At 54.3% G+C, this 57671-nt stretch carries 49 protein-coding genes and 4 tRNA genes (2 of these 53 only partly in view); 15 read left to right on the top strand and 38 right to left on the bottom strand.

All coding sequences use genetic code 11. The features are described from left to right. From rplD to ACZ5BW_RS03995, 23 genes are all read right to left on the bottom strand, one after another. Positions 1-466 carry the 5' portion of a 50S ribosomal protein L4 gene (gene rplD / locus ACZ5BW_RS04105; RefSeq protein ID WP_464542801.1) on the bottom strand. The gene continues 155 nt to the left of window position 1, outside the view, so only the first 466 of its 621 coding nucleotides appear in the window; its start codon is at positions 464-466; the stop codon falls past the left edge of the window. Beyond that, a complete protein-coding gene (gene rplC / locus ACZ5BW_RS04100; protein WP_464542799.1) occupies positions 466-1176 on the bottom strand; it encodes a 50S ribosomal protein L3 in 711 nt (236 codons plus the stop codon). The genes rplD and rplC overlap by 1 nt, the downstream gene beginning before the upstream one ends. A 109-nt stretch (positions 1177-1285) precedes the next feature. Beyond that, positions 1286-1594, bottom strand: a complete 309-nt coding sequence (gene rpsJ, locus ACZ5BW_RS04095; RefSeq protein WP_011380122.1) for a 30S ribosomal protein S10 — start codon at positions 1592-1594, stop codon at positions 1286-1288. 87 nt (positions 1595-1681) lie between these two features. After that, entirely contained in the window at positions 1682-2872 is a 1191-nt protein-coding gene (gene tuf, locus ACZ5BW_RS04090; protein WP_464542772.1) for an elongation factor Tu, read from the bottom strand. Between the two features lie 24 nt (positions 2873-2896). Then, positions 2897-4987, bottom strand: a complete 2091-nt coding sequence (fusA, locus tag ACZ5BW_RS04085) for an elongation factor G (protein ID WP_464542796.1) — start codon at positions 4985-4987, stop codon at positions 2897-2899. 130 nt (positions 4988-5117) lie between these two features. Beyond that, positions 5118-5588, bottom strand: coding sequence for a 30S ribosomal protein S7 (gene rpsG / locus ACZ5BW_RS04080; protein WP_464542793.1), 471 nt, complete (start codon positions 5586-5588; stop codon positions 5118-5120). Positions 5589-5676: 88 nt separating this feature from the next. Next, complete coding sequence (gene rpsL, locus ACZ5BW_RS04075) at positions 5677-6054, bottom strand: 30S ribosomal protein S12 (protein WP_011380119.1); 378 nt, start codon at positions 6052-6054, stop codon at positions 5677-5679. Between the two features lie 137 nt (positions 6055-6191). Continuing rightward, the gene (locus tag ACZ5BW_RS04070) at positions 6192-6329 is read right to left on the bottom strand and encodes a hypothetical protein (RefSeq protein ID WP_464542790.1); all 138 of its coding nucleotides are present in this window, start codon (positions 6327-6329) and stop codon (positions 6192-6194) included. Positions 6330-6513: 184 nt separating this feature from the next. Next, positions 6514-7923 carry an aspartate aminotransferase family protein gene (locus tag ACZ5BW_RS04065; protein WP_464542788.1) on the bottom strand — a complete coding sequence of 470 codons (1410 nt, stop codon included), beginning with the start codon at positions 7921-7923 and terminating at the stop codon, positions 6514-6516. A gap of 88 nt (positions 7924-8011) precedes the next feature. Beyond that, entirely contained in the window at positions 8012-12241 is a 4230-nt protein-coding gene (gene rpoC, locus ACZ5BW_RS04060) for a DNA-directed RNA polymerase subunit beta' (RefSeq protein WP_464542786.1), read from the bottom strand. Between the two features lie 102 nt (positions 12242-12343). Next, on the bottom strand, positions 12344-16417 hold the full coding sequence (gene rpoB, locus ACZ5BW_RS04055; RefSeq protein ID WP_464542784.1) for a DNA-directed RNA polymerase subunit beta: 4074 nt from the start codon (positions 16415-16417) through the stop codon (positions 12344-12346). Between the two features lie 167 nt (positions 16418-16584). After that, positions 16585-16965, bottom strand: a complete 381-nt coding sequence (gene rplL / locus ACZ5BW_RS04050; protein ID WP_011380115.1) for a 50S ribosomal protein L7/L12 — start codon at positions 16963-16965, stop codon at positions 16585-16587. Between the two features lie 68 nt (positions 16966-17033). Further along, the gene (gene rplJ, locus ACZ5BW_RS04045; protein WP_464542782.1) at positions 17034-17558 is read right to left on the bottom strand and encodes a 50S ribosomal protein L10; all 525 of its coding nucleotides are present in this window, start codon (positions 17556-17558) and stop codon (positions 17034-17036) included. 422 nt (positions 17559-17980) lie between these two features. Further along, positions 17981-18673, bottom strand: coding sequence for a 50S ribosomal protein L1 (gene rplA, locus ACZ5BW_RS04040; RefSeq protein WP_464542780.1), 693 nt, complete (start codon positions 18671-18673; stop codon positions 17981-17983). 1 nt (position 18674) lies between these two features. Then, positions 18675-19106 (bottom strand): 50S ribosomal protein L11, encoded by a 432-nt coding sequence (rplK, locus tag ACZ5BW_RS04035; RefSeq protein ID WP_464542778.1) that lies wholly within the window; start codon positions 19104-19106, stop codon positions 18675-18677. Positions 19107-19216: 110 nt separating this feature from the next. Further along, positions 19217-19750, bottom strand: coding sequence for a transcription termination/antitermination protein NusG (nusG, locus tag ACZ5BW_RS04030; RefSeq protein WP_074971995.1), 534 nt, complete (start codon positions 19748-19750; stop codon positions 19217-19219). Continuing rightward, a complete protein-coding gene (gene secE / locus ACZ5BW_RS04025) occupies positions 19750-20094 on the bottom strand; it encodes a preprotein translocase subunit SecE (protein ID WP_464542775.1) in 345 nt (114 codons plus the stop codon). Before secE ends, nusG begins: the two co-directional genes overlap by 1 nt. 162 nt (positions 20095-20256) lie before the next feature. Beyond that, positions 20257-20332: transfer RNA gene (locus ACZ5BW_RS04020), tRNA-Trp, on the bottom strand. A 92-nt stretch (positions 20333-20424) separates the two neighbouring features. Then, positions 20425-21615, bottom strand: coding sequence for an elongation factor Tu (tuf, locus tag ACZ5BW_RS04015; RefSeq protein ID WP_464542772.1), 1191 nt, complete (start codon positions 21613-21615; stop codon positions 20425-20427). A 47-nt stretch (positions 21616-21662) separates the two neighbouring features. Continuing rightward, a tRNA-Thr gene (locus ACZ5BW_RS04010) sits at positions 21663-21737 on the bottom strand. A gap of 88 nt (positions 21738-21825) precedes the next feature. Continuing rightward, positions 21826-21899: transfer RNA gene (locus tag ACZ5BW_RS04005), tRNA-Gly, on the bottom strand. 175 nt (positions 21900-22074) lie between these two features. Beyond that, positions 22075-22159, bottom strand: a tRNA-Tyr gene (locus tag ACZ5BW_RS04000). Between the two features lie 257 nt (positions 22160-22416). Then, a complete protein-coding gene (locus ACZ5BW_RS03995; RefSeq protein WP_464542770.1) occupies positions 22417-22878 on the bottom strand; it encodes an FKBP-type peptidyl-prolyl cis-trans isomerase in 462 nt (153 codons plus the stop codon). Between the two features lie 162 nt (positions 22879-23040). On the opposite strand from ACZ5BW_RS03995, the gene ACZ5BW_RS03990 reads away from it, so the two are divergent. Further along, positions 23041-23568, top strand: a complete 528-nt coding sequence (locus tag ACZ5BW_RS03990; protein ID WP_464542768.1) for a YbaN family protein — start codon at positions 23041-23043, stop codon at positions 23566-23568. A 41-nt stretch (positions 23569-23609) separates the two neighbouring features. Here ACZ5BW_RS03990 and ACZ5BW_RS03985 read toward each other — a convergent pair whose 3' ends face one another. From ACZ5BW_RS03985 to ACZ5BW_RS03975, 3 genes are all read right to left on the bottom strand, one after another. Further along, a complete protein-coding gene (locus ACZ5BW_RS03985; RefSeq protein ID WP_464542766.1) occupies positions 23610-24287 on the bottom strand; it encodes a YiaD family glycine zipper/OmpA-like lipoprotein in 678 nt (225 codons plus the stop codon). 246 nt (positions 24288-24533) lie between these two features. Continuing rightward, a complete protein-coding gene (gene xerD / locus ACZ5BW_RS03980; RefSeq protein WP_464542764.1) occupies positions 24534-25445 on the bottom strand; it encodes a site-specific tyrosine recombinase XerD in 912 nt (303 codons plus the stop codon). Then, positions 25432-25935, bottom strand: a complete 504-nt coding sequence (locus ACZ5BW_RS03975) for a methylated-DNA--[protein]-cysteine S-methyltransferase (protein WP_464542762.1) — start codon at positions 25933-25935, stop codon at positions 25432-25434. The genes xerD and ACZ5BW_RS03975 overlap by 14 nt, the downstream gene beginning before the upstream one ends. A 203-nt stretch (positions 25936-26138) precedes the next feature. On the opposite strand from ACZ5BW_RS03975, the gene ACZ5BW_RS03970 reads away from it, so the two are divergent. From ACZ5BW_RS03970 to ACZ5BW_RS03960, 3 genes are all read left to right on the top strand, one after another. Then, positions 26139-27695 (top strand): leucyl aminopeptidase, encoded by a 1557-nt coding sequence (locus ACZ5BW_RS03970; protein ID WP_464542760.1) that lies wholly within the window; start codon positions 26139-26141, stop codon positions 27693-27695. After that, positions 27692-28114, top strand: a complete 423-nt coding sequence (locus tag ACZ5BW_RS03965) for a DNA polymerase III subunit chi (RefSeq protein WP_464542758.1) — start codon at positions 27692-27694, stop codon at positions 28112-28114. The genes ACZ5BW_RS03970 and ACZ5BW_RS03965 overlap by 4 nt, the downstream gene beginning before the upstream one ends. Before the next feature lie 77 nt (positions 28115-28191). Next, the gene (locus ACZ5BW_RS03960) at positions 28192-28599 is read left to right on the top strand and encodes a hypothetical protein (RefSeq protein ID WP_464542756.1); all 408 of its coding nucleotides are present in this window, start codon (positions 28192-28194) and stop codon (positions 28597-28599) included. 81 nt (positions 28600-28680) lie between these two features. Here the strand turns inward: ACZ5BW_RS03960 and ACZ5BW_RS03955 are convergent, their stop codons facing one another. The 3 genes from ACZ5BW_RS03955 to ACZ5BW_RS03945 form a co-directional block, all read right to left on the bottom strand. Continuing rightward, positions 28681-29790: an HAF repeat-containing protein gene (locus ACZ5BW_RS03955; RefSeq protein WP_464542754.1), complete on the bottom strand. Its 1110-nt coding sequence runs from the start codon at positions 29788-29790 to the stop codon at positions 28681-28683. 791 nt (positions 29791-30581) lie between these two features. After that, positions 30582-31703, bottom strand: a complete 1122-nt coding sequence (locus ACZ5BW_RS03950; protein WP_464542752.1) for a PEP-CTERM sorting domain-containing protein — start codon at positions 31701-31703, stop codon at positions 30582-30584. A gap of 407 nt (positions 31704-32110) precedes the next feature. Then, positions 32111-33049, bottom strand: a complete 939-nt coding sequence (locus ACZ5BW_RS03945; RefSeq protein ID WP_464542750.1) for an IS110 family RNA-guided transposase — start codon at positions 33047-33049, stop codon at positions 32111-32113. A gap of 240 nt (positions 33050-33289) precedes the next feature. Here ACZ5BW_RS03945 and ACZ5BW_RS03940 point away from each other — a divergent pair, with 240 nt between their 5' ends. The 6 genes from ACZ5BW_RS03940 (at position 33290) to ACZ5BW_RS03915 (ending at position 42332) form a co-directional block, all read left to right on the top strand. Further along, positions 33290-36070 (top strand): valine--tRNA ligase, encoded by a 2781-nt coding sequence (locus ACZ5BW_RS03940; RefSeq protein WP_464542747.1) that lies wholly within the window; start codon positions 33290-33292, stop codon positions 36068-36070. 111 nt (positions 36071-36181) lie between these two features. Next, a complete protein-coding gene (gene adk, locus ACZ5BW_RS03935; protein WP_464543647.1) occupies positions 36182-36835 on the top strand; it encodes an adenylate kinase in 654 nt (217 codons plus the stop codon). 190 nt (positions 36836-37025) lie between these two features. Then, on the top strand, positions 37026-38285 hold the full coding sequence (locus ACZ5BW_RS03930) for a 6-phosphofructokinase (protein WP_464542745.1): 1260 nt from the start codon (positions 37026-37028) through the stop codon (positions 38283-38285). Positions 38286-38440: 155 nt separating this feature from the next. After that, complete coding sequence (locus ACZ5BW_RS03925; protein WP_464542743.1) at positions 38441-40474, top strand: sodium-translocating pyrophosphatase; 2034 nt, start codon at positions 38441-38443, stop codon at positions 40472-40474. A gap of 88 nt (positions 40475-40562) precedes the next feature. Then, positions 40563-40973 (top strand): GlcG/HbpS family heme-binding protein, encoded by a 411-nt coding sequence (locus ACZ5BW_RS03920; RefSeq protein ID WP_464542741.1) that lies wholly within the window; start codon positions 40563-40565, stop codon positions 40971-40973. A gap of 288 nt (positions 40974-41261) precedes the next feature. Further along, on the top strand, positions 41262-42332 hold the full coding sequence (locus ACZ5BW_RS03915) for an AI-2E family transporter (protein ID WP_464542739.1): 1071 nt from the start codon (positions 41262-41264) through the stop codon (positions 42330-42332). 54 nt (positions 42333-42386) lie between these two features. Here ACZ5BW_RS03915 and ACZ5BW_RS03910 read toward each other — a convergent pair whose 3' ends face one another. Next, positions 42387-43211, bottom strand: a complete 825-nt coding sequence (locus ACZ5BW_RS03910; protein ID WP_464542736.1) for an SDR family NAD(P)-dependent oxidoreductase — start codon at positions 43209-43211, stop codon at positions 42387-42389. A 246-nt stretch (positions 43212-43457) separates the two neighbouring features. Here ACZ5BW_RS03910 and ACZ5BW_RS03905 point away from each other — a divergent pair, with 246 nt between their 5' ends. After that, entirely contained in the window at positions 43458-44159 is a 702-nt protein-coding gene (locus ACZ5BW_RS03905) for an SDR family oxidoreductase (protein WP_464542734.1), read from the top strand. 56 nt (positions 44160-44215) lie between these two features. Here the strand turns inward: ACZ5BW_RS03905 and ACZ5BW_RS03900 are convergent, their stop codons facing one another. Both ACZ5BW_RS03900 and ACZ5BW_RS03895 read right to left on the bottom strand, forming a co-directional pair. Next, positions 44216-44536, bottom strand: a complete 321-nt coding sequence (locus ACZ5BW_RS03900) for a heavy metal-binding domain-containing protein (protein WP_011380091.1) — start codon at positions 44534-44536, stop codon at positions 44216-44218. Positions 44537-44627: 91 nt separating this feature from the next. Beyond that, complete coding sequence (locus ACZ5BW_RS03895) at positions 44628-44894, bottom strand: hypothetical protein (RefSeq protein WP_464542731.1); 267 nt, start codon at positions 44892-44894, stop codon at positions 44628-44630. An 82-nt stretch (positions 44895-44976) separates the two neighbouring features. On the opposite strand from ACZ5BW_RS03895, the gene ACZ5BW_RS03890 reads away from it, so the two are divergent. The 3 genes from ACZ5BW_RS03890 to ACZ5BW_RS03880 are packed head-to-tail and all read left to right on the top strand — an operon-like array spanning position 44977 to position 48809. After that, positions 44977-45990 carry a Fe(3+) ABC transporter substrate-binding protein gene (locus ACZ5BW_RS03890; protein ID WP_464542729.1) on the top strand — a complete coding sequence of 338 codons (1014 nt, stop codon included), beginning with the start codon at positions 44977-44979 and terminating at the stop codon, positions 45988-45990. 22 nt (positions 45991-46012) lie between these two features. Then, positions 46013-47716, top strand: coding sequence for an ABC transporter permease (locus ACZ5BW_RS03885; protein WP_464542727.1), 1704 nt, complete (start codon positions 46013-46015; stop codon positions 47714-47716). A gap of 25 nt (positions 47717-47741) precedes the next feature. Beyond that, positions 47742-48809: an ABC transporter ATP-binding protein gene (locus tag ACZ5BW_RS03880; RefSeq protein ID WP_464542725.1), complete on the top strand. Its 1068-nt coding sequence runs from the start codon at positions 47742-47744 to the stop codon at positions 48807-48809. Positions 48810-48850: 41 nt separating this feature from the next. On the opposite strand, the gene ACZ5BW_RS03875 is transcribed toward ACZ5BW_RS03880, so the two are convergent. The 3 genes from ACZ5BW_RS03875 to ACZ5BW_RS03865 all read right to left on the bottom strand — a co-directional run bounded on the left by ACZ5BW_RS03875 (position 48851) and on the right by ACZ5BW_RS03865 (position 51578). After that, a complete protein-coding gene (locus tag ACZ5BW_RS03875) occupies positions 48851-49240 on the bottom strand; it encodes a hypothetical protein (RefSeq protein ID WP_464542723.1) in 390 nt (129 codons plus the stop codon). Positions 49241-49481: 241 nt separating this feature from the next. Continuing rightward, on the bottom strand, positions 49482-50135 hold the full coding sequence (locus ACZ5BW_RS03870; RefSeq protein ID WP_464542721.1) for a response regulator transcription factor: 654 nt from the start codon (positions 50133-50135) through the stop codon (positions 49482-49484). Between the two features lie 12 nt (positions 50136-50147). Continuing rightward, entirely contained in the window at positions 50148-51578 is a 1431-nt protein-coding gene (locus tag ACZ5BW_RS03865; protein WP_464542718.1) for an ATP-binding protein, read from the bottom strand. A 544-nt stretch (positions 51579-52122) separates the two neighbouring features. Here ACZ5BW_RS03865 and ACZ5BW_RS03860 point away from each other — a divergent pair. Further along, positions 52123-52911, top strand: coding sequence for a GNAT family N-acetyltransferase (locus ACZ5BW_RS03860; protein ID WP_464542715.1), 789 nt, complete (start codon positions 52123-52125; stop codon positions 52909-52911). A 56-nt stretch (positions 52912-52967) separates the two neighbouring features. Here ACZ5BW_RS03860 and ACZ5BW_RS03855 read toward each other — a convergent pair whose 3' ends face one another. The 3 genes from ACZ5BW_RS03855 to ACZ5BW_RS03845 form a co-directional block, all read right to left on the bottom strand. Beyond that, positions 52968-53942 (bottom strand): glycosyltransferase family 2 protein, encoded by a 975-nt coding sequence (locus ACZ5BW_RS03855; RefSeq protein ID WP_464542713.1) that lies wholly within the window; start codon positions 53940-53942, stop codon positions 52968-52970. 123 nt (positions 53943-54065) lie between these two features. Beyond that, positions 54066-55157: a lytic murein transglycosylase B gene (mltB, locus tag ACZ5BW_RS03850; RefSeq protein ID WP_464542711.1), complete on the bottom strand. Its 1092-nt coding sequence runs from the start codon at positions 55155-55157 to the stop codon at positions 54066-54068. 122 nt (positions 55158-55279) lie between these two features. Further along, positions 55280-57671, bottom strand: partial view of a UvrD-helicase domain-containing protein gene (locus ACZ5BW_RS03845; RefSeq protein WP_464542709.1) — the 3' portion only. The gene runs 1211 nt beyond the window's last position; the window shows 2392 of its 3603 coding nt (coding positions 1212-3603); the start codon falls outside the window, past its right edge — the gene reads right to left on this strand; its stop codon occupies positions 55280-55282.

Here is a 57671-nt window from a genome sequence, read left to right as displayed (position 1 = left end):
CTGTAATGATCATGACCTGATCCAGTCCCATATCTTTCAACTTCTGTGCCAGTACTTTCGTCTTGGGTACATCAACGACAAAATTTTCCACTACCGACAATCGGTTTTCACGAACGAGTTGTGAGAGAATCGCGCCGATACCCGCACGATACATCTTGCGATTGACTTTATGGCTGAAATTCTCCTCCGGACTATTGGGAAATATTTTCCCTCCGCCCCGCCATAGAGGACTCGACGCCATGCCGGCGCGAGCGCGCCCCGTCCCTTTCTGCCGCCAGGGCTTGCGCGTCGATTTGGCGACATCCGATCGTGCCTTTTGCGCTCTGTTGGCGCTGCGTGCATTGGCAAGATAGGCTGTTACAACCTGATGCACGAGGGCTTCATTATACTCCCGGCCAAACAGGGTTTCAGAAGCTGAAACGTTTGCAGACGACTGTCCATTATCGTCGATAAGTTTAAGTTCCATTATCCACCCTTCTTGCCAGATTTCGCGCCGCCTTTTGCGGTGGCATTGACATTGCTGTTATTGACGGGTCTTCCAGATCTAATGCTTGGCGAAACTGTCACGTCCCCGCCTTTCGATCCGGGAATAGCGCCTTTGATGAGCAACAGCCCGCGCTCGGCATCGATTCGCAGTATTTCCAGGTTTTGAATGGTGCGCCTCACATTCCCCAGATGACCGGACATGCGCTTTCCGGGGAAGACGCGACCGGGATCCTGCGCCATGCCGATGGAACCGGGAACATTATGAGACCGTGAGTTACCGTGACTCGCCCGGTTAGAAGCGAAGCCATGACGCTTGATGACGCCGGAATAACCCTTTCCGATCGAGATACCGGTTACATCCACCCTCTGCCCCGGCTGAAAAATATCCAATCCGATAACTGCGCCGGGACTGAGAGTTCCAAGGGTTTCTTCTGCGACGCGGAACTCTCTCAGAATCTCTCCCGCCTCTACGGCTGCCTTGGCAAAATGCCCGGCCGAAGGTTTGTTTACACGAATGGCCCGACGCTTGCCAAACGTGACTTGCACGGCGGAATACCCATCATTAGCGGGCGTCTTGATCTGTGTGACACGATTATTAGACACGTCCAGCACTGTGACGGGCTGGCTATCACCTTCTTCGGTGAAAATACGAGTCATGCCGACCTTGCGGCCGACGAGCCCTAAACTCATTCTAATTACCCTTCTAAAAGGTGCCGATTACAATTGACCGGCAATTCATGTTGATTGAACAGGAACCCGAGTCCTTCGCTGCGAACATACTCAGAGTTGCGCTGGAAAACTACAACTTTATCTCGACATCCACTCCGGCAGGCAGATCCAGCTTCATTAACGCATCCACCGTTTTATCGGTTGGATCCATGATATCCATCAGCCGCAAATGAGTCCGGATTTCGAATTGATCACGTGAAGTCTTGTTGACATGAGGCGAACGAAGCACATCAAAACGCTCGATGCGCGTTGGCAGAGGCACCGGGCCCTTGACTACAGCACCGGTACGTTTTGCGGTTTCCACGATCTCCAGCGCCGATTTGTCTATCAACCGGTAATCGAACGCTTTCAAACGAATACGTATTTTTTGACTTTGCATAATCCAACCTCAGGTTGAGGACTCGGATTCCGAATTGACCGACCACGCACCTTGCGTAAATCTTAAATCCGATCCTTGATCCTGTTGCTATTCGATAATTTTTGCCACGACGCCTGCGCCAACGGTCCTCCCGCCTTCACGAATCGCAAAACGCAGGCCTTCTTCCATCGCAATCGGCGCAATCAGGTTTACCGTCACCGATACATTGTCCCCAGGCATCACCATCTCCGTGCCCGCAGGCAACTCGATTGCGCCCGTCACATCCGTCGTGCGGAAGTAAAACTGCGGCCGGTATCCCTGAAAAAAGGGAGTATGACGCCCACCCTCTTCCTTGCTCAGAACATAAATCTCCGCCGTGAACTTGGTGTGCGGGGTGATGGTCCCAGGCTTGGACAGCACCTGTCCGCGCTCCACTTCTTCGCGCTTGGTGCCCCGCAGCAATACGCCTACGTTGTCTCCTGCCTGCCCCTGGTCCAGAAGCTTGCGAAACATCTCAACGCCCGTGCACACAGTCTTAGTGGTAGGCTTCAAGCCCACTATCTCGATGTCTTCCCCTACCTTGATGACGCCACGCTCAACGCGCCCCGTCACTACCGTGCCACGACCAGATATGGAAAAAACGTCTTCAACCGGCATCAGAAAGCTGCCATCCACCGCCCGCTGCGGCTCCGGAATGTAGCTGTCCAGCGCTGCTGCCAACTTGTAGATGGAGGGCTCGCCTATGTCGCTCTGGTCGCCTTCCAGCGCCTTCAGGGCAGAACCAATCACTATCGGGGTGTCATCCCCGGGAAAACTGTATTTGGACAGCAGCTCGCGCACTTCCATTTCCACCAGCTCCAGAAGCTCCGCATCGTCCACCATGTCCGCCTTGTTCATGTAGACGATAATGTAGGGAACACCTACCTGCCGCGCCAGAAGAATGTGCTCCCGCGTCTGCGGCATCGGCCCATCCGCCGCTGACACCACCAGAATCGCACCATCCATCTGTGCCGCACCCGTGATCATGTTCTTCACATAGTCCGCGTGTCCAGGACAGTCAACGTGCGCGTAATGCCGCTTCTCCGTCTCATACTCCACGTGCGAGGTGTTGATCGTGATGCCCCGCGCCTTCTCTTCAGGCGCCGAGTCTATCTGCGCATAACTCTTCGCCTCACCACCAAACTTCTTCGCCAATACCATCGTGATCGCCGCCGTCAACGTGGTCTTGCCGTGATCCACGTGTCCTATCGTCCCTACGTTGATGTGCGGCTTCGTCCGCTCAAATTTGCTCTTTGCCATGATGATCCTTTTATCTGATGACGATTATTTCTTGCTTATGATCGCCTCGGCCACGTTCTTTGGCGCTTCGGCGTAATGCTTGAACTCCATCGTATACGTAGCCCGGCCCTGCGTTGCAGACCGTAACGAAGTTGCATAACCGAACATTTCCGCCAGCGGCACTTCTGCACGCACCAGCTTGAGGCCAGGCAGATCGTCCATGCCCTGGATCATGCCACGCCGGGAGGACAGATCCCCTACGACATTCCCCATGAAATCCGCCGGCGTTTCCACTTCTACGGACATCATCGGTTCCAGCAGTACAGGGCTGGCCTTGCGCATACCATCCTTGAATGCAATCGAGGCAGCCATCTTGAACGCGTTTTCATTCGAATCGACATCATGGTAAGAGCCATCGAACAAGGTGACCTTGACATCCACTACCGGAAAACCTGCCAGCACGCCATTCGGAAGTGTTTCTTCAAGGCCTTTCTGCACCGCAGGAATATATTCCCTGGGTACGGTTCCACCCTTGATTGCATCAACAAACTCGAAGCCCTTGCCGGCCTCGTTCGGCTCCATCTTGATCCAGACATGACCATACTGACCCCGTCCGCCGGACTGCTTGATGAATTTGCCTTCGACATCCACCAATTTCCGGATTGCTTCGCGATAAGCCACTTGGGGAGCACCCACATTGGCTTCGACGCCAAATTCGCGTTTCATCCGATCCACAATGATTTCCAGATGCAATTCGCCCATTCCGGAAATGATAGTTTGACCGGATTCCTCATCGGTGCGCACACGGAAGGAAGGATCCTCCTGGGCGAGACGATTCAATGCGATGCCCATTTTTTCCTGATCCAGCTTGGTTTTTGGTTCCACTGCGACGTGAATCACGGGCTCCGGAAACACCATGCGCTCCAGTGTGATGACATCACCAGGATCGCACAGCGTGTCCCCGGTAACCGCCTCCTTCAAGCCCACTGCCGCGGCTATATCCCCCGCCCGGACTTCCTTGATTTCTTCCCGCTGGTTGGCGTGCATCTGCAGCAGTCTTCCAATCCGCTCCTTGCGCCCCTTGATCGGGTTATAAACGGTATCACCAGAGGTTACGACTCCTGAATACACGCGAAAAAAGATCAATTGGCCCACATAGGGGTCAGTGGCAATCTTGAAGGCAAGACCAGCAAACGGTTCATCGTCACTCGCATGGCGTTCAGCGTGCTCGCCGCTCTCTTTTTCGCCGTCAACTGCCTCGATGTCGGCTGGGGACGGAAGATAATCGAGTACAGCATCGAGCATTGCCTGCACGCCTTTATTCTTGAAGGCGGACCCGCAGAGCATGGGTACGATTTCATTGGCAAGGGTACGAATGCGAAGACCCTGCTTAATATCCGCAGGCGACAAGTCGCCTTCTTCCAGATATTTGTTCATCAGTTCTTCATTCGCCTCGGCAGCCGACTCCACCATTTTCTCGCGCCATAACCTGACATCCTCAGCCATGTTCGCAGGGATATCGCGTTCCTCGAATCTCATCCCCTGACTGGCGTCGTCCCAATGAATAGCCTTCATCTTGATCAGGTCGACAACGCCTTCGAATTTGTCCTCTGCGCCTATCGGCAACTGAATGGGCACAGGATGCGCCTTGAGCCGGCTTTGTATCTGCTCATAAACACGCATGAAATTGGCGCCCGCACGATCCATCTTGTTGACAAAAGCAAGACGGGGAACCTTATATTTATTCGCTTGGCGCCATACCGTCTCGGTCTGGGGCTGCACGCCACCCACTGCACAAAATACGGTGCAGGCGCCATCGAGAACGCGCAACGATCTCTCCACTTCGATGGTGAAATCAACGTGGCCCGGCGTATCGATGATATTGATGCGATGGTCTGGATAGTTATGATCCATCCCTTTCCAGAAGCATGTGGTAGCGGCAGAGGTAATTGTAATGCCGCGCTCCTGCTCCTGCTCCATCCAGTCCATGGTAGCCGCACCGTCATGCACTTCACCAAGCTTATGCGATACGCCTGTATAGAACAGGATGCGTTCGGTGGTCGTAGTTTTTCCGGCGTCTATATGCGCCATGACGCCAATATTTCGGTAACGTTCAATAGGTGTCTTTCTTGCCACAGTTTTCTAGCCTTAAAATTGGAAAACTGCCGGTGGCACAATGCTCCCGGCAGCTAAAAATCAGGGACTTTTCAATCTGAATCAGGCAAACCAGGTCATGATGGCAGGTTTCCCTGCGCCATCATTGCCGTCAGAATCGATAATGCGCAAATGCCTTGTTCGCCTCGGCCATACGATGAACTTCCTCGCGTTTCTTGACCGCCCCACCCCTGCCTTCGGCAGCTTCTGCCAACTCGCCCGCCAATCGGGCGCCCATGGATTTTTCAGCTCTTTTACGCGCAGCCTCACGTAACCACCGCATCGCGAGGGCATTACGCCGAATCGACCGGACTTCTACCGGAACCTGGTAGTTGGCGCCGCCAACGCGGCGGCTTTTTACTTCCACCATTGGGCGGACATTGGACAGTGCCTGCGTAAATACTTCCACCGGATCCTTGCCCGTCTTCTTGTGAATCTGATCCATGGCCCCGTAGATAATTCGCTCTGCCACGGATTTCTTGCCTCGCGTCATCAATACATTGACAAATTTCGCCACTTCGGCATTATGGTACTTTGGGTCCGGTAAAATTTCGCGTTTTGGAACTTCTCTCCGTCTTGGCATTTTCTAACCTTGGCGTAATTATTCAGCTTACGTTATCGTCGGGGCAATCCCGATCAATCGTCTGGTTGTGTCGGGATTCAAACTGTTTTTAAGCCGACTTCGGCTTCTTGGCGCCGTATTTCGATCGCCCCTGCTTGCGGTCCTTGACTCCGGCAGTATCCAGGCTGCCGCGTACAGTATGGTAGCGTACGCCCGGCAAATCCTTGACACGACCACCCCGGATCAAAACTACCGAGTGTTCTTGAAGATTGTGACCTTCTCCACCGATATAACTGGATACCTCGAAGCCGTTAGTCAAACGGACGCGCGCCACCTTGCGCAAAGCCGAATTCGGTTTTTTGGGCGTGGTGGTATAAACCCGCGTGCAAACCCCTCGCTTTTGTGGGCTGTTTCCCAATGCGGGAACTTTGCTTTTCAGAGGTTTTGCCGCGCGCGGCTTACGTACTAACTGACTGATTGTCGGCATTTTATTTTCCAGAAAAACGGGAGGGCGACTCACCTGTCCCGCTGCCAATATAAATTTACTTCCCTATCCAGCCGCTCACGCTGTCGATCTGCCGGCGGCTAAAAAACTGCGAATTCTATGGACTTTATCTTGCCATGTCAAGCTAAAGCCTTTTTGTTTTCAATAAGCAATGAGACCTCATCACAGGAATCTGCCGTGATGAACATCTCATTGCCCGCGTGATTTTTACCAGGGACGAAATGGCGCAAAGCGGAAAAATCCTGCTCGGCAACCATCAGAGGCTTTGAAACAAAAACAGATTACAAAACAGGGTCCCCAGTCGAAATCAACGCAGTTGCGGACTGCGCGGTGAAACTCCTGAAGAACATCAATCAAATGCAGGAATACAGCAAACCTGTTCAGGAATTCAACAAGGAAATCCGATAAAGAGTGACCCAGTTCATGTCCCCGCCATGCACCTCATGCAGTTACCCGCGCCTCGCGCTTTCTGGCAGTCAGCGCATGATTGCCGAGCTTCTTCAAAACCTCCCAGGCGGGGCCTGGGAACTTGTGCAATTTTATCATGACATCCTCAAGCGCTGCGAGGAACCAGTCGACATCGCTCTCGCCGATGTTCAGCGGCGGCAGAATCTTGACAATGGGCATGGCATGGCCTGCTACCTGGGTAAGAATATGATGATCGTCAAGAAGCGGAAGAACGATTGCCTGAGCAAAAAGGTTTTCATCCATCTTGTTGACCATTGCCCATGCTGCTCGCAGCGACATTGATTCCGGCTGGCCAAACTCGATTGCAATCATGAGCCCGCGCTGCCGCACTCCCTTGAGAAATTCGAAGCGCGGCACCATCGCCTCGATTCCTTTCCTGAAACGCTCCCCGAGTACCATGGCCCGATCCATGAGCTTCTCATCGTCCAGGACACTGAGTGAGGCCAAAGCTGCGACCATCGCCATATTGCCCATCCCGAAAGTGGATGCATGAACAATCGCACGATGCAGACTGTCGTAAACGCTATCGTAGACGGCACGTCGGGTAATTGTCGCGCCGACTGGAATATAGCCTCCGGAAAGCGCCTTGGAAAGGCAGACGATGTCTGGGCGGAAATCCGGAACCCATTGGCTGGCCAGAAAACGCCCCGTGCGGCCCATACCACATTGAATTTCGTCGCAAACCATCAAGGTGCCGTATTTTCGGCATAACTCCTGCGCCCCCAGCAGGTACTCGTCGCTGGCGATATTGACACCCTTGCCCTGTATCGGCTCAAAGACGAAGGCCGCGACATCGCCCTTTGCCAGACGCGCTTCCAGTCCGGCCAGGTCGCCCATTTTCACTTCTGAACTGCCGGGAAGCATTGGCTCAAAACCCCTGCGAAAACTCGCTTCCCCATTCAGCGACAAGGACCCCATGGTCAAGCCGTGAAACGCCTTGGTGAGATGCGCAGTAGAGGGCCGACCTGTATACCCACGTGCAAATTTGATTGCTGCTTCGATTGCTTCCGTACCGGAGTTACTGAAGTAAACGGTATCCAGCCCCGGAGGCATTCGTTTTACCAGTTCGCGCGCCAGTACCGCGGCAAGCGGCGGAGCATCAAAACCGACCCACCCGGGAAACTCGGCATCCATTACCTGTTGCAGTGCATTACGAATAGCAGGATGCCGGCGCCCGAAATTGAAAACACCCCAGTTGGTCAGAAAATCGAGATAGCGCGTGCCTGTCTCATCCCAGAGATAGGCACCCTCCCCTCTCACCCAGGTTCGGTTGAATCCAAGTGTACGCAGTACCTTGACGAAGACCGGATTTATATGCTCTTCGTAAAGCTCGAAGTTTTTGCCGCGAGTTTCGGCAATGATGGCATTAATATCGATGGGCATAATTCGATTCCGTCAGACACCGGGGCTAAATGCCAACATTGCCAGTGAGCAGGATGAGGCTCGCGAGCTTCCCTTTCCCCGCCTGTTTTCAGACAGCGTATCCACTGTTTCTAATTTCTCCTGTCTCTTCCTCACTCAAAGGAGGCGTTTCGCCGGTATCCAGCATGAGGCGCTGTCTCTTGCGGGTATTGTGGAAAGTCAAACCCGTACCTGCGGGAATAAGCCGTCCTACAATAACGTTTTCTTTCAGTCCTCGCAGATCATCCTTCTTGCCCATGATAGCCGCTTCGGTCAGCACTCGTGTAGTCTCCTGGAACGATGCTGCCGAAATGAACGAGTCGGTGGACAGCGAAGCTTTAGTGATGCCCAGCAGCATATATTCATAGGTTGCCGGCCTCTTGTCCTCTAATTCAACCTGTTCGTTTTCCGCAAGCATTTCGGCGCGTTCAACCTGTTCACCGGGAATGAAGCGCGTATCGCCGGAATCCACGATCTGCACACGGCGCAGCATCTGGCGCACTATCACCTCGATGTGCTTGTCGTTGATCTTGACGCCCTGCAAGCGGTACACATCCTGCACCTCGTCGGTAATATAGCGCGCCAGTGCTTCCACCCCCAGGAGACGGAGAATATCGTGTGGATCGGCAGGACCGTCGACGATACTTTCTCCCTTGTTCACCACCTGCCCATCGTGAGCAGTCACGTGCTTGTCCTTGGGAATGAGATATTCGTGCGACACTCCATCCAGGTCCGTGATGACCAGCCGTTGCTTGCCCTTGGTATCCTTGCCGAAGGACACGATTCCGGTGACTTCTGCCAGTACGCCCGCATCCTTTGGGGAACGCGCTTCAAACAATTCCGCAACCCGAGGCAAGCCACCCGTAATGTCCCGCGTTTTCGAGCTTTCCTGTGGAATACGCGCGAGAACCTCACCGACGCTGACCTGCTGCCCATCCCGAACAGTGATGATGGAACCCACCTGGAAGGTGATGTGAACCGGCAAATTACTGCCCGCCAGCCGCACCTCCTTGCCTTCGTCATCCAGGAGCTTCACCATCGGGCGCAATCCCTTCGTTTGCACCACCCCGCGGCGCTTCGGATCGATCACCACCAGCGTGGACAAACCGGTTATTTCATCTATCTGCTTGGCCACGGTCACGCCTTCTTCCACGTTCTCGAAGCGGACCTTGCCAGAGTATTCAGTAATGATTGGACGCGTGTGCGGATCCCATGCCGCCAGTACCTGCCCAGCTTTCACGACTTCTCCGTCACGAATCAGCAAGGTCGCGCCGTACGGCGCCTTGTGCCGTTCCCGCTCACGCCCGTTGTCATCCTGAATCACCACTTCGCCGCTACGGGAAATCGCGATCAGTTCGTTACGTGCATTGGTCACATAGCGCATGCTCGGTGAATACCGCACCACACCGTTGGATTTGCTCTCGACCTGGCTTGCGACCGCTGTTCGGGAAGCCGCCCCTCCGATATGGAAAGTGCGCATAGTCAGCTGAGTGCCAGGCTCACCGATCGACTGAGCGGCGATCACGCCCACTGCTTCGCCAACATTGACCGGTGTGCCGCGTCCCAGATCGCGTCCATAACATTTGGCACACAGGCCATAGCGGGTTTCACAGGTAAGCGGGGTGCGGACCTTCACTTCATCTATACCCAGCATCTCAATGGCATCCACTGCATTTTCATCCAGCAGCATGCCTGCCGGGTAAATCACGGCCTGATGCTCCGGATTAATAATATCATTGACCACTACACGACCGAGGATACGTTCGCGTAACGCTTCTATGACCTCGCCACCTTCGACCAATGCCTTCATCACCACACCGTTGCTGGTGCCACAATCCTCCTGGGTTACGACCAGATCCTGTGTCACATCGACAAGCCGGCGGGTAAGATAGCCTGAGTTAGCCGTCTTCAGCGCCGTATCGGCCAGACCCTTGCGCGCACCGTGAGTGGAAATAAAGTACTGCAAGACGTTCAATCCTTCGCGGAAATTAGCCGTGATGGGCGTTTCGATGATTGAACCATCCGGCTTGGCCATCAGGCCGCGCATTCCTGCCAATTGACGGATCTGGGCAGCAGAACCGCGAGCGCCCGAATCCGCCATCATATAGATGGAATTGAACGATTCCTGAATCAGGGGCTTCCCTGACTCGCCCGTTTTAGCGGCTCCGGTTTCCGGATCGATGATCGGCTCGACCCCGAGTTGATCCATCATCGCCTTTGCAACCTGGTCGCCGGCGCGGCCCCATATGTCCACGACCTTGTTGTAACGTTCACCCTGGGTGACAAGACCGGACGTATACTGGAGCTCGATCTCCTGCACTTCCTTCTCGGAGGCACTAATGATTGCATCCTTCTGCGCGGGGGTAAGCATATCGTCCAGGCAGATCGAAATCCCGGCGCGCGTCGCATAGCTGAAACCGGCATACATCAGCTTATCGGCAAAAATCACGGTTTCGCGCAGGCCGCAGCGGCGGAAGCTTGCATTGATGAGCTTGGAGATTTCTTTTTTCTTGAGCACCTTGTTGATCAGCGGAAAAGGCAGCCCGGCAGGGAGAATCTCTGATAATAATGCTCGTCCTACCGTGGTTTCATACCGCGTGATCTTCTCGCGCCGCTCTCCATCCGCAACCAGCTCGTATTCGGGGATCCTCACTGAAATCCGGGCATTCAACTCGATAACGCGGTTCTCGTACGCACGGGAAACTTCGCTGATATTGGCGAAATACATACCCTCACCCCGCGCATTGACCTTCTCGCGCGTGGTGGAGTACAGTCCCAGCACGATGTCCTGTGACGGCACGATAATGGGTTCGCCGTTAGCGGGCGACAAGACGTTGTTGGTCGACATCATCAGCGTGCGGCACTCCATTTGCGCTTCCAGCGAAAGCGGCACATGGACCGCCATCTGATCACCGTCAAAGTCCGCGTTGAAAGCGGCACATACCAACGGATGCAGTTGGATGGCCTTGCCTTCTATCAGGACCGGCTCAAACGCCTGAATACCCAGCCGATGCAAGGTCGGTGCCCGGTTCAGCATCACAGGATGCTCACGAATGACATCTTCCAGGATGTCCCACACGATCGGGCTTTCGTTTTCGACCTCACGTTTTGCAGCCTTTATCGTGCTGGCGATACCCATTATTTCCAGTTTGTTGAAGATAAAGGGTTTGAATAATTCCAAGGCCATTTTCTTGGGTAAACCGCACTGGTGCAGCTTGAGCTGCGGCCCCACCACGATAACCGACCGTCCGGAATAATCCACGCGTTTCCCAAGCAGGTTCTGGCGGAAGCGTCCGCCTTTGCCCTTGATCATGTCCGCAAGCGATTTCAGCGGGCGTTTGTTGGCGCCCGTCATGGCTTTGCCGCGACGGCCGTTATCCAGCAGTGAATCCACCGCTTCCTGCAGCATGCGCTTCTCGTTGCGCACGATAATTTCCGGTGCCTTCAGTTCGAGCAAACGTTTCAACCGGTTATTGCGGTTAATGACGCGACGATACAAATCATTGAGATCGGAAGTCGCAAAACGTCCTCCATCCAGCGGCACCAGTGGCCGCAGTTCAGGAGGCAGCACGGGTAGCACGGCTAGAATCATCCATTCCGGTTTAATGCCGGATTTGCTGAATGCCTCCAACACTTTCAGGCGCTTCGAAATCTTCTTCATCTTCGTTTCGGAGCCGGTCGTTCCCATTTCGCGGCGAAGATTATCGATTTCTACACGAATATTCAGGGTATTCAATAGATCACGAATACCTTCCGCACCCATGCTGGCGCGGAAATCATCCCCGTATTCCTCGGTTTTAGCCCGGTAATCGTCATCTGTCAGCAACTGGCATCGCTGGAGAGGCGTCAGGCCCGGATCCGTTACTACATACGCCTCGAAATAGAGCACCCGCTCTATGTCGCGCAAGGTCATATCCAGCACCATCCCCAACCTGGATGGCAGGGATTTCAGGAACCAGATGTGCGCCACAGGGGATGCCAGTTCGATATGACCCATGCGTTCGCGCCGCACTTTGGATAACGTGACCTCGACACCACATTTCTCGCAGATCACGCCGCGATGTTTCAAACGCTTGTACTTTCCGCAAAGGCACTCGTAATCCTTTACCGGACCAAAGATTTTTGCGCAGAACAGGCCGTCTCGCTCGGGCTTGAACGTACGATAATTGATGGTTTCCGGCTTCTTCACCTCACCATAGGACCAGGAACGTATTTTCTCGGGAGAAGCCAGACCGATCTTGATCGAATCGAACTCTTCTTTCTGGGTAACCTGTTTGAATAAATCAAGCAGTGCTTTCATTTGTCACTCCTGTTGATCAGGGGTCTATGCAAAAAATTGTCCGGTGAAAAAGCAAAGACAGCAAAAAGGTATCTGATTCTCGTACCTCCAGAATAAAAATTGCTAATGCCGCTCCAGATCGATATCCATGGCCAGTGACCGGATTTCCTTCACCAGCACGTTGAAGGATTCCGGCATGCCTGCATCGATCTTGTGGTCGCCCTTCACAATGCTCTCGTATACTTTCGTGCGCCCGTTCACATCGTCCGACTTGACTGTCAGCATTTCCTGCAGTGTATAGGCGGCACCATACGCTTCGAGTGCCCACACCTCCATTTCTCCGAAACGCTGGCCGCCGAACTGGGCTTTGCCTCCAAGCGGCTGCTGAGTGACCAGACTGTAGGGGCCGGTTGACCGGGCATGCATCTTGTCGTCCACCAAGTGGTGCAGCTTCAACACATGCATGTAACCGACGGTAACCGGGCGATCGAAGGCCTCCCCGGTCCGGCCGTCATAAAGGGTCACCTGTCCCGAGCGCGGTAAACCGGCAAGTTCGAGCATGTCCTTGATTTCCTGCTCCGTGGCGCCATCAAATACCGGCGTGGCAAAGGGCACTCCATCCTGGAGGTTTCCCGCCAAATCCACGATTTCCCCGTCGGTCAAGGAGGCGATATCTTCCGGTTTTCCACTGGTGTTATATATCTTGTCAAGAAAGGCTCGAAGCTCGGCGGCTTCCTTGCCTGCCCGCAGCATTTCACCAATCTTCTGTCCCAGACCTTTGGCCGCCCAGCCGAGATGCGTCTCCAGGATCTGCCCCACGTTCATGCGTGACGGCACGCCCAGTGGATTGAGCACAACATCCACGGGGGTGCCATCGGCCATATAAGGCATATCCTCCACCGGTACGATCTTCGAAATGACACCCTTATTGCCATGACGACCGGCCATTTTGTCTCCCGGCTGAAGGCGCCGCTTTACCGCGACGTATACCTTGACCATTTTCTGCACGCCTGGAGGCAACTCATCGCCCTGGGTGAGCTTCTTTTTCTTCTCCTCGAAGGCCGCATCGAATGCCTTGCGTTTTTGCGCCAGGCCCTCTTCGATCTGTTCGAGCTGTACACTCGCCCCTTCATCCGCCAGCCGTATGTCGAACCAATGGTGCGGGTCGTTGCTTTCCAGATATTCCTTCGTGATGGCCGCACCTTTGGCAAGCTTCTTGGGACCACCTGTGGCAATCTTGCCGATGAGCAGGCGCTCGATCCGGACAAATGCGTCAGCTTCCACGATTCGCATCTGATCGGCCAGATCTTTCTTGTACCGCTTCAGCTCATCGTCAATGATTTGCTGCGCACGCTTGTCCCGTTCGATACCTTCCCGGGTGAAGACCTGTACATCGATCACCGTTCCGGAGATGCCGGACGGCACTCGCAGGGAAGTATCCTTCACATCCGAAGCCTTCTCGCCAAAAATTGCGCGCAACAGTTTTTCTTCCGGCGTAAGCTGGGTTTCACCCTTGGGCGTCACTTTGCCCACCAGCACATCACCAGCTTCCACCTCGGCTCCGATATGCACAATGCCTGAAGCATCCAGACGGCCTAGCTGTGCCTCCGACAGGTTTGAAATATCGCCGGTAATTTCTTCGGTTCCAAGCTTGGTATCGCGGCTTACCACCGACAATTCTTCGATATGAATGGAGGTAAAGCGGTCATCCGCCACAATACGCTCGGAAATGAGAATGGAATCTTCGAAGTTATAACCGGTCCACGGCATAAACGCGACCAGCATGTTCTGTCCCAGCGCGAGTTCACCCTTGTCGGTGGAAGCGCCGTCCGCCACCACATCTCCGCGTGCGATCACGTCGCCCACCTTCACCAGAGGCCGCTGATTGATATTGGTGTTCTGGTTTGAGCGCGTATATTTCGTGAGGTTGTAGATGTCTACGCCCACTTCACCCGCACGCGTCTCGACATCGTGCACCCGCACCACAATACGGCCTGCGTCCACATAATCCACCACGCCGCCCCGCACCGCTTTTACCGCAGTGCCGGAGTCGACGGCAACGACGCGCTCGATTCCCGTTCCGACCAGAGGTTTCTCGGCGCGCAGGCAGGGCACCGCCTGCCGCTGCATGTTGGAGCCCATCAATGCCCGGTTGGCGTCATCATGCTCCAGGAAAGGAATCAGCGAGGCAGCGACCGAGACAATCTGTGCAGGCGCTACGTCCATGTATTCAATCCGGTCGGGGGTCGCCAGGGTAAACTCGTTCTTATGGCGACAGGAAACGATGTCATTGGTGAATCTGCCGGCTCCATCCAGTTCGGCGTTTGCCTGGGCAATTACATATTGCCCCTCCTCAATGGCTGAAAGATAATGGATTTCATCGGTTACCTGCCCATTTTTCACCTTGCGATAAGGTGTTTCCATAAAGCCGTATTCATTGGTCTGGGCATATAACGCCAGCGAGTTGATCAAACCAATGTTGGGACCTTCTGGCGTTTCGATCGGACATACCCGCCCATAGTGAGTCGGGTGCACGTCACGTACCTCAAACCCCGCCCTCTCGCGCGTCAGGCCACCGGGTCCGAGCGCGGACACACGGCGTTTGTGCGTGATTTCAGAGAGTGGATTGGTCTGGTCCATGAACTGCGATAACTGACTGGAACCAAAGAATTCACGCACCGCCGCAGATACCGGCTTGGCATTGATCAGGTCATGAGGCATCAGGTTCTCTGATTCAGCCTGGCTCAGGCGCTCTTTTACTGCTCTTTCGACCCTCACCAGGCCAGAGCGAAACTGGTTTTCCGCCAATTCACCGACGGAGCGTACGCGACGATTGCCCAGGTGATCGATATCATCAATCTCCCCACGACCGTTCCGAAGTTCCACCAGAATCCTGATCACCGCAATGATATCTTCGTTGGATAGCGTGGTCGGTCCATCCAGCTCTGTCTTACCGACCCTGCGATTGAATTTCATTCGTCCGACCACTGAGAGGTCATAGCGTTCAGGGGCATAGAACAATCCGGTGAAGAGCGCCTTGACTGCCTCCTCAGTAGGGGGTTCACCCGGGCGCATCATGCGGTAGATCGCAACCTGCGCCGCCATCTCATCTATGGTTTCGTCTATCTTGAGAGTTTGCGATATATATGCGCCCTGATCGAGATCATTGGTATAAATCGTACGGATCTCTTCCACATCGGCATCCCGCAGCTTGCCAAGCAAGGTTTCCGTAATCTCATCATTGGCAAGCGCGAGAATTTCTCCCGTTTCCTTATCCACTACGTTGTGGCCCAGCACCCGCCCCAACAGGAAATCTTCCGGCACCTCAAGCCTGTCTATGCCGGCCTGCTGCATTTCGCGCACATGCTTCACAGTAATGCGCTTGTCCTTCTGGACGATGACCTTGCCGTTTTTCGACAGGATATCGAAGCGCGCGGTATCACCCCGCAAACGCTCCGGTAACAGTTCAAAAAGAATACTTTTTCGCGATATATGGAAAGAGTCAAAAGAAAAGAAATTCTCCAGGATCTGCTCGGGTGTGTATCCAATGGCCTTCAGCAGCACCGTAATGGGCATTTTGCGGCGCCTGTCGACCCGAAAATAGAGGTAATCCTTGGGATCAAACTCAAAATCAAGCCAGGAACCGCGGTAAGGGATGATACGTGCGGAAAAAAGCAATTTACCGGATGAATGCGTTTTACCGCGATCGTGCTCGAAAAACACTCCAGGCGAACGATGCAACTGGGACACGATCACGCGTTCAGTGCCGTTAATCACAAATGAACCGGTGTTCGTCATGAGCGGAATCTCGCCCATGTAAACCTCCTGCTCCTTCACTTCCCTGACGGTCGGTTTGGATGCCTCCTTATCCATAAGGGTCAAGCGCACCTTCGCCCGCAGGGGAGAAGCATAGGTAAGACCGCGTTGTTGACACTCCTTCACGTCGAAAGGAGGTGCACCGAGTACGTAGTTGACGAAATCGAGGCGTGCATTCCTGGAATGGCTCTCGATCGGGAAGATCGACAGGAAGGCGGCTTGCAACCCCTCCGGAGCGCGCTGGTCGGGATCGACGCTGGCTTGCAGGAAAGCAGCGTAAGATTCGATTTGCGTAGCGAGAAGAAAGGGAATCGGCAAGACGCTTGCACGCTTGGCGAAACTTTTACGAATACGTTTTTTCTCGGTAAACGAATAACTCATGGAATCTCCGGGAGATCAGAAGATGGATTGACAGAAAATAGAGAACAGAGTACTTGTTTTGGCTAGCGCACTTGGTGTTCTGCCGCACAAAACACGCCATCAAAATCCAAAAAACGCCAGAACCGGCGGCATGAGTAATGCCGCCGGCTTTTCTTACTGTTTTTCTTTTATTTGATTTCAGCAGTGGCGCCTGCTTCAGCAAGCTGCTTCTGGATGGCTTCCGCATCCGCTTTGGCAATACCTTCCTTGACTGGCTTGGGTGCGCCGTCCACCAGATCTTTTGCTTCTTTCAAGCCAAGCCCGGTAACGGCACGCACCACCTTGATCACATTTACCTTGCTTTCACCCACTGCGGTCAGCATCACGGTAAATTCAGTTTGTTCCTCTGCGGGTGCCGCCGCGGCGCCTGCCGCGGGCGCCGCTGCCACAACTGCGGCAGCGGCAGCGGAAACACCGAATTTCTCTTCCATTTCCTTGATGAGCTGGGAAAGCTCCAGCACAGTCATATTTGCAATCGCATCCAAAATTTCTGCTTTGGCTATAGCCATGATTTTCTCCTGATAATTAATCCAATAACTATGATGGTGTAACGGTCCCAAAGCGACTGGGCCCCGGATCAAGCGGTTTCTTTCTGATCGCGAACGGCAGCGAGGCCACGAACAAAACGCGCGGGAACTTCATTCAGGGTTCGTACAAAATTGGCGACAGGTGCCTGCATTGTGCCCAGCAGCTTGGCAAGAAGCTCCTCGCGACTTGGCAGAGAGGCCAGGCTGGCAATCTCACTGCTGGAAATTACATGGTTTGCCATGGCGCCAGCCTTGATCACCAGTTTGTCGTTACCCTTTGAAAATTCATGCAGCACCTTGGCCGCCGCAACCGGATCGCTGCCAATGCCGTAAGCGAGAGGCCCCACCATATGCTCGGACAATCCGGAAAACGGGGTATCCGAAACCGCTCTGCGTGCCAGCGAGTTTTTAAGCACCCGGAAATATATTCCCGACTGCCGCGCCTTCGCCCGCAGCTGCGTCATATGGCCGACCCCCAGCCCGCGGTACTCCGCGACGATGATGGCCTGCGCTTTGGCTACCTGCGCGCTGACTTCAGCGACCACCGCTTTTTTCTCATCTAAATTTAGACTCAAGGTACTTCTCCATCAGTTAAAATGCGGCGATAAGTGTGGTATGCTGGTTTGGGAAGCTTAACCTCGGATTGATCCGAGATTCTGACCTCCTCCCTCGTACCTGATCTCACACCGCGAAACCGGCGACCTTAAATCAGGAGTTGAATCTTTTCCTGTTTCGGGGCACGCCATCTGCGCTGGGTAGCCAGAGAAATACGGAAAGTGCAGCCTGGCATGGAACACCGGCTGCAAGCCCCTTCACCATGCAGATTAAGTTTTGGACAATGGCTCACTCAACAATAAACTGAGCAATAAACTGGGCGAGTCACCCCGCCATGCCCAATACCCCAGCGGTCTTTGATAACCCACCGGAAAAGCGTCCTGCCTTTCCCGACGGCCCAAAGTCTTACAATATTTATAAACAGGGAATCCGGCGCATGCACCTATCGCATGCTTGTCTGATCCACGCGCACGCCTATTCCCATTGTGCTCGAGACTGATATCTTCTTTAGATAGATGCCCTTGGATGCGGCAGGCTTGGATTTATTGAGCGCATCGATCAGCGCCATCATATTCTGGGTCAGGGCATCCACCGTGAACGAGGCCCGTCCGATGGTGCACTGTACGATACCCCCTTTATCGGCGCGATACTGAACTTGACCGGCTTTCGCGTTTCTTACCGCACCAGCTACATCCGGCGTTACCGTTCCCACCTTGGGATTAGGCATCAAGCCGCGCGGACCGAGTATCTGCCCCAGTTGTCCTACAACACGCATTGCATCGGGACTGGCGATGGCCACATCGAATTCGATATTGCCCGCCTTGATCTGCTCGGCGAGATCCTCAAAGCCGACAATATCCGCCCCCGCTGCCGTCGCTTCCCGGGCCTTGTCGCCCTGCGCAAATACGGCCACCCGTACGGTCTTTCCCGTACCCGCAGGCAATACCACAGACCCACGCACTGACTGGTCAGATTTTTTTGCGTCTATCCCAAGATTGACGGCCACATCGATGGACTCGTCGAACTTCGCGATCGCTGTTTCCCTGACGAGATTGAGCGCATCCTGCAAGGGGTAATATCTTGTGCGATCCACTTTTTCCGAGATCGCCTTGAGACGTTTGGATATGTGCGCCATGTTATGCGCCCTCCACTTCTATACCCATGCTGCGAGCACTACCCGCAATGGTGCGAACTGCCGCGTCCATGTCTGCGGCAGTCAGATCCGGCATCTTTATCTGGGCGATTTCTTCCATTTGCTTCCGTGTCAACCGCCCTATCTTATCTGTATGGGGTTTTGCGCTTCCCTTGCTCACTCCCGCTGCCTTCTTTATCAGCACGGTAGCGGGCGTGGTCTTCATGGTGAAGGTGAAGCTCTTGTCGGCATAGGCCGTTATAACGACCGGAACCGGCAGGCCGACTTCCATTTTCTGCGTTGCCGCATTGAATGCCTTGCAGAACTCCATGATGTTGAGTCCCCGCTGCCCCAGGGCGGGCCCTATTGGCGGGCTGGGATTTGCCTTCCCCGCCGGCACCTGCAATTTGATATAGCCGACTATTTTCTTTGCCATTTGCTCTCCTATCGGGTTCAAACGAGCCCTTGAGGCTCTCCCCGCTTAACAATATTCGATATGCAATATATGACCGAGGCCTTCCGGTGCTTCCGGAAACCTTTACTGCACTAGGCTTTCTCAACCTGGCTGAAATCCAGTTCCACTGGTGTGGGACGCCCAAAAATGGACACTGAAACCCGGAGCTTGCTTTTGTCGTAATTGACGTCTTCCACGTTGCCGTGAAAATCCGTAAATGGCCCTTCCTTGACACGAACCGCCTCGCCCGTTTCGAAAAGAATCTTGGGCTTGGGTTTTTCCACCCCTTCCTGAATCTGATGGAGAATGTTCTGCACTTCCTTCTCGCTGATAGGCGTAGGATTCATGGCCGTACCGCCAATGAAGCCCGTCACCTTCGGCGTGTTTTTGACCAGGTGCCATGTTTCGTCGGTCATCTCCATCTCGACCAGCACATAGCCCGGAAAAAATTTCCGTTCGCTGAGATTTTTCTGTCCTGCTTTCATCTCGATGACTTCTTCCACAGGAACGAGTATCTGCCCGAACTTGTCCAGCATTCCAGCGCGGCTGATTCGCTCCTTCAGCGTACGCTGCACACTCTTCTCGAAACCGGAGTAGGCATGAACCACATACCACTTCTTATCCATCACCCTTCCTGTCCCATGAGATATTTCACCGCCAGCAGCAGGCCTGCGTCTATCATCCACAGGAACATGGCCATTACCAGAACGAAGGCAAAAACGATACCCGTCGTCTGCACCGTTTCCTTCCGGTTCGGCCATACCACCTTCTTGGTCTCTTCCCACGACTCTCTGCTGAACGCGTAAAACTGCTTGCCCTGAGTGGTAAACGACACTACCACGGTCGCAAGAACGAGGCCTCCGAGAACTGAAATGACGCGAATTACCATTGCGCTATCGCTCAGGTAATAGAATCCGGCAATACCCGCAATCAGCAGCAGAAGCGCGAATCCCAACTTGATCTTATCCACTAACCTATCCCACTCTGCCTTTTAATGCCTGCCAGCAGACGAAGCGGTGCGCGAGCAAAATTCATGCGCAACCTCACTGCACGACCTGATACCACTTATTACGAGGCCCTGCTTCCCCTGGAAACATGCAGTTATTGACGATTTTGAAATGATATTTCCCGATGGCAGGCCAGGAGGGCATCGAACCCCCAACCTTCGGTTTTGGAGACCGACGCTCTGCCAATTGAGCTACTGGCCTGTACTTTGAACAAAGGTAAAAAAACGAAGGACTCACCTGGACACATACGAATGCAAGGCTCTTCAACGATGGAGTCGACCTCAGGCAAGACGCTATTCGATAATTTTTGCCACGACACCTGCGCCAACGGTCCTCCCGCCTTCACGAATCGCAAAACGCAGGCCTTCTTCCATCGCAATCGGCGCAATCAGGTTTACCGTCACCGATACATTGTCCCCAGGCATCACCATCTCCGTGCCCGCAGGCAACTCGATTGCGCCCGTCACATCCGTCGTGCGGAAGTAAAACTGCGGCCGGTATCCCTGAAAAAAGGGAGTATGACGCCCACCCTCTTCCTTGCTCAGAACATAAATCTCCGCCGTGAACTTGGTGTGCGGGGTGATGGTCCCAGGCTTGGACAGCACCTGTCCGCGCTCCACTTCTTCGCGCTTGGTGCCCCGCAGCAATACGCCTACGTTGTCTCCTGCCTGCCCCTGGTCCAGAAGCTTGCGAAACATCTCAACGCCCGTGCACACAGTCTTAGTGGTAGGCTTCAAGCCCACTATCTCGATGTCTTCCCCTACCTTGATGACGCCACGCTCAACGCGCCCCGTCACTACCGTGCCACGACCAGATATGGAAAAAACGTCTTCAACCGGCATCAGAAAGCTGCCATCCACCGCCCGCTGCGGCTCCGGAATGTAGCTGTCCAGCGCTGCTGCCAACTTGTAGATGGAGGGCTCGCCTATGTCGCTCTGGTCGCCTTCCAGCGCCTTCAGGGCAGAACCAATCACTATCGGGGTGTCATCCCCGGGAAAACTGTATTTGGACAGCAGCTCGCGCACTTCCATTTCCACCAGCTCCAGAAGCTCCGCATCGTCCACCATGTCCGCCTTGTTCATGTAGACGATAATGTAGGGAACACCTACCTGCCGCGCCAGAAGAATGTGCTCCCGCGTCTGCGGCATCGGCCCATCCGCCGCTGACACCACCAGAATCGCACCATCCATCTGTGCCGCACCCGTGATCATGTTCTTCACATAGTCCGCGTGTCCAGGACAGTCAACGTGCGCGTAATGCCGCTTCTCCGTCTCATACTCCACGTGCGAGGTGTTGATCGTGATGCCCCGCGCCTTCTCTTCAGGCGCCGAGTCTATCTGCGCATAACTCTTCGCCTCACCACCAAACTTCTTCGCCAATACCATCGTGATCGCCGCCGTCAACGTGGTCTTGCCGTGATCCACGTGTCCTATCGTCCCTACGTTGATGTGCGGCTTCGTCCGCTCAAATTTGCTCTTTGCCATGATGATCCTTTTTAAAGCATTTTTTTGAGTTCTGTAATCGACGCCTATGGAGCCCATGGCCAGGATTGAACTGGCGACCTCTCCCTTACCAAGGGAGTGCTCTGCCACTGAGCTACATGGGCAAGCACGTCCTTGCCTAAACAATACCCCGCAACAATTTTGCCAATTTTCTAGTGTTTTTAATTAACGCTCATTTCTCCGCTTCAAGTCTGGAGCGGGTGAAGGGAATCGAACCCTCGTCGTAAGCTTGGAAGGCTTCTGCTCTACCATTGAGCTACACCCGCATCGGGCACGATCAGGACCAGAAAATCCAGCGAAGCATTCAATAGCTCTTCGGAGAAAAATCATCGAACCGCACAGCCAACACACCCTCTGCGCTCCCATTCACCAGAACCAGGCTCACCACGCAAAGCGCTCAAGACACAAAAATCTACAACGCCCGCATACCAGCTGCTGATCTGGTGGAGGGGGAAGGATTCGAACCTTCGAAGGCAGAGCCGTCAGATTTACAGTCTGATCCCTTTGACCGCTCGGGAACCCCTCCAAACGAAACCGTTAATTGTGAATGTTTCACGCGGATAAGTCAACGTGGATTTCAGGGTTTTTAATCTGGTACCGGCGTTATCCGCGCGAGGGGAAAACAACGAATTGAGCTGCTGAATCGGGCAAAATCCGCGTTCCCGCAGCGAGGGAGCCGTGGGCGCGCGAAAATCGGTGATTTGACATCCTCGCCCACCTGAAAGGAGGCGATTCCTGCGGCGCTAAACAGATCACTTGGACGAGGTTTGCCGCGCATTCCGATCAGTGTGTCGAACCCTGACGCAATCCCAAAAGCTCTACCTCGAAAATCAGGGTAGCGTTTGGCGGGATAGCTCCCCGCCCTTCCGGCCCGTAGGCCAGTTGGGGCGGAATGATCAACGTGCGCTGGCCTCCCACCTTCATCCCGATCACACCCCGGTCCCAACCTTTGATGACCCGTCCCGCGCCGATCAGAAACGAGAAAGGCATACCACGGTCACGCGAGCTGTCGAACTTCTCACCCTTTTTGTCAGGAGCACTCGCGTCGTAAAGCCAGCCGGTATAGTGCACCTCAACCATCTTGCCCACCGCCGCTTCTTCGCCGCTTCCTATTTTGGTATCCTGCTTGATGAGCTGCGTCACGGCTGATGCGCCCTGCTCCGTTTCCGAAATGGCGGATTGGGGCAACAGCAACGCGCCCAACATGAATATTCCCAAACTGATCAGTGTATTTACCCTGGACATGAGGACCTCGAAAATTGAAATGAAAACCTTCCATACTTACTGCCTCTTATTATACCGTCAACCCGTAGGGCGACTGTAGCGTCATGAAGGCTTTCGTTCAGGGATTCCTTGCTTGCCCATGTACTCATTTAGTCGAGGCGCAAAGTGTATGAAGGAGAGTTCATGCAGGATCGCTTAAGCGAAAAGGTCGAACAGGTCGAAAAGGTCGAAGAGATATTTACCAGCAAAGAGACGTGCTCCAGGCAGCCGGGAGGATCACATGCGCGCCTGCATGACTCGCGCCTTGTGCGCTCCCTCTACCTCGTAGCCGGATTCGTCGCCCTGATACTCGGCGTGGTGGGGATCGTGCTGCCAGTACTCCCGACAACCCCTTTCGTGCTGCTGGCGGCCGCTTGTTTTGCTCGCAGTTCCAGGCACTTCCACGACAAGCTCCTGACCAATCGCATCACCGGTCCCATTATTCGCGAATGGATGGAGCATCGCAGCATTCCGCGCAAAGTGAAGCGTTGGGTATATCTGTTGCTGGCGCTGTCGCTGGGGAGTTCGGTCCTGATGATGCCCTCTGTCTGGCACCAGGGGATGCTCGTTCTGCTGGGTGTCATCCTGATAGCCTTCGTCTGGCGAATTCCGGTCAGAGAACCGGATGCTGACGTTGGGCGTAAGCTGGATTCCGGGCCACGCCCGGAATGACGGGATTCATAATATTTTCCGGTCGAGTCAATGATCCTGACTCAATATTGCTGGGAAGCCTCTTGCGGTTCGGCAACGTAGATTTCAACCCGGCGATTCCTTGCCCTGTTCTGAGGTGTGTCATTGGCGACAATAGGCTCTCGCGAGCCACGGCCATCGATCCTTATGCGGTTTGGAGAAACCCCGCGACTCACCAGATAATCCCGCGTGCTGGCTGCCCGGTTCACGGAGAGGGGATTATTGATCGCATCACTGCCAGAGCTGTCCGTATGGCCGATAATGGTCACCGCTGTAGCAGGATTATTGTTCAGGCCGGCGGCAAAACTATCCAGCACCGGCCTGAAGTTCGGCCTGATGTCTGCACGGCCGGCATCAAATGAAATATCGCTGGGAATATCCAGTTTCAGTCTGTTATCCGGAGTTTTTACAACTTGTACTCCTGTTCCCGCTGTGGCCTGCTCCATTTCCTGCTTCTGCTCTTCCATTCTCCTGGACCACACGTTTCCGGCGATGGCACCGAGGCCAGCCCCGGCCGCTGCACCGATTGCCGCGCCTTTCCCCTTACCCGCAATTGCTCCGATCAATGCTCCCGTACCAGCACCGATGCCTGCGCCGATGGCAGTGTCTCTCGTTCTGGTGCTCTGGATTTCGGGTGAACTGGCGCAGCCGCCCAATGCCAGGACCATTGCTATTGAAATAACCGGCAATTGATTACGCATGACTTCTCCTGTTTTATGGGGAATTATTGTTTGAGAAACTCCTGATATCGCTCTTCAGCGATTCCTTAGACTTTAGCAGAGGTACAACCAGATTCAACGGCAGATGCAATTCAATCTTGAGCCTTACCCGCTTTCCGGCGATCTGGCCTGACTGAGCCAAGGATCACCCTATGTCAACATGGCTTGTTTCTTGTAGAGGGGAAAACAATTTTCTTCGATCGGGATTTCGGCCCGTAAAATTTTGCCTCACCCTCTCGGATGATGCATTTCGTGGATTCTTTTCAATCTTTCGCGTGCGACATGAGTGTATATCTGCGTGGTTGAAATGTCCGCATGGCCGAGCAGCAGTTGCACCACACGCAAATCGGCCCCATGATTGAGCAGATGAGTCGCAAAGGCATGACGCAATCCATGCGGCGACAACTGCTTCGTGATACCGGCCTGCCGCGCATAGCGTTTGATCAGATACCAGAAAGCCTGACGAGTCATGCCTGCGCCGCGGTAAGTGACGAACAGCGCATTACTCGATTTTCCATCCAGCAGGCCAGGGCGGATTTCCTTGAGGTAGCGAATCACCCATTCCAGCGCCTCTTCCCCCAGCGGCGTCAGGCGCTCTTTTCCGCCCTTCCCCATGATGCGCACCACGCCCATGTCCAAGCTGATCTGTCCGCTTTCCAGGCTTACAAGCTCTGAAACCCGGAGGCCGCTGGCATAGAGCACCTCGAGCATGGCGCGATCCCGCAATCCCAACGGAAGGTTCACATCGGGTGCGCCAAGGAGGGCTTCCACGTCAGCCTCGGTCAAGCTCACCGGCAGACTGCGAGGAATCCTGGGTGTATCGATATTGAGGGTGGGATCTGCATTGATCTTTCCCTGGCGCAATAGAAAGCGGTAAAACCGCTTTAGACTCGAGAGCTCGCGGCTGGTGGTGCTGGCCTTGATTCCAGCGGAAAACCTCACCGCCATGAATCCCAGCAGATCGGAATGCGTGACTATCAGGAAACTGCTATCGCCCGGTTTCTGTCGGGCGAACCAATCACCGAACTGCTCCAGATCGCTGCGATAGCTCTCCATTGTATTGCGCGAGAGCCCATCTTCCAGCCACAGCGCATCGCAGAATTCATCGAGCAGTTCCGCGTTCTGCTCAGATACCCTCATGCTGCAATAGCCAGCGCTTAATGGCGAGCGGCAATCCATCGCTGGCGTTCATGAAACCTCCAAGGCCCCCGCTTTTGGCGATAACACGATGACAGGGAATAACGATGGGCAACCGGTTGGCTCCGCAGGCCTGCCCCACTGCGCGCGGGGCGGAATGCAACTCCATTGCGATAGCGGCATAACTGCGCGTTGCACCAGCCGGAATATCCTGGATGGCTTGCCAGACACGGCGTTGATGAATCGTCCCGCCAATGTGTAATGACAAGTCGAACGCGAAACCAGGATCGGCAAGGTATGCCTGTAATTGATTACATACTTCCCTGGCGAGAGGATTTTGCGGAGCGAGAGTGGGCGTATCCGGCGGCAGGTATTCTATATCTGTCAGCCAGTCTTCGTCCGTGCGAAGGCCGAGCACGGCAAACGGCGCGGCAAGCTTGGCCTGATAATCTTCTGGCGGCTTCACCCGCCGTATCGACTGCTGTCTGATCATCCATTCCTCTCCCATCGCTCCGACAACTCCGACACTGCCGCTCACCGTTGCAGCCGCAGTGCAGGGTGAACAAGAATTCCATTACGAGATTTTTTTGAAACGGTCCCGTATCTGCTTTGACTTTATGCGAATAGTCCGGCGATAATCGAAGCATTATCCGGTTTGAACAATCTGCCCGCAAGCCTTGAATCGAGGAGCAAGCTGTGAAATTTAATATAAAGAACGGAACACCCGAGAAACAGCGCAGTGCCTGTGTGGTTGCAGGCATTTTCGAACAACAAAAATTAACCCCTGCTGCCGAAGCCCTGGACAAATCCGCAAACGGCTACATTACCGGCATCCTGGGCCGGGGGGATATGAAGGGCAAAGCAGGCTCGACGCTGATGCTCCATAATGTGCCCAACAGCGCCTGCGAGCGCGTATTGCTGGTGGGGCTTGGCAAAGAGCAGGAACTCGGCGACAAGGGATACCGCGATGCAGTACGCGCAGTGTTCAAGGCGCTATCTGACACCGGCGCTGCCGATGCCACCCTGTTTCTGCTGGAAGCGCCCGTAAAAAACCGCGATCTCTCCTGGAAAGTCCTGCAAATCGCGGTCGGTGGACTGGAGAGCATGTACCGCTTCGACCGACTGAAAAGCAAGGTCGAGGAAGCCGAACCGAAGCTGCACAAAATTACTCTCGGTATTATCAAGCCGCTCACCCAGGAGGAACAGGCCGCCAGTGAGGAGGCTCTGCAGCAAGGACTGGCCATAGCCGATGGCATGAGCCTGGCCAAGGATCTGGGCAATCTTGCGCCTAATATCTGCACCCCGACCTATCTTGCGGAGCAGGCCATGGATATGGCCAAGACCTACAAGCTCAAGGTGACGGTGCTGGAGCAAAAGGATATGGAGAATCTTGGCATGGGCGCATTGCTGGCCGTGGCTCGCGGCAGCCGCCAGCCTCCCAAGCTGATTGCTCTGGAATATTGGGGAGGGGCGAAGAAGGAAAAACCTGTTGTGCTGGTAGGAAAGGGCGTCACCTTCGATACCGGCGGCATTTCCCTCAAGCCCGCCGCGGAAATGGATGAAATGAAATACGACATGTGCGGCGCTGCAAGCGTGTTCGGCACCATTGACGCAGTAGCAAAAATGGGTCTTCCAATCAACGTGGTCGGCATTATTCCGGCCACCGAAAACATGCCCGGTGGCAATGCCACCAAACCGGGCGATGTTGTTACCAGCATGTCGGGGCAAACCATAGAAATTCTCAATACGGATGCCGAAGGCAGGCTGATCCTATGCGATGCGCTGGCCTACGCGGAGCGCTACGAGCCGGAATCGGTCATCAATATTGCTACTCTGACCGGGGCTTGTGTCATAGCGCTCGGTCACGTTGCCTCGGGTCTGCTTGGCAACGATGAAGAGTTGGCTCAGGAGTTATTGAATGCCTCCGAGCGATCCGTGGATCGTGCGTGGCGTCTACCGCTGTTCGATGAATACCAGGAACAGTTGAAAAGTAATTTCGCCGATATGGCCAACATCGGGGGCCGCGCTGCGGGAACCATTACCGCCGCCTGTTTCCTGTCTCGTTTCACTAAGAAATATCGATGGGCGCACCTTGACATCGCCGGCACGGCGTGGAAATCCGGCAAGGAAAAAGGCGCAACCGGACGCCCGGTACCGCTGCTCACCCAGTTTCTGATCAGCCGTGCTACCAGACAATCCGGTAACACCGGCGAGGCCGGCAGCCGCAAGGGCCGGCGTAAATCGAAGGAATGACAGAAATCGACTTCTACTCGGGCGGGGGAGACCGGCTCCATACCGCCTGCCGTCTGGTTGCAACAGCAGCGCGGAAAGGATTCAAGGTCATGATTTACGCGCCTGACATGGCTACAGTCGAGCAGATCGATAAATTGCTGTGGACTTTCTCTGCAACTGATTTTATTCCACACTGCCAGGCAGGCGACAAGCTGGCTGAGTTCACGCCGGTAATACTCAGCGATAGTGGAAGGAATCCGCCGCACGATGATGTATTGCTCAACCTGGGTCCTGAGAATCCCCCTTTCTTCAGCCGCTTCCGGCGACTGATTGAAATTGCCGGCAACACGGATGAAGATACCCGGGCGGCAAGGAAACGCTACCGGTTCTATCAGGATCGTGGCTACGAAATACGGCATCATCGCCTGAGCTCCGTATAGCCTGGCGACTCATCAAATCACGCCACAGGCATCAATTCCCGGAATTCCGCCACCTCCCTTTATCAGCCGGTATTTCAATGACAAACAGCAAAAAAGCCTCGCAGGGTGAATATGACAAAATTCTGCACAAACTGGAAATACTGCTGAGCAGGCACCAGGGCGTATCATCCACGCCACTGACTGACAGCGATAGCCACTTGACCGCCGGCTCATCCCGTTTGTCTGGAATCGCGACGAAGCAGGCACGGGCAGACGATATCCCCACCCTCACAGAGGTCGCCGCCAGGCAGTCCCCGTCCGGCGCCAGCATACCCACCCTCACGGAAGTCATGCATTCCGCACCTTCGACACTTTCCCCCGCCGATATAACCGTGCTGCTGGAAAAAATTCTGGATGAGGCGCTGAATGAAACCGGCACCCCCTTGAATCCGAATGCACGCACGGCGCTGATACAGGCACTGAAATCGCGCCTGTTCGGTCTTTGAAAACGATAGTGGAGCAGTCGTCCATTCCGGCCCGTCGTGCTTGACCTGGAAATGGGCAGGATCAGCGGCGGCACATCGGTACTAGGCTTTGCTTCCCGATTTCTGCCACCATACCAGAAACCCGACCAGGCCCAGGCCGGCGAATATCAGCATATAGGCCTTGGGTTTGGGAATATTGGCAATAACGATGACCTGTCCCGCGTTATTGATGCTGATGGCGCCCGTTATAACATATCCGGGCGGCAACCAGGTCAGTGAGTTGAGGTCTGTCATGCCTACACCATTGGGACCGGTGATAAAGGCATGCTCGTCACCGGCAGCCATGGTGGACCATCCCACCACCTGCCCGGTATCGTTAATATCAGTGGCGATACTGTAGCCTCCACCCAGTGTCCCGAGATCGGTCATGCCCACGCCATTGGGGCCGGTGATGAAAGCGTGCGTAAAACCAGCAGCCGTGCTGGAATCTCCCACCACCTGCCCGGCATCATTGACGCCATAGGCGACACTGTAATCTCCACCCAGCGTCCCGAGATCGGTCATCCCCACACCGTTGGGACCGGTGATGAAAGCGTGCCGCACGCCTCTCCCAACCACCTGCCCGGCATCATTGATATCATGAGCAACAGTTGTGAGTCCATCCGGCAGGCTTCCCAGATGGGTCATGCCTGCACCATTGGGACCGGTGATGAAAGCGTGCCGATATTCCTTGACGGTATACCCCGCCACCTGGCCAGCGTTATTGATGCTGGTGGCGTAACTGGCATGTTCTCCCAGTGTCCCCAGGTCTGTCATGCCCACGCCGTTAGGCCCGGTAATAAAAGCATGCAAATTACCTGTGGCTGTCTGTGAGTACCCTACCACCTGCCCGGCATCATTAATGCCAAAGGTTGCGCTGGAACTACCGCCCAGCGTCTTGAGATCGGTTCTGCCAGCGCCGTTGGGACCGGTGATGAAAGCCTGCCGATATTCCTTGACGGTATACCACGCCACCTGTCCAGCGTTATTGATGCCAGTAGCGTTACCAGTCATTCCACTCGGCACAAGAGTGATCAGTCGGTTGCTGTTGAGATCCAGGATGTATAAACGTTGTAGCTGTGCAGAGGCGGGGGAAACAAAGCACAATCCGGTACTTAAGACCAACAGCGGGATCAAGCCCTGCATTCTGGAATTACTGGTTATTTTCATCATTCTCTCTCCAGTAAATGGTTTTCAGAGATGCGGGGCTCTCCCATTTGCCAATCCCATATCAGCAGCGCTCCTCTTCGCGCCACATGACTCCCACCTGCCATTGTAACAATCCAGCTTAAAATCTGTCAGGCAAAAAGTATATGAGCCGATCGGTCTATCCAGTCATAGTAAAGCACTGTATTTTGAGCAGTAACGAAAACTCAAGCCGAGACATGATTTATCGAGTTATCAACAGGGTTATCCCCAACCGGGAAAGCCTCAATCGGAATCTTCCCGATCTCAATTATTTTTAAGTGAGATTAAAGCAGATTGCAAGACCCGCAAAGTGCGCAAGCCTGAAGTCGGCCAAGAGCAGCATCGAGCAGGACGCCGCAGGCTGGATTCGATCCTGTCCCTGGTTCCTGCAAAGGGGGTTCCGTATCCTTCATGTGCGACAGGCAGCGCCTTCTCCCAGCATACGCTGATAACGTCCCCCTCTCACGGCCTTGACGGATTAACTGAGGACGTGAGCCCCTCGCCTAAGGGACGTTGTGAGGGGAATTGACGTGGGAAGCGCTGGCCCCTGTGGGCGCAAAGGCGATTTAAAGGGAATTCAAGTGCGCCACTGCCGCAAGACTTTGCGGATCACAGGCATGACAGGAAGGCAAAGCGGCTGGCATGGCCTGTGACAGGCGACAAACAGAGAGGAAAAGATTTTCGCATTGCGCGAAAACAATAGTGGAGGAGAGCAGGCGCCCATTCCGGCTCCTCATGCTTGACCTGTGAAATGGGCTAGGATCAGCGGCGGCGCATCAATACTGGATTCTGTTTCCCGATTTCTGGCGCCATGCCATGAACCCGATCAAGCCCAGGCCCGCGATCATCAGGGCATAGGTCTCGGGTTCAGGAATAAGGGCGGTAACGAGGACCTGTCCCGCGTTATTGATGCCGATGGCGTTCTCTATACCATATCCGGCCGGCAACGAAGCCAGCGAATTGAGGTCTGTCATGCCCATACCATTGGGGCCGGTGATGAAACCATGCTGAGCCTTTGAGGCCATAGTGGACCATCCCACCACCTGTCCGGAATCATTGATGCCCGAGGCGTAACTCGAATCTCCCCCCAGCGTCCCAAGATCGGTCATGCCCACGCCGTTGGGGCCGGTAATGAAAGCGTGGTATTGACCTGCGGTCGTCTGGCCCCAACCTACCACCTGTCCGGAATCATTGATGCCCGAGGCGTAACTCGAATCTCCCCCCAGCGTCCCAAGATCGGTCATGCCCACGCCATTGGGGCCGGTGATGAAAGCGTGCGTATAACCTGCAGCCGTGGTGGACCCTCCCACCACCTGTCCGGCATCATTGATGCCATAGGCGTCACTGGACCCACCCAGGGTCCCGAGATCGGTCATGCCTACGCCATTGGGACCGGTAATGAAAGCGTGGTGCTGAGCACCTGAGGTAGACCAAGACCATCCCACCACCTGCCCGGAATCATTGATACCATAGGCGAGACTGTAATTTCCTCCCAAGGTCCCGAGATCGGTCATGCCCACGCCATTGGGGCCGGTAATGAAGGCGTGGCTGTAGTGCTGCCCCACCACCTGACCGGCATTATTGATGCCATAAGCTTCTTGACTGTCACCTCCACCCAATGACCCAAGATCGGTCATGCCCACACCATTGGGGCCGGTAATGAAAGCGTGGTATTGACCTGCGGCCGTCTGGCCCCAACCTACCACCTGTCCGCTGTCATTGATGCCAGTGTCGAAACTCCAATATCCTCCCAGCGTCCCGATTTCTGAGAGCACTTTACCGCTGGAGTCCAGGAGAAATGTATCATCTGCAGAGGCAGGGGAAGCAAAATACACTCCGAGACTCAAAGCTATCAACGAGATCAAGCTCTGCATTCTGATATTACCGGTCATTTTCATTATTCTCTCTCCAGCAAGAAACGGTTTTCAGAGATGCGGGACTCTCCCATTTGCTGAAACATGCCGGCAGCGCCCCTCTTTGCGTCATATCACTCTCCACCTGCCATTGCAACAATTCAGCTTAAAATCCATTAGGCAAAAAGTATATGAGCCGATCGGTCTATCCAATCATGGCAAAGCGTTGTATTTTGAGCAGTAACGAAAACTCAAGCCGAGACACAGGTTTGGCGAGTTATCAACGGACCTCCACGCCAATCGGGGAAAGCGTGATCGAGTTTTCCCGGTCCCGATTATCTTCAAGAGAAGCTGGGAGAGAGACAGGCTGCAAAATGCGAAGATTCCCAATGCTTTCACGGAATGCCCCTGACCGGACAAGATGGGCGCACAGTCAAGAGAGAGCAACCGTGTCAAGGGGTGATTAAATTCTTCCAGGGGGTTTGAGTTTTTATAATCACATTTACGGTTGTCAGGAGTTTGCGCATGCAGGCTGTCATGGCTACCTTGAAAGGTTTGCCAGAAGCGATCAGGCGTTGAAAGAATTGCCTGATTGCCGGGTTACAGCGTTTGGCCGTCAGAGTCGCCATATACAGCACGCAATGCACGTCGCACCACCCTCCCCGAATGTATCGCTGTCCACGCCTCTGGCCGCTGTCATCATTGAAGGGGGCTACGCCAGCCAAAGCAGCAATTTGTCCCCGATTGAGGCATCCCAGTTCAGGCAGTCTGGCAAGCAGGGTGAAGATCGTTACCTTGCCCACGCCTGGTATGGAATCCAGCAGTTCCACTTTCTCCTTCCATGCCTCCGAGTTACGCAGCCGCTGATCCAGGTCACGCTCGAATCTTTCAATGCGCCGATCCAGCCAGACAATGTGTTCCTTGATATCACGCTTTGCCACCGGCAATACTGTTCCCAATCGGGCCTTTTCCTGGGCACGCATTACCACCAGTTGCATGCGCCGATCCAGAAGCTCCGCCAGCTCGCGTTGCGCTTCATCAGGCAGAGCACGCACAGGTGGATCAATGACCTGGCCAAATAGCGCCAGCACTCGGGCATCAAGCCGATCTGTCTTGGCTAGAATACCGCTTGCTTTGGCAAAGTCACGCACCCGTTTGGGATTGATCACCACAACCGGCAAACCCGCTGCCGCCAGGCAAGCAGCCAGGTTGGTTTCATATCCGCCGGTTGCTTCCAGCACAATACGCTCCACTCCACTTCCCCTTAACAATTCAACCAGGGCTGCAATGCCTTCCTCATCATTGCTAAACTGCTGGGGCGCACTCTGCGGCAAACAGTCAAAATCAAGCCAAGCCTTGCTAACATCAATTCCCACAAATTTAATTTCCATATTGCTTATCCCTGCCTTGTATTCAATGCGGTTTGTCACCTCACAACCGTTCGGGTTTGGGCAACTGGCAATTAATCAGTTGGGACTGTCGATCTTCGCTCTCTCCCGAACTTGACATGCAGAGCCTGGGCCAGTCGATCTGGCAATCCCTAAATGCTATTTTCTAACATACAAGGGCTACGCTGCCGGTCCTTGCGCCTTCCGTTATAATTGCGGGTTTTCCGCCAAACGATCGACAGTATGGAACTCGAAAAAAGCTTTGATCCCCGGACTATCGAACGCCGCTGGTATTCGCGCTGGGAGGCCGAAGGCTATTTCAGGGCTGGACCATTGGGGACTGCGGGCGATCAAGCGCCTGCATACTGCATCATGCTGCCGCCGCCCAACGTGACCGGCACGCTGCACATGGGGCATGCCTTTCAACATACCTTGATGGATGCGCTGACGCGTTATCACCGCATGCGTGGAGATAACACATTATGGCAGCCGGGCACCGACCACGCCGGAATTGCCACCCAGATCGTGGTGGAACGCCAACTGGATCAGCAGAACATTGACCGGCGCAATCTGGGACGTGAAGCGTTTCTCGCCCGCGTGTGGGAATGGAAAGAGGAATCCGGCTCCACCATCAGCCGCCAGATGCGCCGTATGGGCGCCTCCTGCGACTGGTCGCGCGAACGCTTCACTATGGATGAGGGACTCTCCCGCGCCGTGACTGAAGTTTTCGTGCGGCTTTATCACGAAGGCCTCATCTACCGCGGGGAACGCCTGGTGAACTGGGACCCTGTGCTGCAAACCGCCGTTTCCGACCTCGAAGTGGTATCGGCAGAAGAAGAAGGATCGCTCTGGCATATTCTTTATCCCTTCGAAAAGGATGCCGGGGGGAATCAGGATGGCGCAAAACCGGAAGGACTGATTGTTGCCACTACCCGCCCGGAAACCATGCTGGGCGATATGGCGGTAGCGGTGCATCCCGACGATGAACGCTACCGGCACCTGATCGGCCGCCACGTGCGCCTGCCATTATGCGAGCGCAGCATACCCATCATCGCGGACGCCTATGTCGACCCGGCATTCGGCACGGGGTGCGTCAAGATCACCCCCGCGCATGATTTCAACGATTACCAGATAGGACAGCGGCACAAACTCGTTCCGCTCGGTATTCTTACCCTGGATGGAAAGATCAATGACCTGGCACCCGCCGAGTATCAGGGACTGGATCGTTTTGCGGCCCGCAGGAAAATTGTCGCCGATCTGGAAGGACAGAATCTGCTGGTTGAAACAAAACCGCACAAGCTGATGGTGCCTCGCGGTGATCGCACCCAGGCTGTCGTTGAACCGATGCTGACCGATCAATGGTATGTCAGCATGAACGGGCTGGCGAGGCAGGGCCTGGAGGCGGTGGCTAACGGAGAAGTGAAATTCATTCCGGAAAACTGGGCGCACGTGTATGACCAGTGGCTCGAAAATATCCAGGACTGGTGTATTTCCCGCCAATTATGGTGGGGCCATCGGATTCCCGCGTGGTATGACGAGGACAATAACATCTTTGTCGCGCACAGCCTGGAGGAAGCGCAACAGCTGGCGGACGGGCGCAAGCTGTTGCAGGACGAGGATGTGCTGGATACCTGGTTTTCATCCGCACTGTGGCCATTCTCCACATTGGGCTGGCCGGAAAAAACACCGGAGCTTGAAACATTCCTGCCGACCTCGGTTCTGGTTACCGGCTTCGACATCATTTTTTTCTGGGTAGCGCGCATGGTGATGATGTCCCTGCATTTCACCGGCAAAGTGCCTTTCCGGGAGGTATATATCACCGGCCTCATCCGCGATGCGGAAGGGCATAAGATGAGCAAATCCAGAGGCAATGTGCTGGACCCGCTGGATCTTATCGACGGCATTGCACTGCCGGACCTGATCGCCAAGCGCACCGGCGGTCTCATGAACCCGCGGCAGGCCGAATCCATCGAAAAAACCACGCGTAAGCAGTTTCCGGAGGGAATCCCGGCGTTCGGCGCCGATGCGCTGCGCTTTACTTTTGCCAGCCTCGCCTCTCACGGCCGCGACATCAAGTTCGATATGCAGCGCTGCGAAGGCTACCGGAATTTCTGCAACAAGCTCTGGAATGCGGCGCGCTACGTGCTCATGAATTGCGAGGGCAAAGATACCGGTCTGGCGGAATCGGCGCCTCTGGAATATTCGGATGCCGACCGCTGGATCATCAGCCGGCTGCAACAGGCGGAAACCGCGGTCGCGCAGGCTTATCAGGATTACCGCTTTGACATGGCAGCCCGCGAAATCTACGAATTCGTCTGGGATGAGTATTGCGACTGGTATCTGGAGTTCGCCAAGGTACAGCTGAATTCCGGCAACGAAGCGGTACAGCGCACTACCCGCCGCACCCTGGCCCGCGTCCTGGAAACGGCTTTAAGGCTTGCCCATCCCCTCATTCCATTTATTACCGAAGAATTGTGGCAGAACATTGCCCCGCTCGCTGGCAAGCGAGGAGCGAGCATCATGTTGCAGCCTTATCCTGAAGCCGATCCCTCCAGATTCGATGAAGCCGCGACCGGGAATATCGCTGCGCTCAAGGAAATGATCAACGCCTGCCGCACACTGCGGGGCGAAATGAACCTTTCCCCGGCATCGAAGGTACCGCTTCTGGCCGCAGGCGACGGAAAAACACTCGCCAGCTTTTCTCCCTATCTGAAGGCGCTGGCCAAATTGTCGGATGTCGAAATCGAACAGGATCTGCCCCCCGCCGAAGCACCAGTGGCGATCGTGGGTGAATTCAGGCTGATGCTGAAAATCGAGATTGATATTGCTGCGGAGCGTGAACGGCTGATCAAAGAGCTCGACCGTGTTCAGATGGAAATGGAGAAGGCGCAAACCAAGCTCGCCAACAGTAATTTTGTGGCGCGCGCGCCGGCAAAGGTGGTGGAACAAGAAAAAGAACGTCTTGCCAGTTTCGGTGCGACATTGGGGAAACTGAAAGAGCAACTTCAGAAACTGGATTGCTGAATCGGGTCAAAAAGCTCAAGAGGCGGATGGCCTGCGCTATAATCTCTTGTTTGAAAACAAAATGAATCTCGCCTCCCGCCTCGCCAGCGGGCTTTATAAAAAGGAGGAATAATCATAATCGTCTTATTGGGTGGTCCCGGCGCGGGAAAGGGAACTCAGGCCAGCTTCATCAAGGAACATTTCGGCATTCCGCAGATATCGACGGGGGACATGCTGCGGGCAGCCGTCAAGGAAGGCACCGAGCTGGGTCTCATGGCCAAAAAGATCATGGACGAGGGCGGCCTTGTTCCGGATGACGTCATCATCGGTCTGGTGAAAGCGCGCATTGCACAGCCGGATTGCAGCAAGGGTTTTCTGTTTGATGGTTTTCCCCGCACCATCCCGCAAGCGGATGCAATGAAGGCTGCCAAAGTGCCTGTCCAGTTCGTCATTGAAATTGATGTATCCGACGAAGAGATTGTCAGGCGCCTCTCCGGCCGGCGCGTACATCCTGCCTCGGGGCGCATTTACCATCTGATATTCAATCCGCCCCGGGTCGATGAGAAGGATGATGTAACCGGCGAGCCACTGATACAGCGTGATGATGATAAAGAGGAAACGATCCGGAAACGGCTCGAAATCTATCACGCCCAGACCGAACCATTGGTAGAATACTACGCCAGCTGGTCAGCCAGTGGCGAAAAAGATGCTCCCAGGTATGTGAAAATCACGGGGGCCGGATCAGTGGAAACAATCCGCGACGCCATTTTCGCGTCGCTGGGATAACTTCAGTCAAACTCCTGGTGGAACTCAAGCCTGGTATCACCGCCGTTTTAATTCGCTAAGAGAGCAATACGCAGCGGCAGTAGTCCTCGTTGCCGTCTGCATGCATGGCGCCGGCACTGTTGCGCCACGGGAGAAAGCGTGCGTACGCTGACGGTAGATGTTGGAAGATTTAAATAATCGGGGGAGAAATATGGCAGCAAAAAATGCTTTTTATGCTCAATCCGGCGGCGTTACGGCCGTCATCAACGCTTCCGCAGCCGGTGTAATTGAAACCGCCCGCAAGCAAAGCGGAAAGATAGGCAGGATTTATGCGGGTCGCAACGGGATCATTGGCGCGCTTACCGAGGACCTGATCGATACCGGACAGGAATCCGATGCCGCAATCAGCGCATTGCGGTACACGCCCTCCGGAGCGTTCGGGTCCTGCCGCTACAAACTGAAAAGCCTTGAACAGAACCGGCGGGAATATGAACGCCTGATCGAAGTATTCAGGGCTCATGACATCGGCTATTTCTTCTATAACGGCGGTGGCGATTCAGCCGATACATGTCTCAAGGTATCGCAACTGTCCGGGACGCTTGGCTATCCCATTCAGGCCATTCATGTGCCAAAAACGGTGGATAACGACCTTCCCATCACAGACTGCTGCCCTGGCTTCGGCTCGGTGGCGAAGTACATCGCCGTATCCACGCTTGAAGCCAGCTTCGATGTGGCAAGCATGTCAGCAACGTCAACGAAGGTGTTCGTGCTGGAAGTAATGGGACGGCACGCCGGCTGGATAGCAGCCGCCGGAGGTCTCGCGTCCAGCCCGGAGCGTGAAATTCCCGTCATCATTCTCTTCCCCGAAATCAGGTTCGACAAACAGAAATTCCTCGCCAAGGTGGATAGTTGTGTCAAGAAATTCGGCTACTGCTCGGTGGTCGTATCGGAGGGCGTAAAAGGAGATGACGGCAAATTCCTCTCCGACCAGGGTGTACGTGACGCCTTCGGGCATGCGCAATTGGGAGGAGTAGCGCCGGTGGTGGCGAACATGGTGAAGGAGGGGCTCGGACTCAAATATCACTGGGGTGTGGCGGACTATCTGCAACGCGCTGCGCGTCACATCGCGTCCAAGACCGACGTGGAGCAGGCGTACGCCATGGGCCAGGCCGCCGTGGAATTCGCGATACAGGGGCACAATTCGGTGATGCCTACCATAGAACGGATTTCTGCCAGGCCCTATCAGTGGAAAGTAGGCATGGCGCAGTTGTCTCAGGTGGCCAATGTCGAAAAAATGATGCCCGAGAACTTTATCACCGAGGATGGTTTTGGCATCACCGACCTGTGCCGGGAATATCTGGCACCGCTCATCGAGGGTGAAGACTATCCACCCTACAAGGATGGCCTGCCGGACTACGTGCGACTGCAAAACGTGGCGGTCCCGAAAAAATTGAGCGGCTTCACGCTTTGAGCCGCTTTAACCTGGCGTAACCGGAAGCGCATACAGATTGTTCACAGGCGCTCATATTCGACAGCAAATAATCAATCGATCGCAACGCCTATGTAAACGACAAGACTGGATTTTTGTACGTGTTTCCTCGTAGCCCATTTTAACTGGAGATTTAAATGAGTACTGGTTTAATCATCGCAATTGGTTGCGCGATGGCGGCACTCCTCTACGGAGTGGTTTCGATAAGGTGGATTGTAGCGTTGCCAGCAGGCAACGAACGCATGCGGGATATTGCCACGGCGATTCAGGAGGGTGCCTCGGCTTATCTGAACCGCCAATACACCACCATCAGCATAGTGGGTGTTATTCTGCTGATAGCAATCTTTCTTGCCCTGGGCTGGCAGACCGCCGTTGGGTTTGCTCTGGGCGCATTCTTGTCGGGGCTGACCGGGTATATCGGCATGAACGTATCCGTGCGTGCGAATGTACGTACAGCGGAAGCAGCGCGGCATGGTCTCAATGCAGCGCTGGATGTTGCCTTCAAGGGGGGGGCCATTACCGGTATGCTGGTGGTTGGCCTGGGTTTGCTGGGCGTGGCCGGCTACTTTGCCCTTCTGATCGGCATGGGCGCAAGTGAATCGCAAGCAACTCATGCTTTGGTGGGTGTTGCCTTCGGCAGCTCGCTGATCTCCATTTTCGCCCGTCTCGGCGGCGGAATTTTCACCAAGGGTGCTGACGTTGGCGCGGACCTGGTTGGTAAGGTGGAAGCCGGTATCCCTGAGGACGATCCGAGAAATCCGGCGGTGATCGCTGACAACGTGGGCGATAATGTGGGCGACTGTGCCGGAATGGCTGCGGACCTGTTTGAAACCTACGCCGTTACCATTATCGCGACCATGCTGCTGGGCGGCCTGCTCATCACCGACGCGGGGCCGAACGCGGTGCTCTATCCGCTGGTACTGGGCGGCGTTTCGATTATTGCTTCCATCATTGGCTGTTACTTCGTCAAGGCACGTGAGGGCGGCAAGATCATGAATGCGCTTTATCGTGGTCTGGCGGTCGCCGGTGGGCTTGCAGCAATTGCCTACTATCCCATCACGACTATCATGCTCGGTGAGGGCGTAATGATCGAGGGGAAGCTGGTTTCCTCAACCAATCTTTACCTCTCTGTACTGGTTGGCCTGGCGCTCACCGCTGCGATGGTCTGGATCACGGAGTACTACACTTCAACTGAATTCAAACCGGTACGCTCCATTGCCGAAGCTTCCAGCACCGGTCACGGCACCAACGTCATTGCCGGTCTGGGCATTTCCATGAAGGCGACTGCCTGGCCAGTTATTGTCGTATGTCTTTCCATCTGGATCACATACGAACTGGCAGGTCTGTATGGCATTGCCATCGCCGCCACATCGATGCTTTCCATGGCCGGAATCATCGTTGCGCTGGATGCCTACGGTCCCATCACGGATAATGCCGGTGGAATCGCCGAAATGGCCGGCTTGCCGTCGGAAGTACGCGACATCACCGATCCCCTGGATGCCGTTGGCAATACCACCAAGGCCGTGACCAAGGGCTACGCGATCGGCTCTGCAGGGCTTGCTGCGCTGGTTCTGTTCGCCGACTACACCCATGCGCTCGCGAGCGGCGGCAAGAGCGTAAATTTTGATTTGTCCGACCACATGGTCATCATCGGCCTGTTTCTCGGCGGCATGGTTCCCTACCTGTTTGGCGCTATGGCCATGGAAGCCGTGGGCCGTGCTGCCGGTTCGGTAGTGGTGGAAGTCCGGCGACAGTTCAAGGAAATCCCCGGGATCATGGAAGGAACGGCCAAGCCCGACTACTCGCGTGCGGTGGATATGGTGACGAGGGCGGCGATCAAGGAAATGATCCTTCCCTCCCTGCTTCCCGTTGCCGTTCCCCTGATCGTCGGCCTCGTGCTGGGTCCGGTTGCCCTTGGCGGCGTACTGATCGGCGCGATCATCACAGGCATTTTCGTGGCAATTTCGATGACCGCAGGGGGTGGCGCCTGGGATAATGCCAAGAAATATATTGAAGACGGCCACTTCGGTGGAAAAGGGTCGGAAGCGCATAAAGCAGCTGTTACAGGCGATACAGTCGGCGATCCTTACAAGGATACTGCTGGTCCGGCCGTGAACCCGCTCATCAAGATCATGAATATCGTGGCGCTAATGATTGTGCCGCTGTTGTAATTTTCTACGTTCCCCAAAACACGCCGGACCTTCCGGCGTGTTTTGTTTTGGGACCTCGCATCTCACATATACCCGGAGGGCTTGCTTTATGAATAAAAAAAACGTGCTCACGCTCGACGATGCCAAGGTTATTGCCACCGCCGCGGAAGCAGAAGCCATCCGCAACAACTGGCCAGTGGCGATTGCGATCGTCGATGACGGTGCCCATCTTGTCCACTTGCTGCGCCTTGATGAAACGCAATTTGGCAGTGTCGAAGTTGCAATACAAAAGGCGCGTGCAGCCATTGCATTCCGCCGTCCGACCAAAGTCTGGGAAGAACATGTGGCTGCCGGAAGCATCCGTTATCTTGGTCTGCCGGGCACTCTACCCATCGAGGGAGGTTTGCCAATCGTAGTGGAAGGGCAATTCATCGGCGCAGTAGGAGTAAGCGGTGTGCGCTCCCACCAGGATGCGCAGATTGCCCAGGCAGGACTGGATGCGCTCTTCAAAAATGCCTGAGAAGATTGCTTGTGACGTAGGATACAGTGAGTATCCTACACTCAAAGCCTGCTGTCCCTCCTCCTGACAAGTCCGAGTCAAGCCTGGGGCAGGCCCGGCAGAAGAATATTTCCTCTTGCGCGCCCCGTATTCTCAGGCTTCGTACCTCCAACCTTGCGATCGACTCTATCTGTTCGCCGCCTGAGTTTATTTTTAATTTTCTTTTTCGCACCCTCTATCAACCTAAGCTTGAGTTAAGGTAGGATGGCTCCATAACGTCATCGTAACCGGTTATTAAACTCTCTGCACATGAACTCACCCGAGTTGCGGCAAAAGGCCTTTTTACTGATATTGATTGCCGTCTCCATCGCATTCATCTGGATACTGTTGCCTTTTTATGGCACCGTATTCTGGGCGGCAGTTCTTGCCATCATATTTACGCCTTTTCATCGTAAATTGCTTGTCGCCATGGGAGAGCGGCGTAACCTTGCCGCGTTCACTACCTTGTCGCTCGTTCTGCTCATCGTGATTCTTCCGGTCATCGTGATGACAATTTCGCTCCTGCAGGAAGGAGTCCTCATCTACCAGAAAATCCGCACCGGTGAGTTGAATTTCGGCATGTATTTCCAGCAAATCATGAGCGCTGCGCCGCCTTGGCTGGTCAACCTGCTCGACCGTTCAGGGCTCACCAATATCGCGGAGTTGCAGGACATGCTGTCGAGCAGTGCCTTGCGGGGCAGCCAGTTCATCGCCATGCATGCTCTCAACATCGGCCAGAACGCTTTTGAATTTATTGTAAGTTTCGGCATCATGCTGTATCTGCTCTTTTTTCTGCTGCGCGATGGCGACAGTCTTGCGGCAAAGATCAAACAGGCGATGCCTCTTACCATGGAACACAAACGGCACTTGTCCAGCAAATTCACTACCGTCATTCGCGCAACCGTCAAGGGCAACATCGTCGTTGCCGTCATTCAGGGCACCCTGGGCGGCCTGATATTTTCCTTTCTCGGCATTCAGGGTGCGCTGCTCTGGGGCTTTATAATGGCCTTCCTTTCCCTGATACCGGCGGTTGGCGCCGGCCTGATCTGGATCCCGGTAGCCGTCTACTTCCTGTTTACCGGTGCTACCTGGCAGGGTGTCGTTCTCATCGCATTTGGCGTGCTTGTAATCGGGCTAGTGGATAACCTCTTACGCCCCGTCCTGGTAGGACGAGATACGAAGATGCCGGATTACGTGGTGCTCATTTCGACACTTGGGGGACTGGTCCTGTTCGGCCTCAATGGCTTCGTGATCGGACCGGTTATCGCAGCCTTGTTCATGTCCGCGTGGGACCTCTTCGCCGCATCGATGGATACTCCCAGGGTCGAAAGAAAAGACTGACGCGCAAGCCAGGTTCTTGCATGAACGCGATCAGAGGTCATCTTGATGGGTAGCTTATTCCCGGGAAAATTTCATCCGGAGCCGAACCGCCCAGGCGAAGATGCGTCCCCCTAGCAGCCATCTTGCCATAACCGACATTTTGGAATCGAGAGGTAGTGCGTGGCGGACGGGAGGGTTGGGCGCCTTCACGGCATCCAGTACTGCCTTCGCAACGATTTCCGGACCTGGGGCTTCGGGTTCACCCCCTACCAGATTGTGTACACCGGCAAGAAGTTTTTCATAGGCCACAGGGTGCAGGATTTTCTCCATTGCCCTCAACTCGTTTGGCACAAACTCGGTCTTTATCACTCCCGGTGCAATCATGACGACCTTGATGCCAAACTCCATCACCTCCCCTCGCACCGCGTCAGTCAACGCTTCGATGGCGTACTTCGAGGCCGAATACCAACCGAACCCGGGGACTGAAATCCTGCTCAGCACGGAGACGATGTTGACGATACATCCCGATCTCCGCTCCCGCATGTGTGGAAGCACCGCCTGCATGAATCGGGCATAACCAAAAAGATTGACCTCGATCTGCCGATGCGCGATTTCGAGCGGAACACATTCGACCGCGCCCGGCTGGGAGATCCCAGCGTTATTCACCAGTACATCAATTCGCCCGCGGGTTGATATGATATGAGTCACCGCTTGCCGGACGGCTGCATCATCGGTCACATCCACACAGATTGGCTCGATATGTTCGGAGCGTATTTGCTCCAGCCTGTACATGCGCCGAGCAAGGGCAAACACATAGTAGCCGTTCTGGGAAAGAAGTTCTGCCGTTGCCCTGCCGATACCGCTGGAAGCACCGGTTACCAATGCGATCTTGTCGGCCATATGTTTCTTCCTTTTATGGTTGCCATTCCTTGGGCTTTCTATACATAATGAGGCAGGCACACGGCTCGCCGGCCAATCCTGATTTTGTTACTGGAGCAGGTGTCCGAGGTTTCCCTGCCTGGAACCGCAATACTGACTTATCATGCAGTGAAATTCATCCTCTGATACTTCTTTATAGTACCCTGTCACGCCACGAGCCCGTCTCTCCCGAGTATCTAATCCGTATATCCCCATGAGGAGAAGATTATGAAAACTGCACTGATTACAGGCGCAAACCGCGGGATTGGACTTGAATTCGCACGTCAATACGCAGTGGAAGGCTGGCGTGTTTTTGCCTGCACGCGTCATCCTGAGAAAGCAGGTGAACTCCAAAAGTTGGCAAACCAGTATCCCGAGCAGGTGAAGGTACATGCACTTGACGTTGCCGATCACCGGCAAATCGACGAACTGGGACAGGCGCTTTCCGGCGAATCCGTCGACCTGCTTCTCAACAATGCCGGCATCTATGCAGAGGCGCATCGTTCGGGGATATTCAAAAGCGAGGATTACGACGCCTGGATGCGCACGTTTCTGGTCAATACCATGGCTACACTCAAGATGGCGCAGACATTTGCATCACAAGTCGCCCGGAGCAGTCAAAAAAGGATTGTGACCATCAGCAGTAAAATGGGCAGTATCGAGGACAATGATGGTGGGGGAAGCTATATGTACCGGTCCAGCAAGACGGCGGTGAACATGGTGGTCAAATCGCTTTCGATTGATCTGAAACAGTCGGGAGTAATTGCAGTGGTACTGCATCCGGGATGGGTGAAAACAGACATGGGTGGGTCCAATGCCTTGATCTCGCCTGCTCAAAGCGTATCCGGCATGCTACAAGTGATCGATCGCCTCACCCTGAAGGATTCCGGCACGTTCATCGCATACGACGGCAAGCCGGTGCCATGGTAGAGGATTCCTGCCGGATTGATTACTGGTCCGGCCGGCAATAAGCTCCCGCACTCCGGTTATTCGACGATTACAGCCGTGCCGCTTGCGGAAACCATGAGCATGCCGTTTTCTTTTCCCAATACCTCATAATCGATATCGATGCCCACTACTGCATTCGCTCCAAGATCGTGCGCACGCTGCTGCAGCTCTTCGAGCGCGATATCCCGTGCGCGCTGCAACTCTTTCTCGTAGGTTCCGGAACGTCCACCCACCAGATCGCGGATTCCCGCAAAGAGATCCTTGAATATATTGGCACCCAGAACTGCTTCGCCCGCCACCACTCCGCAATATCGCGTAATACGCTTCCCATCGATGCCCGGTGTTGTAGTAAGTTGCATATTTCTCCTGTTCAGAATCAGAGGACTATTAAAGAGTCAGGACGCTTCCATCCCATCGGCGGCGAATCCCGTCCCCAACGGGAGATACCGCTCATGATCCGCCTGCTCTGGGGGGCCGCTTGCGAAGTTTCTTCAAGGGCCTTCGCCCTGGCGTACCATCCCGGGACCTGGGTTGTTCTGGAGGTACGGCAACTTTACGGCGGACATTCCGATCCGTCGTGGTGACCCGGTTTACCGGCGTAAGCTCGATTTCGAGTTCGTTGATCTCATCCCATTGAGCTTCGGTACGCTGCCTCTCCGGTATCGCAAGAAGCTGCTGCAAGCGCTGATACGGAAGAACTTGTTCTGGCTCATCCATGATATATTAACGTGCCGCTTTGCTGATAATTATTATCATTTATAATATTAGCCTTTCTGCCTTTACATCCGGAGCAAATCAAATGTCCAGTGCGCGCTTCAATCGTTATCTTACCGCAATGATATGCTGTGTCACGCTATTTACCGCAGATGCATCCAGGGCGGAGGAAGTCGTCGTCTATTCGGCGCGCATGGAGCAGCTCATCAAGCCCATGTTCGATGCTTTCACCAAGGATAGCGGCATCGCTGTCAAATTCGTCACCGATAAGGAAGGCCCCTTGCTCGCGCGCCTCAAGGCAGAAGGCAAAAACACTCCGGCTGACATGCTGATCACCACCGATGCCGGCAACCTGTGGGAGGCGGCGCGGGAGGGACTGCTGCGTCCAGTGGAGTCAGAAATACTCGAAACGAATGTTCCCGCTTACCTCCAGGATCCATTGAACCGATGGTTCGGCTTATCGATACGGGCCCGTACCATCGTTTACAACACCAACAAGGTAAAACCCTCCGACCTTTCAACCTATGAAGCGCTGGCAGATCCCAAGTGGAAGAACCGCCTGTGCATACGCACTTCCAAGAAAGTATACAACCAGTCCCTGGTGGCAATGATGATTGCCGAGCATGGAGAACCCAAAACCGAACAGATCGTAAAAGGCTGGGTTGCCAATCTTGCAACCGATCCTCTTTCGGATGATACCAAGGCTATGGAATACGTCGCTGCAGGGAAATGTGACGTCACTATTGTCAATACTTATTATTACGGGCGCCTGATGAAAAAGAACCCGAAATTACCGCTTGCGATTTTCTGGCCAAACCAGGACAACAGCGGAGTCCATGTAAATATTTCGGGTGCAGGCGTGACAAAATATGCGCATCACCCCCAAGCAGCGATCAAGCTGCTCGAATTTCTATCCTCGGAAAAAGCGCAGAATCTGTTTGCCGACGTAAACATGGAGTATCCGGTGAACTCCAAAGTCAAAACTGATCCTGCCGTAGCCGCGTGGGGCAGTTTCAAACAGAATACGATAAATGTGAACAAAGCCGGAGAACTGCAGGCGGAAGCGGTAAAACTGATGGATCGCGCCGGCTACAAGTAAGATATAACCGGGTGATGGTCGGGTGGAGGTAGAAGCGCCGAATGGGATAGGGACGGGGACGGAGACGACGGATAGTCAAAGCACAAGAAAGGGGTTTTTCAGTTTTCCCACCTCGAGCCGTCACGCTTTCCATGGCTGGCGCCTGATACCCCTTCTGGTCGCAGCACTCGTGCTGATACCTGTCGGCACAGTCGTTTCTTCGCTTTTTACCCCTACTGGCGAAGTCTGGCGGCACTTGGCCGAAACCACGCTGCCTGACCTGTTGGCCAATACATTCTGGCTTGCACTGGGCGTACTTGCCGGCGTGACGCTGTTGGGCGTGAGCCTGGCGTGGTTTACCGCCGTATGCGAATTTCCCGGACGTCAATTCTTTTCGTGGGCGCTGTTGCTGCCATTTGCCATGCCCGCGTACGTGACCGCATTCGTGGCACTGGGCCTCTTCGACTATATCGGTCCTGTCCAGACCGCACTGCGCGAGTGGTTCGGTCCCGACCTCTTCTGGTTTCCAAATGTGCGCAGCAGGACAGGTGTCATCATCGTCATGATTCTGGCATTTTATCCCTATGTCTATCTGCTGGCGCGCAATGCCTTCCTCACCCAGGGCAAACGCTCGCTGGAAGCGGCACAATCCCTGGGACTCAGCCGTACACAGGGTTTTTTCAAAGTGGCGCTTCCCATGGCGCGTCCGTGGATCGCCAGCGGCGCCATGCTGGCTTTGATGGAAACCCTGGCGGACTTCGGCACGGTAGCGGTCTTCAATTACGATACCTTCACGACCGCCATTTATAAAGCCTGGTTTGCCATGTTTTCTCTCCCCGCGGCCTCTCAACTCGCGTCACTGCTTATTGTGATTGTCTTTGCCATGATCATCCTTGAACAACAGTTCCGCTCCCAGATGCGCTACGCGGAAATCCGGCAGAGTGCGAGGGCTCACCTCATCACGCTTTCTGGCTGGCAGAAGTGGGGAGTCACAGGCTTTGCCTCGACCACGCTATTTCTCGCGTTCCTGCTGCCGGTCGCGCAGCTCGCTGTATGGACAACACGCGTTTTTGCGCGTGATTTTGACCAGAGATATCTGGAATTCCTCTGGCATTCGCTCCTGTTGTCGGGTTTTGCCGTCCTGCTCACGTGCTCGGTCGCCCTGCTTATGGTCTATGCGGCGCGCCGTCATCCCAGCCGCGCCACACGCGCAGCAGTGCGCATTTCCACCCTTGGCTATGCCTTGCCCGGGACTGTTCTGGCAGTGGGAATTTTCATCCCGATAGCCTGGCTCGACAACCAGTTGAGCGAAATGGCCATGCAGCTATTTCACATGGAAACCGGGCTGCTCATTCAGGGTACGCTCGCTACCATGCTGATCGCCTATATGACCCGCTTTCTCGCGGTGAGCTACAGCCCTATAGACAGCGCCATGCAGCGTATCACCAGCAGCATCGATGAGGCTGCCATGGGTCTTGGCTTGAGTGGATGGTCGATGTTGCGCCGCATCCATTTGCCGATGCTGAGAAGTGGAATATTTACCGCAGCAACCCTGGTGTTCGTGGATGTCATGAAAGAAATGCCGATCACGCTGATGACCCGGCCTTTTGGATGGGATACTCTGGCGGTAAGAATTTTCGAGATGACTTCCGAAGGCGAATGGGAGCAGGCTGCACTGCCTGCGGTGGCACTGGTGCTGGCAGGTCTGCTGCCGCTGATATTTTTCATGCGGCAAAGCGAAAAATAGTTTGCAAAAAAGGTTGAATCGCGCCATGAAAACGCTGCTTGAGCTAAGCGATATCCGCCATGCCTATGGGCAGCAAAGGGTGGTGAACGGCCTGTCACTCACCCTCGGGAAAGGGGTCATCGGGTGCCTGCTGGGACCGAGCGGTTGCGGCAAGACAACAGTGCTGAGGTGCATTGCCGGTTTTGAGCCCGTTTCTGCCGGAAAAATCTTCCTCAATGGCGCAGTGATCAGCAGCAGTAGCGTCATGATTCCGCCTGAAAGGCGTCATATCGGAATGGTGTTTCAGGACTATGCGCTATTCCCCCATCTGTCCGTTGTGGACAATATCGGCTTTGGCCTGCACAGCATGCAAAAAGCCGAACGTTCTGCACGCATCGCCGAGATGCTTCAAACCGTAGGCCTTGCTGATTCCGCAAAAAAATACCCCCACCAGCTCTCGGGAGGGCAGCAGCAGCGGGTAGCGTTGGCACGCGCTTTGGCGCCACGTCCGGAATTGCTATTGCTGGACGAACCCTTCTCGAATCTGGATGTCAGCCTGCGCGGCCGCCTGAGCCTGGAAGTCCGCGACATCCTCAAAAGCCAGAATGCCACGGCTATTCTGGTAACACACGATCAGGATGAAGCGTTTGCCATTGCGGACGAGATCGGCGTGATGCACCGCGGTGAAATCCAGCAGTGGGATACAGCCTACAATCTCTACCACAAACCCGCCAATCGATTCGTTGCCAACTTCATTGGAGAAGGCGTTTTTCTTCCCGGAAAAATGCTCGACCGGCAGCAGGTGGAAATCGAACTGGGCACGCTGGCTGGGGACATACCGCATCGATGCACGCCGGACTGCCAGCTATGCCAGGAGGGAAACGTGGTGGATGTACTGATCCGCCCGGACGATATCGTGCATGACGATGCCAGTCCCGTACAAGCCAAGGTTATGCAAAAAGCATTTCGCGGCGCCGATATCCTGTATACCCTGCAACTGCCCGGCGGCAGTACTGCCCTGTCGCTCGTTCCAAGCCATCATAATCATGCGATAGGGGAAAAAATAGGAATCAGGCTTGAAGCGGAGCATGTCGTGGCATTCAACCAGTCATGATCAAAGTCCATATCCAAGCCACTTTAGGCGTTGCCAGAACTTCAAATTTGGTCTTTGGAATCTGACTCGATCTTGACGTTATTCTCGTAGTTTCGCTCGGGCGGTGTTTCCGCGGAGGTGGAATAATCGTGCCGGGCAAGTTCCGATGCCATTTTCTGATGAAAGGCAGCCTGCTTTAAAGTTTCCTCCGCGGCCCGCTCGTATTTATGCAATAAAGCCGAAGTATACGATTGCTTATCTTGCGCCTGTCTGCCATAAAGATAGCTTTTTTCTTCGTAATGCTGAAGTAGTTTCTTTTGATCCTCTACCTTTATCAGCATTTCTTTTGCGGCATTTCGATATTGCTTCGCCAACTTATCGTGGTCGGTATAGGTTCTCGCATTCTTTACAGCCTTGTGAATATCATCATTCTGCGCTTCGAGAGGACTCATTTGCGCGCAGGAAGTCAATAGAGCAATCGCGGACAAGATCGCAACAAATGTTCCTGATTTTGTTTTCATAATAGCAATGAACCCAAATAGAATGAAAGCAGCTTCATCCTAACTCAGTCCATGCTATTGAGTATATTGGGGAAACCCTGGTTTTTTACTAAGGGAAACCCTTATGCAGGTTTATATGGCAGAAGTCCGGAAAGCATCCTGACAACCTGAATAAAACGCCCGGTCATGCCTGCTATTGCGCTTCGTTCAAGTGGGTGGCATAACGTATCAAATCGGCGCCGTCTTTTAAGTTCAATTTGGTACGAATGTTGAAGCGGTGCGTTTCGATAGTTTTAATACTGCGGTTAAGCAACCTGGCAATTTCCTGACTGCTATGTCCGGATCCAATCAAATGCAGTACCTCAAACTCACTGGGGGTCAGGCTGCTAATCAAAGGCTCAGCCTCCGAATTTCCGGCTGCGACCCGATTCAACAGCTTGGCATGCATTGGCTTGCTCAAATAAATGTTTCCCTTTAATACTTCGTGGATAGCGGTTATCAACACTTCACCCGGCTCCTGCTTCATCACGTAGCCACGCGCGCCGGCCCGCAAAGCGCGCTCCGCATACACGCCTTCATCATGCATGGAGACGACGAGTACGGGTAGTGCGGGGATCAGGATGTGTATGCTTTTTATGACCTCAAAACCGGAGAGGGTCTTGAGAGACACATCCATTAAAACGATATCGGCATGATGTCCCGCTTTGAGTGTGGCCAGCGCTTCGTCGCCGTCGCCGGCCTCTGCAAATACCTCCATATCTGGCTCAAGATTGATAAGCATCGCCATGCCGTGCCGCAACATGGCATGGTCGTCCACCAGCATTACCTGTGCTTTCAAAGCTGGCATACCGGGAAACTCCTACATCATTCGCATTTCGAGCTGCACTTCCACTCCGCCTTCGGGATGCGACACGAATTCCAGTATCGCGCCAAGCTGCCTGGCGCGATATTGCATGATTTTAATGCCCATTCCTGGCGTCGCCCCATGTTTTGTATTAAGCCCGGCAAAGCCGCTGCCATCATCGCGTATCGACAGACGCAGCGTTTCTTCCTCGGAACCCAGCGAAATTGTCACATGTTGCGCGCCGCCGTGGCGTATTGCGTTATTGGTAGCCTCCTGGGCAATCCGGTAAATATTAAGCGCAAGATCCTTATCCTTGATAACGACTTCCTTTTTGCATATAAAATCACAGGTAATCTTATAAGTGATTGCGATTCTCGATGCAAATGCCCGCAGCGCGGCCATCAGGCCATTGGTCTCCAGTTCAAATGGAAGCAGCCCCTGCGCAAGCTGCTTGCATTGCATCACAGCGACCTGCGCTTGAGCCGCGATGGAAGCAGCGAGCGTTGCCGCCTCCATACTCCCCGATGAGGACATTTTTTTCTGCAGCGCCTTGGCCTGATAACCAATCGCCGCAATCTGTTGCCCGAGATTGTCGTGCAAATCCTGGCCGATCGAACGCTGGTTTTCTTCCGCTATGGAAACCAGTGTCTGTTCGAGATGTTTGCGCTCAAGCCATCTCTCCAGATCACTCGCAACCGCGTCGATAAGCCGCTGCTCTTCCGGCACCAGGAATGGTTTGTCTTCGGGATAGAAGACACGCAACTGGCCGCAGGAATTGTTGTTGGCGCTAATTTTCGATTTCAGCTCGTGCGTAAGACCCTGACCGTGATTCTCGGAAGTGAAGCGCCTGCCATCGAGCTCGATCATGGCGGTAGCAATTTCCGGAAATTGCATCGCGGGTATCAGGTGCTCGAAAATCTGCTGGCAGACATTATCCAGCGATAATTCCACTCCCATGCCATGGCGAATCTCGTAGAGACAAGTGATTTCTTTCAGACGCTCGCCCAACGCCTCATCGATCTGTTTGCGCTCAAACCACCTCCCCAGATCAGTCGCGATCGCATCGATGAGCCGCTGTTCTTCCGGCACCAGAAATGGTTTATCTTCCGGATAGAAGACACGCAACTGGCCACAGGGACTGGTGTTGACGTTAATCGTCGCTTGCAGCTCGTGCGTAAGGCCCTCGCCGCGGTTCTCGGAAGCGAAGCGCCTGCCATCGAGCTCGATCATGGCGGTAGCAATTTCCGGAAATTGCATGGCGGGTATCAAATGCTCGAAAATCTGCCGGCAAACATTATCCACCGATAATTCCGGCCCCATACCACGGCGGATTTCGTAGAGACAGGTGATTTCTTTCAGACGCTCGCGCAGCGCCTTACTGGCGTCAGCATGCTCATCCGTAAGGGGATGGGCAGAGCTGGCGTGCCTTTTATCCTGGCTGGTCATTGAAGGCTTTCATAGTTCAATCGATTCAATCTCCCACCTCGGCCGTTCTATGACATGAATTTGAATATTTCGCCTAGTTTATATCAGTCATACACTTCGGGCGAGTTCATCACTACCCACAAAAAGCTCCTTAACCTCCAGCAATTCGCACGCGCGCTTCATCAACGGCAGGATTAGCTCCTCGTTTCGTTCGAAAATCAAAGCCTCCCTGATTCCCAGCTATTTTGTACATCACAACTGAGGGTGTGAGGATTAATCACATTTCCTTCGATTGCTTCTCCGTCTTCTTTCCTTTCCCCAAGATATACTTCAGTACAGGTGTACCTAAGTCCAATAGGCAATACACCCAACATCGGTAAGATACGGAACTACTCCACTTGATCAGAAAGGCGGCAGTAACGGACTTCTGAGCCAGGAGTAACAACTTCCACGCATTTTTGCGACCGCCTCGCTCGCTTCCGGTCGTTACTGCGCCAGAAACTATTACGTTGGGCTGGCGTTGACAAAGAAGCAATCAATAACAAATTCAAAGAATTGAAAACAAATGAACAGATACCTGTCAGAGCTTGATCAGAACCGTTTTGGCGTTATCACTGTAAAGGCTGAGGGGCTCGAATCAATTGAAGACTTAGAAGAATGCATTTTATTCAGCAATAATAACAAGGCAGATCTACTCATTGTCAGGCTTGACGCGAGCCAAATTAATGTAGCTCAACGACTTGAAACTTTGGGCAGCATTTTATGTGACACGCTTATTTATTATGAATTACGCTGCCTCCGTGTAAAAAATTCAGTTCCTACCGCTCACACGGATGGAGAGCTATTTCGGTTGCGAGAAGTAACGGCAAGAGACCAGGCAGCAGTTGCTGATGTTGCTCGGGAGGCGTTTTCAGAGTATATCGGACACTATCATTCCGATCCGATGTTTAACAGGCGCGACTGTGATGAAGCATACGTTTCGTGGTGTGAGACGACGATAAAAAATGCCGGGGAAACCAATAAAGTTATCGTTGCTGAGGATATGAACGGAATCTGTGGATTCCTTACGATGAAGATACACAACGATAAACGTCTTGAACTGGTATTGAGCGGGGTTGCGAAGCGCGTGGAGGGGCGCGGCGTCTATCGTCGCATGATCCAATATGCAGTAGAGTACGCAATCAAGACAGGTTTTAAGCGGATTTTTACCTCAACACAGATTATCAATCTGGCTGTTCAAAGAGTATGGATTGCTCAAGGATTTTTGCCCCAGAAATTTGAATACACATTCCATAAATGGTTTAAGGCGAATATCAAGCCAGTTCCGATCACAAACAAACTTTGTTTCGGTTAACTCCAATAACATAAACGGTCACGTTTCAGCCACACTTGCTTTGTGGCTGATCTACTTCAACTCGATCCGGAACCTTCTTTATTACTTGTGTCATTCACAGGAAATGTTGCTTCCTTTACCACCGCTAACGGCCTCCCCATGCTATTGACGTGCATACGGGACAGATATTCCCCAATGATGCCGAGGGCAAACATCTGGGCTCCGGCGAAAATTGCAATTATGGACGCGAGAAATGGAAATCCCGCCACCCCGCTCCCATAGAGGAGATAACGTCCAAGAACATAAATCAGTAAGCATATGCCAAACAACGTAAACAAAAAGCCTGTCCAGCTTGCTAGCTGAAGGGGGAAAACGCTGTATCCTGTCACCATATTTAATGTATGCCTGACCAGGCGAGATAATGTGTAGCCCGAAGCTCCCACCGTACGGGAATTATGTTGAACCGGGATTGCGGCAAAGTGAGTAGTTGCCCAGGTCAGCAAAACATCAATAGAGACAAATGGGTTGCGATAATCCTTGAATGCATCGCGAAGATGGGTTTTAAACACGCGATAAGCACTGATATGTCGCGACACATCGCCGCCCATTGCATGTTCAAGCATGCGCTTTGTAATGAGCGAAGCAATATCTCGAAGAACACCATGTTTTTCCTGATAGGGAGTGCCATACACCACGTCATACCCCTCCGCAAGCTTGGCTAATAAAGCAGGAATCTCTTCGGGAGGGTTTTGCAAATCATCGTCCATAGTGATGATGATCTCAAAACGAGCAGCCCGAATCCCGCTCAGGATGGCGTTATGTTGGCCGTAATTGCGGCTATGAAGCATCCCGCGAATCCGCGCATCAGCCGCAGCCAAGGCCTGGATGATCTCCCATGTTTGCCCTCCCCCACCATCCTCAACAATAATAATTTCATATTCAGGACAAACCAATGGAAGTACCTTACCCAATCGGATACATAATTCGGGCAGCGTCCTTTCAGAGCGAAACGCCGGAATAACTACAGATATACGAGGTTCAGAACGTTTCACAGGGTTATACGGGGAAATCGATGAGTAGTGTCTCTATCTTCTGTACAAGGTTTTCAAGCAGGTGATATTGAGAAAACATAGGATGCCTTACAAAAAAAGAAATCGCGCGAGAGTTCCTCACCGCTATAAATCCGAGGCTCTCGCTGCCCGAATCTCTTCCGCCAGCTGCAACACCGACATCGCATAATTTACGCTGCGGTTGTAGCGGGTAATGACATGGAAATTATTGAAAGCCAGCCAGTACTCTTTTCCATTCTTCATCTCGAGTTCCACAAGCGTAGCCAGCCGGCCACCGGGAGCATGCCAACGGGGCGCCACACCCCATTGTCCAATCTCCGCCACAGTATAGTGCGGTGGGTGTCCTGAATATAAAGCCGCGCGGTAATCTTCCCCATTCACCACCGCGGGAAGCACTATAGGCTGGTCTGCTTCCCATCCGTAGCTCTTCAGATAATTGGCAACGCTCCCGATTGCATCCGCCGCGCTGCCGGATAAATCGATCTTGCCGTCATTATTGAAATCCACCGCGTACCGCCGGTAACTGCTGGGCATGAATTGCGGAATCCCTATTGCCCCTGCATAAGAACCCCTGATATTCAGGAGGTCAGCCTGCTGGTTTCGTCCCATCAGGAGATATTGCTCCAGCTCGCCGCGAAAGAAGGCCGCGCGCCGGGGATAGTTGAATGCAAGCGTAGTCAGGGCGTCGAGTATCCGGTGCTTGCCGTTTTGTGTCCCATAAAAAGTCTCGACACCGATTACGGCTGCGATGATCTCCTCGGGAATCCCGAAATCCCTGCGGGCACGCTCCAGGTCCGCGGCATTTGTGTTCCAGAAGGCTACACCCGCGGCAATACGCTTCGGCGTGACGAAGACAGGCCGGTATGCATACCACGGCCTTGCGGTAGCAGGCTGCGAAATCGCTTTGATGATTCCCTCCTGATACTGCGCCTGCCCAAGAATGTCCTCCAGTTCAGTCTGGACAAAGCCGTGTCTTTCGACCATTTCACCGATGAAATTTTCGACCCCCTCTTTTCTCTCCTCTTCGACCTTCCCTTCTACTTTCTCTTCGACCTTCTCTTCTATCTTTCCTTCGACCCTCTCTTCAATCTTCTCTCCTTCGATCTCCGGACGCGGCTCAGCGGTCGGAGGAACTACCGAGGTTGCCACACATCCCACCAGTGCAAAAAAAACGAATGCATATATCAGAAAGCGCATAAACTCACCTGCATATAAAAATCCAATGGTTTACTCCCTACTGGGTCGTTTGCGGAAATGTGGTCAGTAGTATCCATGTTTCACAATAAAGCCTCCGACTTCAGTCGCGGGTTATTTACCCTTCAAGTCTCGTCACCCCACTCCCGCCATCCCTTGAGCAGGGGAAAATAGAGCCCTCGCCTTACCGGCTGTCCTTCCGCTGCCTCCATGAGTGCAGCGTAACGATCCAGCTGATCGCGATAGCGCTCCTGCTCGCGATCGAGAAAGCCCTCCACATCAGCGCCTTCATGGCTGCTTGTCTTGTAGTCAACGACCCATCGTTGACCCTCCGCATCGCGAAAAGTACGATCTATCACGAAATCCATGTATTGGCCCGCAATGTTACCGGTCATGTGCAACTCGCTGCGCGCCTCCTGCTGCGGTTCCAGCAGCCAGCGTCCGCGCGGCTCGCTCACTGCGTGAGTAAGCGCTGCCATCACTCTTTTTACGGCATCATCAGAATCATCCTTACCCGTGCTGATCGCGCCGCATGCAATCAACTGGCGCCGGAAGATATCCCGCAGTTCCGTGATTCGAGCGGCATTCCAGTCAGCCAGCCCGTCCTCGGCAATACGTTGCAGCCATTTGTGGACTATATTGCCGACAAGCCTGGCTGTCTCGCCAGCCCAGGAATATTCGACTTCCCCCCGGATTGGCAAAGGAGGCTGGCTGGACTTCCACTGTAGGGCGCGCGGGGCGGGCGGAAGCTCCCAGCGGGATATCAGACGGCGAAGCGACTGGTCGATCACGGGTTTGTCTCTTGCTTCCTGCTCTTTATTGTCGCCGCATGACGGGAGGTCTGAAAAAGCTGCTTTTGCTGCGGCCTCCCTATAAAAGGACTCGACCGCAGGCCAGATTTTGCTCAGCAAAGTCCTGACCGGCGGAGGTTTGAGTTCAACCCCGCCTTCATTGCCGCTGATAGCGCCAGTACTGCCAAGAAGATGCAGACGCTTTCTGGCGCGTGTTGCAGCTACGTAGAGCAACCGTCCATCCTCCAGGCATTCCTTCTCGTCATCGAGCTTTTCGATCCACGAATAGATTGGATCGCTCCCGGAACCGGTTTCCTGGATGGGTGCGAGCAACAGATCATTCCTCCCGCTGCTTTCCTCTTCCTCTTCCGTTTCCGTTTCCGGCCATTCGTCGCGCAAATGCTCCATCCACATGAAGAGCTTCTTGTCATCGCTGCGCGACAAGCGGCCGAGGCCGGGTACAATCACGCAGTCGAACTCCAGTCCCTTGGCCTTGTGGATGGTCATGATTTGCAGGGTATCGTCCGCTTTCGCATCGGGCAAGGCGGAAAGACCTGTCAATCCTTCCTCCAATGCCGCGAGACTGCGAATGCTGCCCGCTTCCTCATGCGACTCAAGATAATCAAGGTAGGCTGAAGCGTCTTCCAGTCCTGTCTCATCTTCGAGGCACGCCGGCCCCCCCAGCGCCAACCAGGCAGCTTCAACCGTTGCCCGCAGGGATTGTCGATCCCGATTGGCCATGCACGCCTTCAATACATCACGCACCCGCAGCAGCCGTTCATAGGCATCAGCCGATACAGAGGCGATACGGTTTTCATCCTGAAGCCACTCCCACGCGGTGCCGGAACCGGTTCCGGCGTTTTCCTCTCTCTCTTCTGCGGTGCCGGGGTCGAGCGCCTCATCAGATTGACCAGGAGCAGCCGAAACAAGAGTGTGGAGGTCTGCCAGCGTAAGCCCGCACCACGGGGCTCTCAACAACGCAAACCATGCCAATCGGTCGGCCGGGTGCATCAGCGCCCGAGTGAGGACCAATAAATCCTGTACTACGGGCTGCCGGCTCAGTCCTTCGATTTCGATCGCTCGGAAACGTAATCCGGCTTTTTTGAGCCGAGGCAGGATTTCCGCCAGATGGCGGCGATTTCGAACCAGAATGGCAGTGGTGGAGCAGTTCTCATCACGCTGCGCGCGCGCGACAACCTCCACCACTTTTGCTCCCTCGGCCCCATGATCGTCGTTGAAGAATGGATGCACACTGACAGCAGCGTCTGGCAACGCAGTGCGCACGGCAACGGAGGGCGAGTAGCGTACCGAACCCGTTGAAATATTCTCGCGCTGCGGCATGACGCTTGCGAACGTCGCATTAACCCAGTCCACGATACCGCGCTGTGACCGGAAATTGGCGGAGAGTGAAACCGGACTGAGTGTCACGTTTCCAAATCCGGTAGCGCGAGCACGCAGGAACAGCCCGACTTCAGCCTGGCGGAAACGATAGATGGACTGCATCGGGTCGCCCACCACGAACATGCTGCGTCCGTCTCCCGGCTCCCATCCTGTCGTCAGTTTTGTGACCAGGTCATACTGGCTGATCGAAGTATCCTGAAACTCATCTATCAATAAATGCCGAATGCGATAATCGAGCGTGAGCGCAAGATCTGTCGGCCCCTCGGGATCACTCAGGGCGCGCAATGCTGCCTGCGCCACTTCGCTAAAATCCACCTTATCATGC

The organism is Nitrosospira sp. TNL300 (assembly GCF_055385915.1).
The sequence above is the reverse complement of the archived record's forward strand: the minus strand, read 5'-3'. Positions and strand labels throughout refer to the sequence as shown.

Coding starts and splice junctions, on each gene's coding strand:
- ACZ5BW_RS03870 (WP_464542721.1), bottom strand. CDS start 50,135: ATGCCAGCTTTGAAAGCACAGGTAATGCTGGTGGACGACCATGCCATG.
- xerD (WP_464542764.1), bottom strand. CDS start 25,445: ATGAGGGTATCTGAGCAGAACGCGGAACTGCTCGATGAATTCTGCGAT.
- ACZ5BW_RS03900 (WP_011380091.1), bottom strand. CDS start 44,536: ATGCAACTTACTACAACACCGGGCATCGATGGGAAGCGTATTACGCGA.
- rplL (WP_011380115.1), bottom strand. CDS start 16,965: ATGGCTATAGCCAAAGCAGAAATTTTGGATGCGATTGCAAATATGACT.
- ACZ5BW_RS03950 (WP_464542752.1), bottom strand. CDS start 31,703: ATGAAAATGACCGGTAATATCAGAATGCAGAGCTTGATCTCGTTGATA.
- ACZ5BW_RS03875 (WP_464542723.1), bottom strand. CDS start 49,240: ATGAGTCCTCTCGAAGCGCAGAATGATGATATTCACAAGGCTGTAAAG.
- ACZ5BW_RS03965 (WP_464542758.1), top strand. CDS start 27,692: ATGACAGAAATCGACTTCTACTCGGGCGGGGGAGACCGGCTCCATACC.
- rpoC (WP_464542786.1), bottom strand. CDS start 12,241: ATGAAAGCACTGCTTGATTTATTCAAACAGGTTACCCAGAAAGAAGAG.
- ACZ5BW_RS04070 (WP_464542790.1), bottom strand. CDS start 6,329: ATGGTTGCCGAGCAGGATTTTTCCGCTTTGCGCCATTTCGTCCCTGGT.
- ACZ5BW_RS03975 (WP_464542762.1), bottom strand. CDS start 25,935: ATGATCAGACAGCAGTCGATACGGCGGGTGAAGCCGCCAGAAGATTAT.
- nusG (WP_074971995.1), bottom strand. CDS start 19,750: ATGGATAAGAAGTGGTATGTGGTTCATGCCTACTCCGGTTTCGAGAAG.
- ACZ5BW_RS03995 (WP_464542770.1), bottom strand. CDS start 22,878: ATGTCCAGGGTAAATACACTGATCAGTTTGGGAATATTCATGTTGGGC.
- mltB (WP_464542711.1), bottom strand. CDS start 55,157: ATGCGCTTTCTGATATATGCATTCGTTTTTTTTGCACTGGTGGGATGT.
- rpsJ (WP_011380122.1), bottom strand. CDS start 1,594: ATGCAAAGTCAAAAAATACGTATTCGTTTGAAAGCGTTCGATTACCGG.
- ACZ5BW_RS03860 (WP_464542715.1), top strand. CDS start 52,123: ATGAACAGATACCTGTCAGAGCTTGATCAGAACCGTTTTGGCGTTATC.
- rpoB (WP_464542784.1), bottom strand. CDS start 16,417: ATGAGTTATTCGTTTACCGAGAAAAAACGTATTCGTAAAAGTTTCGCC.
- rplK (WP_464542778.1), bottom strand. CDS start 19,106: ATGGCAAAGAAAATAGTCGGCTATATCAAATTGCAGGTGCCGGCGGGG.
- ACZ5BW_RS03990 (WP_464542768.1), top strand. CDS start 23,041: ATGCAGGATCGCTTAAGCGAAAAGGTCGAACAGGTCGAAAAGGTCGAA.
- ACZ5BW_RS03865 (WP_464542718.1), bottom strand. CDS start 51,578: ATGACCAGCCAGGATAAAAGGCACGCCAGCTCTGCCCATCCCCTTACG.
- ACZ5BW_RS03930 (WP_464542745.1), top strand. CDS start 37,026: ATGGCAGCAAAAAATGCTTTTTATGCTCAATCCGGCGGCGTTACGGCC.
- ACZ5BW_RS03940 (WP_464542747.1), top strand. CDS start 33,290: ATGGAACTCGAAAAAAGCTTTGATCCCCGGACTATCGAACGCCGCTGG.
- tuf (WP_464542772.1), bottom strand. CDS start 21,615: ATGGCAAAGAGCAAATTTGAGCGGACGAAGCCGCACATCAACGTAGGG.
- ACZ5BW_RS03925 (WP_464542743.1), top strand. CDS start 38,441: ATGAGTACTGGTTTAATCATCGCAATTGGTTGCGCGATGGCGGCACTC.
- ACZ5BW_RS03910 (WP_464542736.1), bottom strand. CDS start 43,211: ATGGCCGACAAGATCGCATTGGTAACCGGTGCTTCCAGCGGTATCGGC.
- rpsG (WP_464542793.1), bottom strand. CDS start 5,588: ATGCCAAGACGGAGAGAAGTTCCAAAACGCGAAATTTTACCGGACCCA.
- ACZ5BW_RS03880 (WP_464542725.1), top strand. CDS start 47,742: ATGAAAACGCTGCTTGAGCTAAGCGATATCCGCCATGCCTATGGGCAG.
- ACZ5BW_RS03915 (WP_464542739.1), top strand. CDS start 41,262: ATGAACTCACCCGAGTTGCGGCAAAAGGCCTTTTTACTGATATTGATT.
- ACZ5BW_RS03920 (WP_464542741.1), top strand. CDS start 40,563: ATGAATAAAAAAAACGTGCTCACGCTCGACGATGCCAAGGTTATTGCC.
- tuf (WP_464542772.1), bottom strand. CDS start 2,872: ATGGCAAAGAGCAAATTTGAGCGGACGAAGCCGCACATCAACGTAGGG.
- rplC (WP_464542799.1), bottom strand. CDS start 1,176: ATGAGTTTAGGGCTCGTCGGCCGCAAGGTCGGCATGACTCGTATTTTC.
- ACZ5BW_RS03895 (WP_464542731.1), bottom strand. CDS start 44,894: ATGGATGAGCCAGAACAAGTTCTTCCGTATCAGCGCTTGCAGCAGCTT.
- rpsL (WP_011380119.1), bottom strand. CDS start 6,054: ATGCCGACAATCAGTCAGTTAGTACGTAAGCCGCGCGCGGCAAAACCT.
- ACZ5BW_RS03955 (WP_464542754.1), bottom strand. CDS start 29,790: ATGATGAAAATAACCAGTAATTCCAGAATGCAGGGCTTGATCCCGCTG.
- ACZ5BW_RS03960 (WP_464542756.1), top strand. CDS start 28,192: ATGACAAACAGCAAAAAAGCCTCGCAGGGTGAATATGACAAAATTCTG.
- ACZ5BW_RS04065 (WP_464542788.1), bottom strand. CDS start 7,923: ATGCCCATCGATATTAATGCCATCATTGCCGAAACTCGCGGCAAAAAC.
- ACZ5BW_RS03985 (WP_464542766.1), bottom strand. CDS start 24,287: ATGCGTAATCAATTGCCGGTTATTTCAATAGCAATGGTCCTGGCATTG.
- ACZ5BW_RS03890 (WP_464542729.1), top strand. CDS start 44,977: ATGTCCAGTGCGCGCTTCAATCGTTATCTTACCGCAATGATATGCTGT.
- ACZ5BW_RS03945 (WP_464542750.1), bottom strand. CDS start 33,049: ATGGAAATTAAATTTGTGGGAATTGATGTTAGCAAGGCTTGGCTTGAT.
- rplA (WP_464542780.1), bottom strand. CDS start 18,673: ATGGCGCACATATCCAAACGTCTCAAGGCGATCTCGGAAAAAGTGGAT.
- ACZ5BW_RS03905 (WP_464542734.1), top strand. CDS start 43,458: ATGAAAACTGCACTGATTACAGGCGCAAACCGCGGGATTGGACTTGAA.